At 68.4% G+C, this 56225-nt stretch carries 54 protein-coding genes (1 of these 54 running past the window's edge); 27 read left to right on the forward strand and 27 right to left on the reverse strand.

Annotated elements, in window-relative coordinates; genetic code table 11:
• On the reverse strand, positions 1 to 682 hold a 682-nt coding region (locus BM013_RS31850; RefSeq protein ID WP_143098426.1), incomplete at its 3' end, for an SLC13 family permease.
• Between the two features lie 37 nt (positions 683 to 719).
• Positions 720 to 2252: a class I adenylate-forming enzyme family protein gene (locus BM013_RS31855; protein WP_093132870.1), complete on the reverse strand. Its 1533-nt coding sequence runs from the start codon at positions 2250 to 2252 to the stop codon at positions 720 to 722.
• A gap of 212 nt (positions 2253 to 2464) precedes the next feature.
• Between BM013_RS31855 and BM013_RS31860 the strand changes: the two genes are divergently transcribed.
• On the forward strand, positions 2465 to 2707 hold the full coding sequence (locus tag BM013_RS31860; protein ID WP_093132613.1) for a GlsB/YeaQ/YmgE family stress response membrane protein: 243 nt from the start codon (positions 2465 to 2467) through the stop codon (positions 2705 to 2707).
• Between the two features lie 45 nt (positions 2708 to 2752).
• On the forward strand, positions 2753 to 3244 hold the full coding sequence (locus BM013_RS31865; RefSeq protein WP_093132615.1) for a hypothetical protein: 492 nt from the start codon (positions 2753 to 2755) through the stop codon (positions 3242 to 3244).
• A 10-nt stretch (positions 3245 to 3254) separates the two neighbouring features.
• On the opposite strand, the gene BM013_RS31870 is transcribed toward BM013_RS31865, so the two are convergent.
• Genes BM013_RS31870 through BM013_RS31880 form a run of 3 tightly spaced genes read right to left on the reverse strand, consistent with a single transcriptional unit; the run spans position 3255 to position 9056 of the window.
• Complete coding sequence (locus tag BM013_RS31870) at positions 3255 to 4718, reverse strand: efflux transporter outer membrane subunit (RefSeq protein WP_093132617.1); 1464 nt, start codon at positions 4716 to 4718, stop codon at positions 3255 to 3257.
• On the reverse strand, positions 4715 to 7867 hold the full coding sequence (locus BM013_RS31875; RefSeq protein WP_093132619.1) for an efflux RND transporter permease subunit: 3153 nt from the start codon (positions 7865 to 7867) through the stop codon (positions 4715 to 4717). The genes BM013_RS31870 and BM013_RS31875 overlap by 4 nt, the downstream gene beginning before the upstream one ends.
• Positions 7868 to 7877: 10 nt before the next feature.
• Positions 7878 to 9056 carry an efflux RND transporter periplasmic adaptor subunit gene (locus BM013_RS31880; protein WP_093132872.1) on the reverse strand — a complete coding sequence of 393 codons (1179 nt, stop codon included), beginning with the start codon at positions 9054 to 9056 and terminating at the stop codon, positions 7878 to 7880.
• Positions 9057 to 9190: 134 nt separating this feature from the next.
• Here BM013_RS31880 and baeS point away from each other — a divergent pair, with 134 nt between their 5' ends.
• Both baeS and BM013_RS31890 read left to right on the forward strand, forming a co-directional pair.
• Positions 9191 to 10579 (forward strand): sensor histidine kinase efflux regulator BaeS, encoded by a 1389-nt coding sequence (baeS, locus tag BM013_RS31885; RefSeq protein WP_093132874.1) that lies wholly within the window; start codon positions 9191 to 9193, stop codon positions 10577 to 10579.
• A gap of 19 nt (positions 10580 to 10598) precedes the next feature.
• Positions 10599 to 11306 (forward strand): response regulator, encoded by a 708-nt coding sequence (locus BM013_RS31890; RefSeq protein ID WP_256221801.1) that lies wholly within the window; start codon positions 10599 to 10601, stop codon positions 11304 to 11306.
• A 32-nt stretch (positions 11307 to 11338) separates the two neighbouring features.
• On the opposite strand, the gene BM013_RS31895 is transcribed toward BM013_RS31890, so the two are convergent.
• The 10 genes from BM013_RS31895 to BM013_RS31940 form a co-directional block, all read right to left on the reverse strand.
• Positions 11339 to 12760 carry a glycosyltransferase family protein gene (locus BM013_RS31895; RefSeq protein WP_093132621.1) on the reverse strand — a complete coding sequence of 474 codons (1422 nt, stop codon included), beginning with the start codon at positions 12758 to 12760 and terminating at the stop codon, positions 11339 to 11341.
• A gap of 72 nt (positions 12761 to 12832) precedes the next feature.
• Positions 12833 to 13960: a DegT/DnrJ/EryC1/StrS family aminotransferase gene (locus BM013_RS31900; protein ID WP_093132623.1), complete on the reverse strand. Its 1128-nt coding sequence runs from the start codon at positions 13958 to 13960 to the stop codon at positions 12833 to 12835.
• A complete protein-coding gene (locus BM013_RS31905; protein WP_093132624.1) occupies positions 13957 to 14910 on the reverse strand; it encodes a Gfo/Idh/MocA family protein in 954 nt (317 codons plus the stop codon). The genes BM013_RS31900 and BM013_RS31905 overlap by 4 nt, the downstream gene beginning before the upstream one ends.
• Before the next feature lie 15 nt (positions 14911 to 14925).
• Positions 14926 to 15702: a hypothetical protein gene (locus BM013_RS31910; protein ID WP_093132626.1), complete on the reverse strand. Its 777-nt coding sequence runs from the start codon at positions 15700 to 15702 to the stop codon at positions 14926 to 14928.
• Positions 15699 to 16973: a glycosyltransferase family 4 protein gene (locus BM013_RS31915; protein WP_256221802.1), complete on the reverse strand. Its 1275-nt coding sequence runs from the start codon at positions 16971 to 16973 to the stop codon at positions 15699 to 15701. Before BM013_RS31915 ends, BM013_RS31910 begins: the two co-directional genes overlap by 4 nt.
• 101 nt (positions 16974 to 17074) lie before the next feature.
• Positions 17075 to 18076, reverse strand: coding sequence for a lipoyl synthase (lipA, locus tag BM013_RS31920; RefSeq protein WP_093132630.1), 1002 nt, complete (start codon positions 18074 to 18076; stop codon positions 17075 to 17077).
• Between the two features lie 7 nt (positions 18077 to 18083).
• Positions 18084 to 18782, reverse strand: a complete 699-nt coding sequence (gene lipB, locus BM013_RS31925) for a lipoyl(octanoyl) transferase LipB (RefSeq protein ID WP_093132632.1) — start codon at positions 18780 to 18782, stop codon at positions 18084 to 18086.
• Positions 18779 to 20005: an MBL fold metallo-hydrolase gene (locus BM013_RS31930; RefSeq protein WP_256221803.1), complete on the reverse strand. Its 1227-nt coding sequence runs from the start codon at positions 20003 to 20005 to the stop codon at positions 18779 to 18781. Before BM013_RS31930 ends, lipB begins: the two co-directional genes overlap by 4 nt.
• On the reverse strand, positions 20002 to 20364 hold the full coding sequence (locus BM013_RS31935) for a YbeD family protein (RefSeq protein ID WP_256221804.1): 363 nt from the start codon (positions 20362 to 20364) through the stop codon (positions 20002 to 20004). The genes BM013_RS31930 and BM013_RS31935 overlap by 4 nt, the downstream gene beginning before the upstream one ends.
• Entirely contained in the window at positions 20361 to 21254 is an 894-nt protein-coding gene (locus BM013_RS31940) for a D-amino acid aminotransferase (RefSeq protein WP_093132634.1), read from the reverse strand. The genes BM013_RS31935 and BM013_RS31940 overlap by 4 nt, the downstream gene beginning before the upstream one ends.
• 158 nt (positions 21255 to 21412) lie before the next feature.
• Between BM013_RS31940 and BM013_RS31945 the strand changes: the two genes are divergently transcribed.
• From BM013_RS31945 to BM013_RS32040, 20 genes are all read left to right on the forward strand, one after another.
• Positions 21413 to 21898, forward strand: coding sequence for an ATP synthase subunit I (locus tag BM013_RS31945; protein WP_093132636.1), 486 nt, complete (start codon positions 21413 to 21415; stop codon positions 21896 to 21898).
• A gap of 4 nt (positions 21899 to 21902) precedes the next feature.
• Positions 21903 to 22772 carry a F0F1 ATP synthase subunit A gene (gene atpB / locus BM013_RS31950; protein WP_093132638.1) on the forward strand — a complete coding sequence of 290 codons (870 nt, stop codon included), beginning with the start codon at positions 21903 to 21905 and terminating at the stop codon, positions 22770 to 22772.
• 60 nt (positions 22773 to 22832) lie between these two features.
• Entirely contained in the window at positions 22833 to 23096 is a 264-nt protein-coding gene (gene atpE / locus BM013_RS31955; RefSeq protein WP_007830191.1) for a F0F1 ATP synthase subunit C, read from the forward strand.
• A gap of 82 nt (positions 23097 to 23178) precedes the next feature.
• On the forward strand, positions 23179 to 23649 hold the full coding sequence (locus tag BM013_RS31960) for a F0F1 ATP synthase subunit B (RefSeq protein ID WP_093132640.1): 471 nt from the start codon (positions 23179 to 23181) through the stop codon (positions 23647 to 23649).
• 8 nt (positions 23650 to 23657) lie between these two features.
• Positions 23658 to 24188: a F0F1 ATP synthase subunit delta gene (locus BM013_RS31965; RefSeq protein WP_093132642.1), complete on the forward strand. Its 531-nt coding sequence runs from the start codon at positions 23658 to 23660 to the stop codon at positions 24186 to 24188.
• A gap of 38 nt (positions 24189 to 24226) precedes the next feature.
• Positions 24227 to 25840 (forward strand): F0F1 ATP synthase subunit alpha, encoded by a 1614-nt coding sequence (gene atpA / locus BM013_RS31970; RefSeq protein WP_093132644.1) that lies wholly within the window; start codon positions 24227 to 24229, stop codon positions 25838 to 25840.
• Between the two features lie 21 nt (positions 25841 to 25861).
• Entirely contained in the window at positions 25862 to 26737 is an 876-nt protein-coding gene (gene atpG, locus BM013_RS31975) for a F0F1 ATP synthase subunit gamma (protein ID WP_093132646.1), read from the forward strand.
• Positions 26738 to 26825: 88 nt separating this feature from the next.
• The gene (locus BM013_RS31980) at positions 26826 to 27218 is read left to right on the forward strand and encodes a hypothetical protein (RefSeq protein WP_093132648.1); all 393 of its coding nucleotides are present in this window, start codon (positions 26826 to 26828) and stop codon (positions 27216 to 27218) included.
• A gap of 122 nt (positions 27219 to 27340) precedes the next feature.
• Positions 27341 to 28741, forward strand: coding sequence for a F0F1 ATP synthase subunit beta (atpD, locus tag BM013_RS31985; protein WP_093132650.1), 1401 nt, complete (start codon positions 27341 to 27343; stop codon positions 28739 to 28741).
• 18 nt (positions 28742 to 28759) lie between these two features.
• On the forward strand, positions 28760 to 29179 hold the full coding sequence (locus tag BM013_RS31990) for a F0F1 ATP synthase subunit epsilon (protein ID WP_093057730.1): 420 nt from the start codon (positions 28760 to 28762) through the stop codon (positions 29177 to 29179).
• 225 nt (positions 29180 to 29404) lie between these two features.
• Positions 29405 to 30574 carry an ROK family protein gene (locus BM013_RS31995; protein ID WP_093132652.1) on the forward strand — a complete coding sequence of 390 codons (1170 nt, stop codon included), beginning with the start codon at positions 29405 to 29407 and terminating at the stop codon, positions 30572 to 30574.
• Positions 30571 to 32103: a sugar ABC transporter ATP-binding protein gene (locus BM013_RS32000; RefSeq protein WP_093132654.1), complete on the forward strand. Its 1533-nt coding sequence runs from the start codon at positions 30571 to 30573 to the stop codon at positions 32101 to 32103. The genes BM013_RS31995 and BM013_RS32000 overlap by 4 nt, the downstream gene beginning before the upstream one ends.
• A complete protein-coding gene (locus tag BM013_RS32005) occupies positions 32066 to 33097 on the forward strand; it encodes an ABC transporter permease (RefSeq protein ID WP_093132656.1) in 1032 nt (343 codons plus the stop codon). Before BM013_RS32000 ends, BM013_RS32005 begins: the two co-directional genes overlap by 38 nt.
• A gap of 47 nt (positions 33098 to 33144) precedes the next feature.
• Positions 33145 to 34107, forward strand: coding sequence for a substrate-binding domain-containing protein (locus BM013_RS32010; RefSeq protein ID WP_093132658.1), 963 nt, complete (start codon positions 33145 to 33147; stop codon positions 34105 to 34107).
• Positions 34108 to 34276: 169 nt separating this feature from the next.
• Positions 34277 to 35440 (forward strand): Gfo/Idh/MocA family protein, encoded by a 1164-nt coding sequence (locus BM013_RS32015; RefSeq protein ID WP_093132659.1) that lies wholly within the window; start codon positions 34277 to 34279, stop codon positions 35438 to 35440.
• Positions 35441 to 35465: 25 nt separating this feature from the next.
• Positions 35466 to 36218 (forward strand): phosphatase PAP2 family protein, encoded by a 753-nt coding sequence (locus BM013_RS32020; protein ID WP_093132661.1) that lies wholly within the window; start codon positions 35466 to 35468, stop codon positions 36216 to 36218.
• 76 nt (positions 36219 to 36294) lie between these two features.
• A complete protein-coding gene (locus tag BM013_RS32025; RefSeq protein ID WP_093132663.1) occupies positions 36295 to 36819 on the forward strand; it encodes a DUF3617 domain-containing protein in 525 nt (174 codons plus the stop codon).
• A 112-nt stretch (positions 36820 to 36931) separates the two neighbouring features.
• Positions 36932 to 38086 (forward strand): ligase-associated DNA damage response exonuclease, encoded by a 1155-nt coding sequence (locus tag BM013_RS32030; RefSeq protein ID WP_093132665.1) that lies wholly within the window; start codon positions 36932 to 36934, stop codon positions 38084 to 38086.
• A complete protein-coding gene (locus BM013_RS32035) occupies positions 38083 to 39738 on the forward strand; it encodes an ATP-dependent DNA ligase (RefSeq protein WP_093132667.1) in 1656 nt (551 codons plus the stop codon). The genes BM013_RS32030 and BM013_RS32035 overlap by 4 nt, the downstream gene beginning before the upstream one ends.
• An 868-nt stretch (positions 39739 to 40606) precedes the next feature.
• Entirely contained in the window at positions 40607 to 43285 is a 2679-nt protein-coding gene (locus BM013_RS32040) for a ligase-associated DNA damage response DEXH box helicase (RefSeq protein ID WP_371281374.1), read from the forward strand.
• Positions 43286 to 43293: 8 nt separating this feature from the next.
• On the opposite strand, the gene trxC is transcribed toward BM013_RS32040, so the two are convergent.
• A complete protein-coding gene (gene trxC / locus BM013_RS32045) occupies positions 43294 to 43743 on the reverse strand; it encodes a thioredoxin TrxC (RefSeq protein ID WP_093132671.1) in 450 nt (149 codons plus the stop codon).
• 77 nt (positions 43744 to 43820) lie between these two features.
• Between trxC and pdeM the strand changes: the two genes are divergently transcribed.
• On the forward strand, positions 43821 to 44498 hold the full coding sequence (gene pdeM, locus BM013_RS32050) for a ligase-associated DNA damage response endonuclease PdeM (protein WP_093132882.1): 678 nt from the start codon (positions 43821 to 43823) through the stop codon (positions 44496 to 44498).
• Positions 44499 to 44759: 261 nt separating this feature from the next.
• On the opposite strand, the gene BM013_RS32055 is transcribed toward pdeM, so the two are convergent.
• From BM013_RS32055 to BM013_RS32065, 3 genes are read right to left on the reverse strand one after another with little or no spacing between them, the layout of a single operon-like run.
• Positions 44760 to 45287, reverse strand: coding sequence for a TPM domain-containing protein (locus BM013_RS32055; RefSeq protein ID WP_093132884.1), 528 nt, complete (start codon positions 45285 to 45287; stop codon positions 44760 to 44762).
• A 5-nt stretch (positions 45288 to 45292) separates the two neighbouring features.
• On the reverse strand, positions 45293 to 46225 hold the full coding sequence (locus BM013_RS32060) for a TPM domain-containing protein (protein ID WP_093132673.1): 933 nt from the start codon (positions 46223 to 46225) through the stop codon (positions 45293 to 45295).
• Positions 46226 to 46237: 12 nt separating this feature from the next.
• The gene (locus tag BM013_RS32065) at positions 46238 to 46837 is read right to left on the reverse strand and encodes a LemA family protein (protein WP_177225631.1); all 600 of its coding nucleotides are present in this window, start codon (positions 46835 to 46837) and stop codon (positions 46238 to 46240) included.
• 45 nt (positions 46838 to 46882) lie between these two features.
• On the opposite strand from BM013_RS32065, the gene BM013_RS32070 reads away from it, so the two are divergent.
• A complete protein-coding gene (locus tag BM013_RS32070; protein WP_093132675.1) occupies positions 46883 to 47641 on the forward strand; it encodes a hypothetical protein in 759 nt (252 codons plus the stop codon).
• A 4-nt stretch (positions 47642 to 47645) separates the two neighbouring features.
• On the opposite strand, the gene BM013_RS32075 is transcribed toward BM013_RS32070, so the two are convergent.
• The 7 genes from BM013_RS32075 to BM013_RS32105 all read right to left on the reverse strand — a co-directional run bounded on the left by BM013_RS32075 (position 47646) and on the right by BM013_RS32105 (position 54577).
• Positions 47646 to 48320 (reverse strand): cysteine hydrolase family protein, encoded by a 675-nt coding sequence (locus BM013_RS32075; RefSeq protein WP_093132677.1) that lies wholly within the window; start codon positions 48318 to 48320, stop codon positions 47646 to 47648.
• Positions 48317 to 49249, reverse strand: coding sequence for an ABC transporter permease (locus tag BM013_RS32080; protein ID WP_093132679.1), 933 nt, complete (start codon positions 49247 to 49249; stop codon positions 48317 to 48319). The genes BM013_RS32075 and BM013_RS32080 overlap by 4 nt, the downstream gene beginning before the upstream one ends.
• Positions 49246 to 50412, reverse strand: a complete 1167-nt coding sequence (locus BM013_RS32085) for an ABC transporter permease (RefSeq protein WP_218153707.1) — start codon at positions 50410 to 50412, stop codon at positions 49246 to 49248. The genes BM013_RS32080 and BM013_RS32085 overlap by 4 nt, the downstream gene beginning before the upstream one ends.
• On the reverse strand, positions 50405 to 51931 hold the full coding sequence (locus tag BM013_RS32090; RefSeq protein ID WP_093132681.1) for an ABC transporter ATP-binding protein: 1527 nt from the start codon (positions 51929 to 51931) through the stop codon (positions 50405 to 50407). Before BM013_RS32090 ends, BM013_RS32085 begins: the two co-directional genes overlap by 8 nt.
• Before the next feature lie 51 nt (positions 51932 to 51982).
• Complete coding sequence (locus BM013_RS32095) at positions 51983 to 53089, reverse strand: BMP family ABC transporter substrate-binding protein (protein ID WP_093132683.1); 1107 nt, start codon at positions 53087 to 53089, stop codon at positions 51983 to 51985.
• 71 nt (positions 53090 to 53160) lie between these two features.
• Positions 53161 to 53547, reverse strand: a complete 387-nt coding sequence (locus tag BM013_RS32100; RefSeq protein WP_093132685.1) for a VOC family protein — start codon at positions 53545 to 53547, stop codon at positions 53161 to 53163.
• A 28-nt stretch (positions 53548 to 53575) separates the two neighbouring features.
• Positions 53576 to 54577, reverse strand: coding sequence for an isopenicillin N synthase family dioxygenase (locus tag BM013_RS32105; protein ID WP_093132687.1), 1002 nt, complete (start codon positions 54575 to 54577; stop codon positions 53576 to 53578).
• A gap of 207 nt (positions 54578 to 54784) precedes the next feature.
• Here BM013_RS32105 and rutR point away from each other — a divergent pair, with 207 nt between their 5' ends.
• Entirely contained in the window at positions 54785 to 55489 is a 705-nt protein-coding gene (gene rutR, locus BM013_RS32110) for an HTH-type transcriptional regulator RutR (protein ID WP_093132689.1), read from the forward strand.
• 251 nt (positions 55490 to 55740) lie between these two features.
• On the opposite strand, the gene rutF is transcribed toward rutR, so the two are convergent.
• Positions 55741 to 56225, reverse strand: partial view of an NADH-dependent FMN reductase RutF gene (gene rutF / locus BM013_RS32115; RefSeq protein ID WP_093132691.1) — the 3' portion only. Its footprint extends 73 nt past the window's final position; only the last 485 of its 558 coding nucleotides appear in the window; its start codon lies off the right edge, out of view; the stop codon is at positions 55741 to 55743.

Here is a 56225-nt window from a genome sequence, read left to right on the forward strand (position 1 = left end):
CCACCACGAAGCCCACGAACAGCACGCCCGACAGCGCCAGCAGCCGCGGCTGCACCGGCGCGGCCTCGGCCGCCGGCTTGAGCGCGACGGCCGTGCGCGGCACCAGCAGCCACACGGCCACGAAGAGCCAGAACAGCATCACCAGCACGGTGGGCGCCATCATCAGCATGAAGCCGCCGAAGCTCTCGCCGGTGCGGTGCCACAGGTACAGGTTCTGCGGGTTGCCGATGGGCGTGAGGGCAGAGCCCGCGTTCACCGCCAGCGCTTCCAGCACCACCAGCCGCGCCAACGGCAGGTGCGCCTGCGTGGCCAGCACGCGCGTGAGCGGCACCAGCAGGAACAGGCTCACGTCGTTGGTGACCAGCGCCGACAGCACCGCCGCCGTGGCCACCAGCAGCAGCGCGAGCTGGCGCAGGTCGGTGGTGCGCGCCAGCAGGCGCTGGGCGGCCGACTGCAGCATGCCGCTCTTCTCCACGCCCTGCGTGATGGCCAGCAGCCCCGCCAGCGCGCCCACGGTCTGCCAGTCGACCAGGCCGAGCCAGTCCATCGGCGCGCGCGGGCGCAGGAAGGCGAACAGCACGGCCACGGCCACCAGCACCCAGAGAAGGCCGTTGCCGCCGCCCTCGTGGGCAGAGGGCGCGCTGTCTGCAGGGGGGGCGGGCAGGGTCGTGTCTTTGGTCATGGGCCGCGATCCTGCCTTGTCCGCGGGTTGCACCGCGTCAGCCGGGGGCGCGTTCGCGCAGTTCCCGCTTGAGCACCTTGCCGATGGCGCTGCGCGGCAGTTCGTCGATGAAGCTCAGCCGCGCCAGGCGTTGCGTCTTGCCGAGCTGGTCGTTGGTCCACTGCAGCAGCGCGGCTTCGGTGGTGGCGTCGCCCTCGCGGCGCACCACGAAGGCAACCGGCGTCTCGCCCCATTGCTCCGACGGCACGCCGACCACCGCCGCGTCGGCCACCGCCGCATGGCCGCGCAGCACGCCCTCGAGGTCGCTCGGGTAGATGTTGAAGCCGCCGCTGATGATCATGTCCTTCTTGCGGTCGAACAGCGTGAGGAAGCCCTCGGCGTCGAAGCGGCCCACGTCGCCGGTGCGGATGAAGCGCTTGCCGGTGGTGTCGAACCACTCGGCCTCGCGCGTCTTCTCGGGCTGGCGGTGGTAGCCGGTCATCATGCCGGCCGAGTGGCCCACCACCTCGCCGGCGGCATCGAGTTGGTCGCGCGGCAGCTCGAGGCCGTTCTCGTCGATCAGGCGGATGTCGCTGCCCGGCGCGGCCTGGCCCACGGTGTGCAGCTTGGTGGGGTTCAGGTGCGCCTCCAGGATGCAGGTGCCGCCGCCCTCGGTCATGCCGTAGAACTCGATCAGCCCGCCGGGCCAGCGCTTGAGCACGTCGGCCTTCAGCGCGGCGTTGAACGGCGCGCTGGTGCTGAACTTGAACCGGTAGGACGACAGGTCGTGCGCGTCGAAGCGCGGGTGCGCCATGAGCCGCTGGTACTGCACCGGCACGAGCATGGTGTGCGTCACCCGGTGCTTCACGGCCAGCTGCAGGTAGACCAGCGCGTCGAACTTGGGCATCAGCACCACGCAGCCGCCGAAGGCGATGGTGGGGAAGAACACCACCAGCGTGGTGTTGGAGTACAGCGGGGTTGACAGCAGGGTGACGGTGTCGGTGTCGTACTCGTACTTGGCGCCGCGCTGCACGTGGGCCCAGCGCATGCCGTGGCCCTGCACGATGCCCTTGGGCTCGCCCGTGGTGCCCGACGAATAGATGATGTTGAAGGGCCACGAAGGCTCGGCTTGAACGGTCTTCGGCTTCGCGCCCACCGGGGCCAGCCAGGCGTCGAACGCGCCGCCGACCTGCGAGCCGTCCAGCGCGATGCGGGGAATGCCGCCCGGCGCGGCGGGGCCGATGACGTCGGCGGCCGATGCGTCGCTGAACAGGATGCGCGCGTCGGCGTCGGAAATCATCCGCGCCAGGCTCGCGGGCGTGGAGCCGGGCGCCAGCGGGGCCACGGCCACGCCCGCGCGCAGCGCGCCCAGGAACACCGCCGCGTAGTTGACCGACGAGGCGGCGCACACGGCAATGGCGTCGCCGGGCTGGAGGCCGTCGCGCTGCAGACTGGCCGCGATGCGGTCCATCAGCGCGTCGAGCGCGCCGTAGCTCAGCGTGTGCTGCGCGTCGGCCAGCGCGGCGTGGCCGGGGGTGTGTTGCGCGTGGAGTCGAACCAGGTCGGCGATGGCGCCGAAGCTGTGTTCCATCGCGGCTTGAACAGCGGGGTGCATGGGAGAGTCGGTCCTTCAATCTTGGCCAGCCGGCAGGATAGCGGAGCCACCGTTTCTGACCAGCGCCTTGGCGACGGCGGCCGGCGCGAGCAAACCCCCGTCAGTTGCCGCTCAGGATGGGGGCGCCACGATCCCTGCGCGCCCCCGCCGACAACGCGGACGCCTTTTGCAACAACAGGGAGTTTTCCGTGCACATCCTCTGGACGATCGTGATCGGCTTCATTGCCGGGCTGCTGGCCCGCGCCGTGTTGCCTGGCAACAATTCGATGGGCTTCATCCTCACCGTGGTGCTCGGCATTGCCGGCTCGCTGGTGGCCACCTATGCGGGGCAGGCGCTGGGGCTCTACGCCGCGGGCGCGGCCGCCGGCTTCGTGGCCTCGGTGATCGGCGCCGCCGTGCTGCTGCTGGCGTGGCACCTCGTCAGCCGCTGACCCTTTCACAACAGTTCCACAACCGTTTCACGCAAGGAGTTCCCCATGGGTCTACTCGACATCCTCCAACAGGCCATCGGCCCCCACAACGCCGAAGCCCGCATCGACCAGGTCACGCAGAACGCCTCCCCCGGCGAGCTTGGCGCGGGGCTCGCCGCGGCCATGCGCTCCGACCAGACGCCGCCCTTCGGCGACATGGTCGGCAAGATGTTCGGCCAGTCCTCGCCCACGCAGCAGGCCGGCGTGCTCAACCAGATCCTGGCCACGCTCGGCCCCGCGGCCGCCTCGGCGCTGGCCGGCGGCGTGCTGGGCCGCATGCTGCAACCGGGCCAGACGCAGGTCACGCCCGACCAGGCCTCGCAGCTGTCGCCCGCGCAGGTCACCGAGATCGCCGCGCATGCCGAGCAGCAGCATGCGGGCGTGGTCGACGAGGTGAGCCAGTTCTATGCGCAGCACTCGGGGCTCATCAAGACGCTGGGCGGCGCGGCCATCGCCATTGCGCTGGCGAAGATGAAAGAGAACGCCACGCGCGGCTGAGGCCGTTCGTTCAGCGCGACGACACGGTGGCGGCCTGGGTCTCCCCCGGGGCCGTGTCGCCCCCGCCCATCACCTTGTAGAGCATGATGCGGTTGCTCTGCTCCGACAGGCGCAGGCCGATCAGCGTCTGCTGCGCGGTGTACAGCGAGCGTTGCGCGTCCAGCACTTCCAGGTAGCTGTAGCTGCCGTTGCGGTACAGCGCGTTCGACAGCGTGTAGCTCTTCTGCGTGGCGTCCACCAGCGACTGCTGCGCCGCCAGCTGCTCGCCCAGCGAGCCGCGCACGGCCAGCGCGTCGGCCACTTCCTTGAACGCGGTCTGCACCGTCTTCTCGTAGGTGGCGAGGTCGATCTCGCGCTGCGCCCTGGCGGCGTCGAGGCTCGCACGGTTGCTGCCGGCGTTGAAGATCGGCAGGCTCACCGACGGCGCAAAGCTCCACGCCCCGTTGCCGCCCTTGAACAGGCCCGACAGTGCGGTGCTCGTCGAGCCCGTGCTCGCGGTCAGCGAGATGGTCGGGAAGAACGCCGCACGCGCCGCGCCGATGTCGGCGTTGGAGCCCTGCAGCGTGTGCTCCGCGGCCAGCACGTCGGGCCGCTGCTGCAGCAAGGCCGAAGGCAGCCCGGCGGGCACATCGACCAGCGCGCTGGCCGGCGCCATGCCGGCCGCGGGCAGCAGGTCGTCGGGCACGCCGGCGCCGGCCAGCAGGTCGAGCGCGTTGCGGTCCTGCGCCACCTGCGCGGTGTAGCTGGCCACGTCCACGCGCGCCGAGTCCACCGTGGTCTGCGCCTGGGCCAGCACCAGCGCCGAGCTGGCGCCCAGCGCGTGCATGCGGCCGGTCAGCGCGTAGGAGCGCTGCCGGCTGGCCAGCGTGTCCTGCGCGAGCTGCAGCCGCGCGTTGTCGGCGGCCAGCGTGAGCCAGGCCGAGGCGACTTCCGCCACCAGGCTGATCTGCGTGCCGCGCCGCGTGGCCTCGGTCGACAGGTAGCTTTGCAGCGCCGCCTCGTTGAGGTTGCGCACGCGGCCGAACAGGTCGAGCTCGTAGCTGCTGAAGCCCAGCGCGGCGGTGTACTGCGTGCCGATGGACGATTCGCCGCTGCTGCTCGCCGACGCCGAGGTGCGCTGGCGCGTGCCGCCGGCCGTGGCGGCGACGCTGGGGAACAGCTCGGCGCGCTGCACGCCGTACTGCGCGCGCGCCTTCTCGATGTTCTGCACCGCCACGCGCAGGTCGCGGTTGTTGGCCAGCGCCAGCGTGACGGTGCGGCGCAGCCGGTCGTCGGTGATGAAGCTTTCCCAGCCGGTGGCGGCTGCGGCAGTGGCTGCAGTCGCGGTGTCTTTCGCAGCCTTGGCACCGGTCGAGGCCGGCCACGCCGAGGCCACGGGCGCGTCGGGCCGCGAATACACGGGCGCGAGGTTCACGCAGCCCGCCAGCAGCGCGGCCGCCACCAGCGCGCAGAGTCTGAAAGCGTGTGCGGTCATGGGGTTCCTTCCGTTGCAAGCAGGGGCAGCGTGGGCGCGGCCTCGGGTTTTGTCTTCGGCGCGAAGAAGCGCCGGATCACGACGAAGAACAGCGGCACGAAGAAGATGCCCAGCGCCGTGGCGGTTGCCACGCCGCCGAGCACGCCCACGCCGATGGCGCGGCGGCTGCCCGAGCCCGCGCCGGTGCTCAGCGCCAGCGGCAGCACGCCGAACATGAAGGCCAGCGAGGTCATGAGGATGGGCCGCAGCCGCAGGCGCACCGCCTGCAGCGTGGCATCGACCAGCGCCATGCCCTCGTCCTGCAGCTGCTTGGCGAACTCCACGATCAGGATCGCGTTCTTCGCCGACAGGCCCACGGTGGCCAGCAACCCGACCTGGAAGTACACGTCGTTCGACAGCCCCGCCAGCTTGGTGGCCAGCACCGCGCCCAGCACGCCCAGCGGTACCACCAGGATCACCGAGAACGGCACCGACCAGCTCTCGTACAGCGCGGCCAGGCACAGGAACACGAACAGGATCGACACCGCGTACAGCAGCGGCGCCTGCGAACCCGACAGCCGCTCCTGGTAGGAGCTGCCCGCCCATTCGTAGCCGATGCCCTGCGGCAGCTGCTTCATGATGCGTTCCACCGCCGCCATGGCCGCGCCCGAGCTCACGCCCGCGGCCGGGTCGCCGATGAGCTCGAAAGACGACATGCCGTTGTAGCGCGACAGCTGCGGCGAGCCATAGGTCCAGCGGCTGCTGGCGAAGGCCGAGAACGGCACCATCTCGCTGTTGCCGTTGCGCACGTACCAGCTGTCGACGCTGTTCGGCTGCATGCGAAAGGGCGCGTCAGCCTGCACATAGACCTTCTTCACACGGGCGTTGTTGACGAAGTCGTTCACGTAGCTGCCGCCCATCGCGCTGGACAGCGTGTCGTTGATGTCCGAAGTCGACAGGCTCAGTGCCGCGGCCTTGCGGTCGTCGATGTCGATCGCGAACTGCGGCGTGTCGTCCAGGGTGTTGCTGCGCACCTGGCTCAGTGCCGGTTCCTTGCGCGCCAGCGCCAGGAACTGTTCGCGCGCCTTCACCAGTGCGTCGTGGCCGATGCCGCCCAGGTCCTGCAGCTGCACGTCGAAGCCCGCGTTGGAGCCCAGGCCGCGCACGGCCGGCGGCAGCATCACGAACACGCTGGCGTTGTTCGCGCGCGCCGCGAGGTCCTGCGTGAAGCGGCGCGCCAGCGAGGCGGCGTCCTGCGCCTTGCCGCCGCGCTCGCTCCAGTCCTTCAGCGTGATGAAGGCGTTGCCGGTGGCCTGGTCGCCGCTCAGGCCGGTCAGCATGATGAAGTGGCCGACCTCCTGCTGCGAGACGAGGTACTGCTCGAAGCTCTTCATCGTCTGCTGCAGCTGCTCGTCGGTGGCGCTGGCGGGCAGCTTCACCTGCGCCATCAGCGTGCCCTGGTCTTCGTCGGGCAGGAACGAGGTGGGCAGGCGCATGAAGGTCACGGCCAGCACGCCCACCAGCAGCGCGTACACCAGCAGGCTGCGCTTGCCGCGCCGCAGCAGGCCGCCCACCCCCGAGCGGTAGCGGTCGGCGTTGCGCTCGAAGCCGCGGTTGAACCAGCCGAAGAAGCCGCGCCTGGCCTGGCTCTTTTCGTGGTGGCCGGCCTGCACCGGCTTGAGCAGCGTGGCGCACAGCGCCGGCGACAGCGTGAGCGCCACCAGCACCGACAGCAGCATGGCCGCCACGATGGTCACCGAGAACTGCCGGTAGATCACGCCCGTGGAGCCGCCGAAGAAGGCCATGGGAATGAACACCGCCGACAGCACCAGCGCAATGCCCACCAGCGCGCCGGTGATCTCGCGCATCGACTTGCGCGTGGCCTCCTTGGGCGAGAGCCCCTCTTCGCTCATGAGCCGCTCGACGTTCTCCACCACCACGATGGCGTCGTCCACCAGCAGGCCGATGGCCAGCACCATGCCGAACATGGTGAGCGTGTTGATCGAGTAGCCCAGCGCCGCCAGCACGCCGAAGGTGCCCAGCAGCACCACCGGCACCGCAATGGCGGGCACCAGCGTGGCGCGCAGGTTCTGCAGGAAGAGATACATGATCAGCACGACCAGCACCATCGCCTCGGCCAGCGTCTTGGCCACTTCCTCGATGGAGATGCGCACGAAGGGCGTGGTGTCGTAGCCGACCACGGCCTTCATCTGGTTCGGAAAGAAGGGCTCCAGCTCGGCGAGCTTGGCCTTCATCGCGTTCGACACCGTGAGCGCGTTGGCGCCCGTGGCCAGCTTCACGCCCATGGCGGCCGAGGGCTTGCCGTCGAAGCGCGTGTTGATGGTGTAGCTCTCGCTGCCGAGCTCGATGCGCGCCACGTCGGCCAGGCGCACCACGGAGCCGGCGCTGTCGGACTTGACGATCACCTCGCGGAACTGATCGGCGGTGCGCAGCTTGCTGCGCGCGGTGATGGTGGCCGTGAGCCGCTGGCCGCCGGTGGCGGGCAGGGCGCCCAGTTGCCCGGCCGAGACCTCGGTGTTCTGGCTGGTGAGCGCGCTGGTCACGTCCGAGGGCATGAGCGAATACTTCTGCAGCTTCGCCGGATCGAGCCAGATGCGCATGGCATAGCCCGAGCCCAGCGCCTGCACGTCGCCCACGCCGTCGATGCGGCTGACCACGTCGAGCAGGCTGCTGGAGATGTAGTCGCCGATGTCGGTGGCCGAGGCGCTGCCGTCCTGCGAGGTGAGCGAGACGATCATCAGGAAGTCGGTGCCCGACTTGGTGACCGTCACGCCCTGGCTCTGCACCGACTGCGGCAGCTGCGACATGGCCTGCTGCAGCTTGTTCTGCACCTGCATCTGGGCCACGTCGGCGTTGGTGCCGGCCTCGAAGGTGAGCTCGATGCGCGCGGTGCCCGACGACGTGCTGCTCGACGACATCGAGACCAGCCGGTCGAGCCCCTTCATCTTCTGCTCGATGACCTGCGTGACCGAGTCCTCGATGGTCTTGGCGGAGGCGCCGGGGTAGGTCGCGTTGACCGAGACCTTGGTGGGTGCGATGTCGGGGTACTGCTCCAGCGGCAGCGTGCCGATGGACAGCGCCCCGGCCAGCATGATGACGATGGCGATGACCCACGCGAAGATGGGCCGGTCGATGAAGAAACGTGCCATGTGCGGTGCCTCAGCGGGTGGCCACGTTGGTGGTGTCGCCCGCGGCCACCGGCTTCACCGTGTCGCCTGCCTTCACCTTGAGCGAGCCTTCGACGATCACGCGCTCGCCGGCCTTCAGGCCCTCGGTGACCTGCCAGCGGCTGCCGATGGCGCGCGACACCTTCAGCGCGCGCTTCTCGACCTTGTTGCCGGCCGTGACCACCAGCGCCGACGCGTCGCCGCTCGCGGTGCGCGTCACGCCCTGCTGCGGCACCAGCAATGCCTGCTCGGCCACGCCCTCTTCGAGCACGGCGCGCACGTACATGCCGGGCAGCAGCGTGCGCTCGGGGTTCGGCACCAGCACGCGCAGCGTGACCGCGCCGGTGCCTTCGTTCACGGTGACGCTCGCGAACTGCAGGCGACCCGCGTGTGCGTAGGCCGTGCCGTCCTCCAGCATCAGCCGGACCGAGGCCTCGGCCTTGTCGGCGCTGCTCTTGAGCGCGCCGCTGGCCAGCTCGCGCTGCAGCTGCAGCAGGTCGGTGGTCGACTGCGTCACGTCGATGTAGATCGGGTCGAGCTGCTGCACGGTGGTGAGCGCCGTGGTCTGGCTGGCCGTGACCAGCGCGCCCGGCGTGACGGTGGAAGCCTCGATGCGCCCCGCGATCGGTGCGGTGATGCGCGTGAAGCCGAGGTTGATGCGCGCCGTGTCGAGCGCGGCGCGCGCCACGCCGAGGTCGGCCTCGGCCTGCTGCAGCGTGGCCTGGCTGTCGTCGTCGGTCTGCTGGCTCACCGCGTCGATCTTGGCGAGCTCGGCGTTGCGGCGCGCCGCGGTCTTCGCGGCGTTCACGGTGGCCTCGGCCTTGGCGACGCTGGCCTGCGCGCTGGCGTGGGCCGCCTTGTAGCTCGCGGGGTCGAGCTGGTAGAGCACCTGCCCGGCCTTGACCAGCGCGCCTTCCTCGAACAGGCGTTGCTGCACGATGCCGCCGACCTGCGGCCGGATCTCGGCGCTCAGGCGCGAGCGGGTGCGGCCCGACAGCTCGGTGGTGATGGGCTGGTTCTCGGGCTGCAGGGTGACCACGCCCACTTGCACTGCGGGCGGCGCTGCAAGGGACTGGGGCGATGCGGAAGAACCGGAGCACCCCGCGATCGCGCCCAGCAGGCCGAGGGCCAGGGCGCACGCGAGGCCGGTGCGGGTGAAGCGGGAAGACATGTTCAGGATTCCAATCAGGTTGGAATCCATGGTCTCCAGTGAATGTGGAGTCAATGTGAAGGTCCCCCGCACCGCGCGGCCTTGGCTGCGCAACGTACCGCGCGGGCCGCATCTGGCTTATCTTGTGGCCCTTCATGAAGATCAGCATCACCACCAAGCTCTTTCTCGCCGTGCTGGCCACCGCCGTGCTGGCCGTGGTTGCCATGGGCGCCGCCTCGCGATGGAATTTCGAGCGCGGCTTCGTCGGCTACCTCAACGAGCAGGGCGTGGAGCGGCTCGACGCGGTGCTGCCCAACGCCGTGGCCGCGTACCGCCAGCACGGCAGCTGGGAGTTCCTGCGCGAAGGGCCCGGACCGTGGTTCGAGATCATGCGGCCCGCGCCTTCAGCGAGCGGCGAGCGTTTCGAGCCGGGGCGCACGCCGCCGCCCGTGTCCGACCTCACCGGCGCCATGCTGCGCATCGCATTGCTCGACATCAACCGCCAGGTGATCGCCGGCTTCCGCGAGGTGCGCCGGGGCGCCACCGAGCGCGCCGTGTCGGTCGACGGCAAGACCGTGGGCTGGGTCGTCATGAACCCGTTCCAGAGCGTGAGCGAAGCGGGCGACCAGCGCTTCCAGCAGAACCAGGCGCGCGCGAGCTGGGTCATCGGCAGCCTCTGCGTGCTGCTGGCCGCGGGCATCGCGTGGTGGATCGCGCGCGTGCTGCTGGCGCCCGTGAAGCGCGTGGCCGGCGCCACGCACCGGCTGGCCGCGGGCGACTACGAAAGCCGCGTGGCCGTGTCGTCGAACGACGAAGTGGGGCAACTGGCGCGCGACTTCAATTCGCTGGCCCACACGCTGCAGCGCAACGAGCAGATGCGGCGCGAGTTCATGGCCGACGTGTCGCACGAGCTGCGCACGCCGCTGGGCGTGCTGCACGGCGAACTGGAGGCGATGGAAGACGGCGTGCGCCGTCTCGACGCGCAGGCCGTACGCTCGCTGCAGCACGAGGTCGGCATGCTCAACAAGCTGGTGACCGACCTGTACGACCTGTCGCTGGCCGACGTGGGCGCGCTGGCCTACCGCAAGGCCGACGTGGACCTGCGCGAGCTGATCGAGGCGAGCGTCGATGCCTTTCGCGAGCGGCTGGCGTCGGCCGGCCTGCGGCTCGAACTCGACCTGCCGGCGCAGCCGCTGGTGGCGTTCGCCGACGAGCGGCGCATGCAGCAGCTCTTCAGCAACCTGGTGCTCAACACCTGCCGCTACACCGATGCGGGCGGCGTGCTGCGCATCGCGGCGCGCGAGCAGGGCGAGGGCATCGCGATCGACCTGATGGACTCGGCGCCCGGCGTCGAGGCGGCCCAGCTGCCGCGCCTGTTCGAGCGCTTCTTCCGCGGCGAGGGTTCGCGCAACCGCGCCAGCGGCGGCGCGGGGCTCGGGCTGTCGATCTGCCGCAGCATCGTGGAGGCGCATGGCGGCACCATCGAGGCCAAGGCCTCGCCGTTGGGCGGGGTGTGGGTCGCCGTGCGGTTGCCGCGAGCCTGATGCACGAAGAGAAGCAACGATGAGCGACGCACCCGTGACCCCGATGACTCCTGTGACTTCTGCCCACATCCTGATCGTCGAGGACGAGCCGCGCATGGCTGCGCTGCTCGCCGACTACCTGAAGGCCTCGGGCTACACCTCGGCGTGGCTCGCCAACGGGCTGGAGGTGGTGCCGTGCGTGAAGGCCCGCCGGCCCGACCTGGTGCTGCTCGACGTCATGCTGCCCGGCCAGGACGGCATGAGCGTGTGCCGCGAGCTGCGGCTGTTCAGCGACGTGCCCGTGATCATGCTCACCGCGCGCGTCGAGGAGGCCGACCGGCTGATGGGCCTGGAGATCGGCGCCGACGACTACATCTGCAAGACGCCCTTCAGCCCGCGCGAGGTGGTGGCGCGCGTGAAGGCGCTGCTGCGCCGCAGCGGCCATTCGGCGCGAGAGGCGTCGCCGCTGGTGCTCGACGCGCAGGGCTACAAGGCCGCGTGGCAGGGCGCGCCGCTGGACCTCACGCCCATCGAGTTCCGCCTGCTGAAGGCGCTGGCCGATGCGCACGGGCGCGTGCTGTCGCGCGACAAGCTGCTCGACCACGTGCATGCCGACCAGCGCGCGGTGACCGACCGCGCGGTCGACAGCCATGTGAAGAACCTGCGCCGCAAGCTCGACGCGGCCACCGGCGGGCAGGAGCTGATCCGCTCGATCTACGGGGTGGGCTACCGGCTCGACCTGCCTTAGCTGCTGCCTTAGCTGCTGCCTTAAATGCTGCCTTAGCTGCTGCCTTGGCTGCTGCCCTGGTTGCCGTCCTGGCGGCTGCGCTCGTGCGCGTCGCGCGCCAGGCTGCGCAGGTTCCACGCATGCATCGACGCCGCGCGCTGCGGCGTGTGCTGCGTGGGGAAGTGAACGAAGTGGCTGTCGGGGGTCGCGTAGATCGCGGGCGCGTCGAGCGAGAGCGTGTCCACCACCTGCGCCTCGGTGATGAGGCCGCGGGCCGTGAACACGTTCGCGAAACAGGTCTGGTCGCCGCCGTTGGCATGCACCGACGAGCGGTCGGGCGCGGCCTCGATCTGCCGGCACACCTCGTCCACCAGGGCATGCATGTCGGGCGTGTTGCGCACGCCGACCACGCTGGAGTTCATGTTCCACGCCGTGTGGTCGTTGCCCACCAGCGCCTGCCGGCCGGCCACCAGCGGCTCCATGCGCAGCGACTGGTTCATGGCGAGGATGTCGGCGTCGACCCACAGCAGGAAGTCGTGCGCCGCGAGATGGCGGCGCATGACATGCGGCTTGGCCCATGACCCCGTGAGCCCGTTCGCGAAGTCGGGCACGCGGCGGTAGAGGTGGTAGCCGTAGCCGTGGCGCAGGCAGTAGCGCGCGAAGCTTTCCTCGTGCAGGCGCCCGTAGCTGGCGATGTGGTGCGTGTAGATGCTGACGAACGCGATGGGCGCGCCGGGGTTCAGGTGCAGCTCGTCGCCGGGCGGCGGCGCGGCTTGCGCCAGCACGACGAAGGGCGGGAGCTCTCCGGCCGCCAGTGCCGCGGCTTCGTCGACGAGGTTCTGCACCCCGCGGAAGTCGTAGTCGAGCGAGGGCGTCCAGTGGCCGTCGGCGTGCTGCCAGCAGGGCGCGTCGTTGGCCACGAACGGGCGTACCGTGTGCAGCGACTCGTAGTAGCTGCCGGCCCGCCAGTTGGCCTGCACGTTCGCATGGAGGCCGTTGGGCAGCGCGGCGCTGCAGGGGCGCGGCGTGAAGACGTGGCCGACCAGCGCGTTCTCGGGCTGCTCGTTGTCCTCGAGGATGCGCACCGCCCAGTGCGAGACGTGATCGACCAGCCGGCGCACCTGCTCGCGCACGGCGGCGGTGTTGCGCAACAGCAGCATGCTGGTGTTGCACAGCGTGTCGTCGCCGGCCTGCGCGCAGACCAGCGAATCGATGCCCTCGAAGTTCGGTTCCAGCGGATGCGGCCAGTAGACGACCGCGAACTGGTCGAGCACCAGCAGCAGGCTGCCCTCGCCGGCCTGCGCCAGGTGCTGGTAGATCGCGTGAAAGCGGTGGAACACCGGCTGGCGCGGGCCCCACACATGGGTGCTGTCGGCCACGTGGTGCGCATAGCCATGGCGGCGCGCATAGGCCGCGTGGTTCTCGACCAGGCCCGGGACGGGCCGGGTGGCCAGCGTGGTGAGGATGGTGGCCATTTTCTATTTCGCTGGGATGTGGTCCATCGGCGTATCGAGGGTGTCCCGGCCGATGGCTGCTGCCGACGGTTGTCAGGCGGCGGCTTGCCGCACGACGCCGATGATGTACTCGATTTCCTCGTCGCCGAGCATCGGATAGAGCGGCAAGGCGAGCGAGCAGCCGGCCAGTTGCTCGCTGTGAGGCAGGGCGCGGGCGCCGTGCCAGGGCCGCAATGCCTCGTGCCGGTGCAGCGGGTGCTCATAGTAGACCCGGGTTGCGATCCCGCGGGCTGCCAGCCGGGCCGCGAAGCTCGCACGCAGGTGCGGGCCGGGCAGCTGGATGACGAAATAGTTCCACGCGTGGCCCGCCGAAGCCCTCGGCAAACGGATCGGCAAGTCGGCCCAGGCCGCCAGATAGCGTGCGGCGATGGCGCGGCGTCGCGCGATGCTGTCCGGGAAGTCGTCCAGGGCAGCCTGCAGCAGGCAGGCCTGCAGTTCGTCCATGCGGCTGTTGTGGCCGAGGCAGCGGTGCTGGCCGTCGTCGTAGCCGTGGTTGCGCAGCAGCCGGGCCTTGTCGGCGTGGTCCGGGTTCCTGAAGGCCAGCGCACCGGCGTCGCCTGCGGCGCCGAGGGTCTTGGTCGGGTAGAAGCTCATCGCCGCGGCGTCGCCCCAGCTGCCGGCGTTGCCGGTACCTGTCTTGCCATCGGCTTGCGCGCCGAGGCACTGCGCCACGTCCTCGATCAGCCACAGCTCTTCGTCGCGGCAGTAGGCCGCCAGCTCGGGCAGGCCGCTCGGGTCGCCGAAAAGGCCGACCGCAAGGATCGCGCGGGTCCGGGGCGTGCGGGCGTCGCGAAAATGCGCGAGCGTCGGCAGGAAGTCTTCCGGCGCACTGTCGACGAAGACCGGCCGCGCGCCGGCGGCCAGCACCGCTTCCGCGCACGCGACGAAGGTGTAGGTCGGCAGCAGGACTTCGTCCAGTGCACTCCCTCCGCCCGAGCTTCCGACGCCCAGGCTCTTGAAGGCCAGCAGCAGTGCTTCGGATCCCGACCCTACGGCCACGGTCTCGCGGCCATGCAGCAGGTCCGACAGCCGCGCCTCGAAAGCTCTGACCTGCGGGCCCAGGATGTACACGCCGCTGCGCAGCACCGCAGCGAGGGAATGAGCCAGCTGCGCTGCCATCGGCTCGGCGGAAGCGGCCGACCGGAACAGCGGGATCTTCATGCGCGCAGTATCTGGCAAGCGCGGGTCACGGCGGCCAGGCCGTCGGCGCCCGACGCAACGTGGCTGGGCTGGCCCAGGATGGCACGCCTGAAGCCCTGATACTGCCGCGCCAGGGCATCGTCGGTGCCGGCCGTCGTCGCACGCGCATTGCAGCGCAAGTTCAGTACCTGCGCGTGGCGGCCGTCGCCTACCTGCAGCTGGGCGCTTGCTGGCAGGCTGTCGTAGCCGCTCTCGAAGTCCGCGACCAGCGTACCCAGCCGCACACGCGCGTGAGCGCGCTGTTCGCCGATGTGCCGATCGAGCACTTCCAGCGGTGCTTCCGCGGGCATCGCGCACAGCCAGGCGAACAGGTCGAGGTCGTGCACCATCAGGTCGAGCACGCTGTCCCTGGCCGTGGCGACGCGGGCCGAATAACGGCGAAATCGCATGAACGGCCGATGGCTCTCGCGATGGTGTACGGCCGCATTTCGCAGCCGGGCGACGGTGGCTGCATCGAACACGGGGTTGAAGCGCTCGATGTGGCCGGTGCTCAGCGTGACGCCACATTGCCGTGCCGTGCGGATCATCAGGGCGCCGTCGTTGCGGTCGGTGCAGAGCGGCTTCTCGACCAGCACGTGACAGCCGCGCCGCATCAATGCCAGCGCGATCGGCGCATGCGCGTCGTCGCTGGTGGCGATGGTGGCCGACTGGATGCCCGGCGGCAGGTCGTCCAGGCTGGACACCAGCGGCAGAGCGGCGAGTTCGTCGATGGCGCGCGCCGACGACGCGCAGTCCACCAGGGCACGCAGCTCGAAGCCACCGAGGGCGAGGAGTTTTCGTGCATGGACGCAGCCGAAACGTCCCACACCCACGACCGCGTGGACGAGTGCGGCGTCGACCGCGCGTGGGGCTGCCGGATCGGCGGCGATGGCTGTCGTGCGGTCGTCGCTGGCAAGCATCGTGAAGGTCATCGAGGCGTCGATGGGTCAGCGCGCGGCGCCGCGCAGCCGGTCGGCCACGGTCTGAAGATGGGCGCCTCGGATGACATGTTTGTAGATGCCGGCGGCAACGCGTTCTTCGCCGACGATTTCGAACAGGGGCTTGGTCGCGGGCGCCTGTGCTTGCTCATAGTGCGTGGGCTGCGCGGCGAAGAGGCATTCGCGGCCATAAGCCTGGGCGCCGAACTTGGCGATGAAGCCCGCCAGCTCTCGTTCCAGTTGACCGCCGAAGCTGCGTGCGTAACCGTGCATGTCGTCGAGCTTGGCTTGCAGCTCCCTGTCGTCGAGCTCGACCACGACGTGGTGCTCGGACGACAGCCGCGCTTCAGGACTGGGATGTCCCACGGTCGGGTAGCCGAGCGAGACGACCGGGCGGCCACGCGCCGCGGCGTGCGCGGCGACTTGGTTGGCCAGCAGGCGGCACAGGTCGTGCGATGGGTTGTAGTCCTCTGCTTCGTCGGCGACGATGCAGTCGATGCCTTGCGCGAGGACATGCGCTGTCAGCGCATGGACCCATTGCAGGAAGAGGTGCGTGTCGCCTTCCAGCAGCGCCTGGTAGATGTCGGCATCGGCGACCGGTTGCACCACCTCCGGAATCCAGTTGGCACCCGCCCGCGCGAGGTTGTCGACCGTCGGTTCGAGCCGCGGCACGCCGGTCGATCCGGCGCCGTTGGTCAACACCACGAAGTCCGGTCGCTCGTTGCGCAGCCACTTCCAGAGCAGCAGCTCGTGGCCCGAATGAGCGGCGATCACCAGCGGCTTCATGCGCTGGGGCCGCCCGATTGGACGCGGGTTGAAATTCGGCGCAGCAGTCCGGTCACGCGCCATGATCGGCTGGCGTAGACCTCATGCAGCTGCGCCTGGAGCACGGCGAGTTCGGCGCGCGCTTGCCGGGCCTGCTGCTCGGCTTCGACCAGCCGTGCCGCACAGTCGGCGGATGCTTGGTCCGCCTGTTGTTGCGCCTCCGTCTGCAGGGCACCAATCTGAGCCTGGTGCATGCGTTGATGGTCGTTGACGGTTTGCTGGAGCCACGCAACGTTCTGCTGCAAGGAAGCAATGCCCATGTGCGCGGCCGAAGGGTTGCCGCGCCGAATCCAGTCTTCCATGTAGCGGGACACTTCCGCCGCCCGCTGGCTTGCAGGCACGTCGATCGCGGGGTAGCGCGACGCCATGCGTTGCGCACAACTCTCGAGCGCTGCGAGCGCTGTGTCGAGGTCGCCATGCGCGCGCATCCACTCGCTGGCCTTGCCCGCGTCTGCGGCATCGTAGCGGTCGAGTTCGGCACCTACGCTCTCTCGTGTGATCGGTCGGACCAGCAGGGCGCGGCCGAAATTCCAGCGGCGGGCGTGCGCGACAGCCGCCGCCGTCATCATCTCGCTCATGCCCCAGGTCGGGTCGAGCACCACCACCGCGTTTCCGGTGCACAGTGCCTCGGTGGCGCAGCGCCCCTTGCCGAAGACGATGTCGTAACGGCCGAGCGCCTCGGCCGGATTGGGCAGGTGGTTGCCGGTGCCGCTGCCGATCACATCCAGCGTGAGTCCGCGTTGCACGCAGGCAGCGCGGATTTCCTCGAGCGGTGCGCCATGCGAGGCGTAGTTGCTGAACACCAAAGCCGTTTTGGGACGGGCCGGCAGATCGCTGCGTGGTGGAAAACGTGAAAGGTCGACTCCGTTCTGGATCAACTCGATCTGTTCGCGTGCGATGCCGAACTCGTGCACCAGGCGCTCCGCGCAGTTCTCGTCGACGGCCACATGGCAGACGACCTGCGCGAACTGGGCCGGGCGCCCATGCTCGGCGCTGCGGTCGTGGCATACCGTGACGACCGGCACGTCGTGGAAGTGCAGAAGCGCGCGAACCGTCTCGTAGTGGGTGTTCCCGATGATCACGTCCGGCCGCGCTGCCATGTCGGTCAGGTCGGTGACGCAGGCAATGGAGGCAAAGCGCAACTCGTCGGCCATGTCGCCGAAGGCCGTTGCGAAGACGGTGACGGAGTGCCCGCGACGGCGCAGCCACATCGCCAGGTCGCGGGTGAACATTTCGGCACCCGTCCGGTGCATGAGATAGCACATCGCCAGCAGGATGTGCAGGGACCTGCCGGACTGTGACGCGTCCAGCACGGGAGCGGTCGCCGTGGCGTTCAATCGAGCGCTGGCGCGCCGGCCAGAACGTGTCCTGCCTGCTGGTCCGCGTGGTAGCTCGAGCGCACCATCGCACCCACGGCCGCATGGCTGAAGCCCATCTTGTAGGCCTCTTCCTCGAACATCTTGAAGGTGTCGGGGTGCACGTAGCGGCGCACCGGCAGGTGCGAGCCCGACGGCGACAGGTACTGGCCGATGGTCAGCATGTCGATGTCGTGGGCGCGCATGTCGCGCATGACCTGCAGGATCTCTTCGTCGGTCTCGCCCAGGCCGACCATGATGCCGCTCTTGGTCGGCACGTTCGGGTGCAGCGCCTTGAACTTCTTCAGCAGGTTCAGGCTGAACTGGTAGTCGCTGCCGGGGCGCGCTTCCTTGTACAGGCGCGGCGCGGTTTCCAGGTTGTGGTTCATCACGTCCGGCGGCGCGGCCTTCAGGATTTCCAGCGCGCGGTCGTCGCGGCCGCGGAAGTCGGGCACCAGGATCTCGATCTGCGTCATCGGCGAGAGCTCGCGGATGTTGGTGATGCAGTCCACGAAGTGCTGGCTGCCGCCGTCGCGCAGGTCGTCGCGGTCGACGCTGGTGATCACCACGTACTTCAGGCGCAGCTTGGCGATGGTCTTGGCCAGGTTGAGCGGCTCGTCCTTGTCCAGCGGGTCGGGGCGGCCGTGGCCCACGTCGCAGAACGGGCAGCGGCGCGTGCACTTGTCGCCCATGATCATGAAGGTGGCGGTGCCGTTGCCGAAGCACTCGCCGATGTTCGGGCACGAGGCTTCTTCGCAGACGGTGTGCAGGTTGCTTTCGCGCAGGATCTGCTTGATCTCGTAGAAGCGCGTGGTCGGGCTGCCGGCCTTGACGCGGATCCACTCAGGCTTCTTGAGCACTTCGCCGGTCTGCACCACCTTGACGGGGATGCGCGAGAGCTTGGCCGCCGCTTTCTGCTTGGCCAGGGGGTTGTAGTTTTCGGCGCTTTGCGCGTCGCGGACGACTTCAGTGGTGCTCATTGGCAGTTCAAGGCGCCAGGAAGGTGGTGAGCTTCTGGCTCAGCACCGTGGCGGCTTCTTCCCATGTGGTTTGGATGCCGATTGTAGAAAGATCGACCGTTTGCAGCCCCGCATAGCCGCAAGGGTTGATGCGCGAGAAGGGTTCGAGGTCCATCGCGACGTTCAGCGCCACGCCGTGGTAGGTGGCATGGCGGCTCACCTTGATGCCCAGCGCGGCGATCTTGCCGAGGCCGCGGAAGGGGTCGCCGGCGGGCTGCGGGCCGGTCAGGGCCGCGTGCGAAAACGGGTCGTCCAGGCGCACGTAGATGCCCGGCGCGCCGGGCACGCGGTGGCCGGTCACGCCGAAATGGGCAAGGGTGCGCAGCACCGATTCCTCGATGCGGTAGACGTATTCCTTGACGAAATAGCCCGCGCGGCGCAGGTCGATCAGCGGGTAGGCCACCACCTGGCCGGGGCCATGGAAGGTGACCTGGCCGCCGCGGTCGGTCTGCACGACGGGGATGTCGCCGGGGTTCAGGATGTGGTCCTGCTGGCCCGCGATGCCCTGGGTGAAGACCGGCGCATGCTCGCAAATCCATAGCGCGTCGGGCGTGTCGGGCGTGCGTTCCAGGGTGAATTTCTTCATGGCCGCGAAGGTGGCGGCGTAGTCGACGCGGCCCAGCGGGTGCAGTTCGATGGCGGGAGCGGCGGTGGTGGTGTCGGTCATGGCGTGGCCTGCCGCGCGGGCAGCTTGCGGGTCTCGCCGATGGCGAGCGTGAAGAAGGCGTCGTCGGCCACGCCCTGGGCCTTGCGGGCCGTGGCCAGGTCCTTGGGCGGCTGGTCGAGCGCCTCGTCGGTGAGCGAGAAGGTGGCCCAGTGCACGCCCAGGCTGCGCTTGGCGTGCAGTTCGCGGTGGATGCGCACGCTTTCGTCGGGGTTGACGTGCTGGTCGGTCATGAACCAGCGCGGCTCGTAGGCGCCCACGGGCAGCAGGGCGAGGTCGAAGCCGCCGCCCTGGGTGCTGCCCTGGCGCGGCGCGAGGCGGGCCTGGATGTCGGCGAAGTCCTTCGAATAGCCGGTGTCGCCGGAATAGAAGAGGTGCATCTTCGGCGAGAGCAGCGCGAAGCCGCCCCACAGCGTCTGCATCTTGTCGCCGAGGCCGCGTGCGCTCCAGTGCTGGGCGGGCACGAGGAACACCTGTACCGCGTCGGGCGTACCAGGCGTGCCGGGTGTGTCGGTGGCAATGCCCGCGCCGTCGCGCTGGATGCGGGCCTGCTTCGCCTGCAGCGAGCCCTCGGCGGCCGGCAGCGTGATGCTGTCCCACCAGTCGAGCTCGACCGCGTTGGCGATGCCGCGCTCCGCCAGCCACGGCGCGATGCCCAGCGGCACCACGAAGAGCGGCGGCCCGCCGGCCTGCGCGTTCAGCGCCTTCACGCTGCCTTCGTCGAGGTGGTCGTAGTGGTTGTGGCTGATCAGCACCAGGTCGATGTGCGGCAGGTCTTTCAGCGCGACACCCGGCGGCTGGAAACGCTTCGGGCCGGCGAACGAGAACGGGGAGGCGCGATCGCCGAACACCGGGTCGGTCAGCACGTTGAGGCCGCCGCCGGCGGTGGGCACCTGCACGAGCACGGTGGCGTGGCCGATGAAGGTGGCGGCGGGCTGCGTGGCTGCGCCTGTGTTGGCCTGCAGGAATGCGAGATCGGGCGAGACCACCGGCGGCGCCGCCTCGGGCGCGGGCGGCAGGCCCTTGAACCACGAGGGCAACTGCCAGCCCAGCAGGACATCGGTGAAGAAATTCTTCGGCTTGAACGCGATGTAGTTGTCCTGGAAGCCGTCGGGCCGGTGGTGCTTGCGGCTGGCGTCGTAGTACGGGTTGGGCGCCGTGGTGCAGGCGGCCACGAGGCCGCTTGCACACAGTGCCGCCGCCACGAAGCGCCAGCGCAGGGTCAAAGCACGACCTTGACCATCGGGTGCGCGGACAGCGCGCGGTACAGGTCGTCGAGCTGCTCGCGGCTGGTGGCCGTCACGGTGATGGTCACGCCGAGGTAGTTGCCGGCCTTGCTTTCGCGCAGCTCGACGGTGGTGGCGTCGAAGGCCGGGTCGAACTGCTCGGCGATCTGCGTGATCGCGTGCACGATGCCGTCGACCTTCGCGCCCATCACCTTGATGGGGAACTGCGAGGGGTACTCGATCAGCGATTCCTTGCGGGGATCGGGGACCGGCGTGGTCTCGGTTGCCGCCGGTGCTGCAGTCGCTGCAGTTGCCGCGGTGGTCGCGGTGTTCTCGATGGGGGTCGTGTTGTCGGTCATGCCGGGGCTCCGTGCTTCTGTGCGTTGCGTACCTTGGCCTGTTGGTAGGCCTTGTACAAGCTGTCGTAGATGGGGCCGGGACGGCCATTGCCAATAGCCTGGCCGTCGAGGGTGACGACGGGCAGCAGCTCCTTGCTGGCCGAGGAGATCAGCAGCTCGTCGGCGGCGAACACTTCGTCGCGCGTGATGCGGCGCAGCTCGTACGCAATGCCCTGTTCCTCGCACAGGCGCTCGAAGAGGCCGTAGCGGATGCCGGTGAGCACGAGGTTGTCCTTGGGCGGGCCCATCAGCTTGCCGTTCTTCACGACCCACACGTTGCTCGACGAGGCCTCGCTGAGCCATTCGCCGCGGAACATGATGGTCTCGGTGGCGCCGGCCTCCACGCTGATCTGCCGCGCAAGCACCGCGCCCAGCAGGCTGGTGCTCTTGATGTGCGCCTTCTGCCAGCGGAAGTCGTCCGCGGTGACGCAGGCCACGCCCTTGGCGCGAACGGCGTCGGAGATCGGGGGCAGCGGGTTCACCATGACGAACACCGTCGGCACCAGGCCGCGCACCATCGCGTGGTCGCGCGGGGCCACGCCGCGTGTGACCTGAAAGTACACGGATTGCGGGGCTTCGCCGCCGGGTGCGACGAGGTGCATGACAATATCGCGCCACTGCGCGAGCGTGTGCGGGTTGTCGATCTGCAGCTCGGCGAGCGAGCGGTCGAGGCGGGCCATGTGCTCCTCGAAGCAGAAGGGCTGGCCGAAGTAGACGGGGACGTATTCGTAGATGCCGTCGCCGAAGATGAAGCCACGGTCGAGCACGCTGATCTTGGCGTCGCGCAGGGCGGTGAATTCGCCGTTGAGGTAACAAAGCGTGGCAGGCAGGGCGTCGGTGATAGGGTGCATGCCGAGAATTATGGTTGTGCAGGCATCGTCGGGCTCGCGTCAGGGAATGCGGTGCCGATTTGCATGCGGGACACTCAGGGTGGCCGGATGGGTTGGGTTTTTACTTATAATCAATGGCTTTGTAGAAATTCTGGGTCGTCATCCGGGCTTCATTCGAAATGAAAACAATCGCCCGTCAAGACTCGGAGGTCGCTGAAGACCTCGATGCAGAATTCAAGCCGTTGACCGCCGAACAGGCGCGTGAACTGCGAGCAAAGAACCCTTCGGTCTCCCCATGGCGGGTGGTCGCGGGTCAGTTGGTTGTCGGTCTGGTGGTGGCTTTGGCCGCCTGGGGACTGACGGGGAGGCAAAATCTGGGTTGGTCCGCCGCTTACGGTGCGATCGCGGTGGTTGTTCCATCGGCGGTCTTCGCACGTGGGCTGACCGGTCGATTTTCTTCCTTGAATCCTGGCACTGCGGTGTTCGGATTCTTCCTGTGGGAAATGGTCAAGATGGCCTTGTCGGTGGCGATGCTGATCGCTGCGCCAAGGCTCGTAACGGCGCTGAGCTGGCCAGCAATGCTGGTCGGCCTGGTGGTGACAATGAAGGCGGCCTGGTTGGCGGTGATGTTCTCGCCCCGGCGCCGGAAACAGAGAGACGAGTAACGGAATGGCTGCTGAAAACGCTGCGGAACATGGTCAGACCGCGGGTGAATACATCGTTCACCACTTGACGCACCTGCAAAGCTCCAAGCCTGGGGGCGTTGCGGACCTGACTGTTTTCAATTTCGACTCGCTGTTCTTTTCGATCTTGCTCGGTGTCATCGGCTGCTGGCTGCTGTGGCTTGCTGCTCGCAAAGCTACTTCGGGCGTTCCCGGCCGTTTTCAAGCGGCTGTCGAACTGCTCGTCGAAATGGTCGACCAGCAGGCCAAGGGCATTGTCCACAACGCCACGAGCCGCAAGTTCGTTGCTCCGCTGGCGCTCACGATCTTCGTGTGGATCTTCCTGCTCAATGCAATGGACTTGTTCCCCGTCGATTTGTTCCCGGCCATCTGGGCGAAGATCTTCGGCATTGCCGGTGAAGACCCGCACCATGCCTACCTGCGTGTCGTGCCCACCGCCGACCTCTCGGTGACCATGGGCATGTCGGTGGCGGTGCTGCTGATCTGCATCTACTACAACATCAAGATCAAGGGCGCTGGCGGCTGGATCCACGAGCTGTTCACCGCACCCTTCGGCAACCATTGGGCGCTGTACCCCTTCAACTTCGCCATGCAGATGATCGAGTTCGTCGCCAAGACGGTCTCGCACGGCATGCGGTTGTTCGGCAACATGTACGCCGGCGAACTGATCTTCCTGCTGATCGCCTTGATGGGCGGTGCCTGGTCCATGTCGGCCACCGGCATCAGCCTGGCCATCGGCCACATCATCGCGGGCACGGCCTGGGCCATCTTCCACATCCTGATCATCACGTTGCAAGCCTTCGTGTTCATGATGCTGACGCTGGTCTACATCGGCCAGGCCCACGATCACCACTGATCATCGGTTTTCGTTTCTGTTTTTTGTTTTCTCTTCAACCAAAGTCCTCTAGGAGTCATCATGGAAGTTATTAGCTTTGTTGCACTGGCCGCCGGCCTGATCATCGGTCTGGGCGCTGTTGGCGCATGTATCGGCATCGGCATCATGGGCAGCAAGTACCTCGAGTCGGCCGCACGTCAGCCTGAGCTCATGGGTGAACTTCAAACCAAGATGTTCCTGCTGGCCGGTCTGATCGACGCTGCTTTCATTATCGGCACCGGTATCGCTCTGTGGTTCGCAACGGCCAACCCGTTCCTGGCTCAGATCGCCAACCTGCCGAAGTAAGTCTTTCTCGTCGGACCTGCGTCGTCGTTCTCTAGGACATCTAGCGAATGGCTTCGATTCAATCCCATAGAGAGGGTGAAAAGTGAGCATTACCGGTACCCTGATCGTTCAGATGATCGTGTTCCTGATCCTGGTCGGGTTCACGATGAAGTACGTGTGGCCGCCGATCGCGAAAGCGCTGGACGACCGCGCTGCGAAGATCGCCGAAGGCCTCGCTGCCGCCGACAAGGCAAAGTCCGAGCTGAGCGCCGCCAACAAGCGCGTGGAAGCCGAACTGGGCCAGGCACGCAACGAGTCCGCACAACGTCTTGCTGACGCCGAACGTCGCGCCCAGGCCATCGTTGAAGAGGCCAAGGCCCGCGCGACCGAGGAAGGCAACAAGATCGTTGCAGCCGCCCGCGTCGAAGCCGACCAGCAGGCCGTGAAGGCCCGCGAAGCCCTGCGTGAGCAGGTCGCCGCGCTGGCCGTCAAGGGCGCAGAGCAGATTCTGCGCAAGGAAGTGAATGCGGGCGTTCACGCCGATTTGCTCGCCCGTCTGCAGACCGAACTCTGATAGAAGCCATGGCAGAACTCGCCACCATTGCACGCCCCTACGCCGAGGCGCTCTTCAAGGCGTCGTCGTCCGACGTCGCCGGCACCAGCGCATGGCTCGAAAAGATGGCCGTCATCGCGGCCAATCCCGAGCTCCAGCAGTTCGCCGACAACCCGAAGGCCACGGCCGAACAGGTGGTTGGCGTGGTTGCCGGTGCATTCGGCGCGCCGCTGACCGCTGCTGCCCAGAACTTCCTGGCCGCGCTCCTCGAGAACGGGCGTTTTTCGGTGCTGCCGGAAATTGCGAAGCAGTTCCGGACACTGGCCAACGCGAAGAGCGGCTCGTCCGACGCCGTTGTCTACAGCGCCTTCCCGATCGACGCCGCGGCCCTGGCCGGTGTGTCGGCCGCGCTCGAAAAGCGCTTCGGTCGCAAGCTCCAGGTCACGGTTCAGCAAGAGCCGGAACTGATCGGCGGCATTCGTGTGGTGGTCGGCGACGAGGTGCTCGACACCTCCGTCAAAGCGCGCCTTGAACAAATGAAAGTTGCGCTGGCGGCCTGACGGTCTCCATCGCCTTACAAAGAAAGAAGGAAAGAGTCATGCAACTCAATCCCGCAGAAATTTCCGAACTGATCAAGAGCCGCATCGAGGGCCTCGGGGTCAGCGCCAACATCCGCAACGAAGGCACCGTGGTGTCGGTGACCGACGGCATCGTGCGCGTGCACGGCCTGTCGGACGCGATGCAAGGCGAAATGCTTGAATTCCCGCCGAGCGCGGACGGCACGCCGTCCTTCGGCCTCGCACTGAACCTCGAGCGCGACTCTGTCGGCGCCGTGATTCTGGGCGAATACGAACACATCTCCGAAGGCGACACCGTGAAGTGCACGGGCCGCATCCTGGAAGTGCCGGTGGGCCCCGAGCTCATCGGCCGCGTGGTGAACGCACTGGGCCAGCCGATCGACGGCAAGGGTCCCATCAACGCCAAGATGACCGACGTGATCGAAAAGGTCGCACCGGGCGTGATCGCCCGCAAGTCCGTCGACCAGCCGATGCAAACGGGCCTGAAGTCCGTCGACTCGATGGTGCCGATCGGCCGCGGCCAGCGCGAGCTGATCATCGGTGACCGCCAGACCGGCAAGACCGCCGTGGCCATCGACGCGATCATCAACCAGAAGGGTCAGAACATGACCTGCGTCTACGTTGCGATCGGCCAGAAGGCTTCGTCGATCAAGAACGTGGTGCGCGCACTCGAACAAGCCGGCGCGATGGACTACACCATCGTGGTGGCGGCATCGGCCTCCGAATCGGCGGCCATGCAATACGTGTCGGCCTATTCGGGCTGCACGATGGGCGAATACTTCCGCGACCGCGGCCAGGACGCCCTGATCGTCTATGACGACCTGTCCAAGCAAGCCGTGGCCTACCGCCAGGTCTCGCTGCTGCTGCGCCGCCCGCCAGGCCGCGAAGCCTACCCCGGCGACGTGTTCTATCTCCACAGCCGCCTGCTCGAGCGCGCAGCCCGCGTGAATGCCGACTACGTCGAAGCCTTCACCAAGGGTGAAGTCAAGGGCAAGACCGGTTCGCTGACCGCACTGCCGATCATCGAAACGCAAGCCGGCGACGTTTCCGCGTTCGTTCCGACCAACGTGATCTCGATCACCGACGGCCAGATCTTCCTGGAAACCAATCTGTTCAACGCCGGCATCCGTCCCGCCATCAACGCCGGTATCTCGGTGTCGCGCGTGGGCTCGTCGGCTCAGACCAACCTGGTGAAGAACCAGTCCGGCGGTATCCGTACCGACCTGGCGCAGTACCGCGAACTCGCGGCCTTTGCCCAGTTCGCTTCCGACCTCGACGAAAGCACCCGCAAGCAGCTCGACCGCGGTGCCCGTGTGACCGAATTGCTCAAGCAGAACCAGTACAGCCCGCTGCCCATCTCGTTGATGAGCGCCACGCTGTTCGCGGTGAACAAGGGCTTCATGGACGACATCGACGTCAAGAAGGTGCTTTCGTTCGAACACGGCTTCCATCAGTTCCTCAAGTCGAGCCACGCACCGCTGCTGGCCACGATGGAAAAGAACGGTGCCAAGTGGGATCCCAAGCCCGCCAAGGCCGATGACAGCGAAGAGAAGAAGGCCTTCAAGAAGGTCTGCCAGGACGCCGAAGCCGAGCTGATGGCGGCCGCCACTTCGTTCAAGAAGTCGTTCGCCTGATCGACGCAAGAAGGAACTCTCATGGCAGCTGGTAAGGAAATCCGCGGCAAGATCAAATCGGTGGAGAACACCAAGAAGATCACCAAGGCCATGGAAATGGTCTCGGTTTCCAAGATGCGCAAGGCGCAGGAACGCATGCGCGCCGCGCGCCCCTACAGCGAAAAGATCCGCAACATCGCGGCCAACCTTGGCAAGGCGAACCCGGAGTACACCCACGCGTTCATGAAGACAACCGAGGCCAAGGGCGTCGGTTTCATCATCGTGACCAGCGACAAGGGCCTGTGCGGCGGCTTGAACACCAACCTGCTGCGTGCCGTCACCGGCAAGCTGCGCGAAGCGCAGGCGGCGGGCAACGTGGTCGAGTCGGTGGCCATCGGCAGCAAGGGCCTGGGCTTCCTGAATCGCATTGGCGCCCGCGTGGTGGCCCATGTGACGCAGCTGGGCGACACGCCGCATCTCGACAAGCTCATCGGGCCCGTCAAGACGCTGCTGGACGCCTATGCCGAAGGCAAGCTGTCGGCGGTGTACCTGTGCTACACGAAGTTCATCAACACCATCAAGCAAGAGCCGATGGTGGAGCAGTTGCTGCCGCTGAAGGCCGAAACGCTGCAGGCCGATCCGGGACATCATTCGTGGGACTACATCTACGAACCCGATGCCCAGAGCGTGATCGACGAACTGCTGGTGCGCTACGTGGAATCGCTGGTGTACCAGGCCGTGGCCGAGAACATGGCGTCCGAGCATTCGGCGCGCATGGTGGCCATGAAGGCGGCGACCGACAACGCGGGCAATGTGATCAGCGAACTGAAGCTGGTCTACAACAAGACCCGTCAGGCTGGCATCACGAAGGAACTGTCCGAAATCGTGTCCGGCGCGGCCGCTGCTGCAGGCGTGTGATCAAGGCAGTGCAACGGGCCGCATTGCTGACCGGGCGCGCTCTGCGCGCCTGGTAATACAAGGCCTATTTTTAGGGGACTCGCAAAAAATGAAGAAGATTCTTGCTCTGGTGGCCATCGCTGCCGCGCTGACCGCCTGCTCGAAGAAGGAAGATGCTCCCGCGCCCGCACCGGCTCCCGCCGCTGCACCCGCGCCGGCGCCTGCTCCCGCAGCACCGGAACCCGCAGCAGCACCGGCGGCACCTGCCGCAGCCCCGACGGCCTCCGCCGCCGACCTGCCGCAAGAGTGCAACGACTACCTGGCCAAGGTGCAGGCATGCGTTTCTGCGCAAAGCGGTGCTGCCGCCGATGCAATGAAGTCGAGTCTCGATCAGACGAAGGCCACCTGGGCTTCGATGGGTGCCGACAAGGCTGCGCTGGGTCAAGCCTGCAAGGCTGCCTCGGATGCCTTCGCCGCGCAAGCCACGGCCATGAAGTGCTGATCTGAACCATTCAAGGGTGCCGGCCTGTCCGGCATTCTTGCAAAAGCGGCCCGTACTGGCACCAGGACGCTTCTGCAAGAACCTGTCGCAATTATTTAGAGATCCATCCAGAAGGAAACGTCATGGCTGAAGGAAAAATTGTCCAATGTATCGGCGCCGTGGTCGACGTGGAGTTCCCGCGTGACCAGATGCCGAAGATTTACGACGCACTGAAGTTCGAAGGCAGCGCGCTGACCCTCGAAGTCCAGCAGCAGCTCGGCGACGGCGTGGTGCGCACGATTGCACTCGGCTCGTCCGACGGCCTGCGCCGCGGCATCATCGTCACCAACACCGGTGCATCCATCACCGTGCCAGTCGGCAAGGCCACCCTCGGCCGCATCATGGACGTGCTCGGCTCGCCCATCGACGAACGCGGTCCGGTCAGCCAGGAGCTCACGGCTTCGATCCACCGCAAGGCCCCAGCGTACGACGAACTGTCGCCTTCGCAAGACCTGCTGGAAACCGGCATCAAGGTGATCGACCTGGTGTGCCCGTTCGCCAAGGGCGGCAAGGTGGGCCTGTTCGGCGGCGCCGGCGTGGGCAAGACCGTGAACATGATGGAACTCATCAACAACATCGCCAAGGCTCACTCGGGTCTGTCGGTGTTCGCCGGTGTGGGTGAACGTACCCGCGAGGGCAACGACTTCTATCACGAGATGGCCGACTCCGGCGTCGTGAACCTCGAGAAGCTCGAAGACTCGAAGGTGGCCATGGTCTACGGCCAGATGAACGAACCCCCGGGCAACCGTCTGCGCGTGGCGCTGACCGGCCTGACCATCGCCGAGTCGTTCCGCGACGAAGGCCGTGACGTTCTGTTCTTCGTGGACAACATCTACCGCTACACGCTGGCCGGTACCGAAGTGTCGGCACTGCTGGGCCGCATGCCTTCCGCCGTGGGCTACCAGCCGACGCTGGCCGAGGAAATGGGCCGTCTGCAAGAGCGCATCACGTCGACCAAGGTCGGCTCGATCACCTCGATCCAGGCCGTGTACGTCCCTGCGGATGACTTGACCGACCCGTCGCCCGCCACCACCTTCGCCCACTTGGACTCGACCGTGGTGCTGTCGCGTGACATCGCCTCGCTGGGCATCTACCCCGCCGTGGACCCGCTGGACTCGACCTCGCGCCAGCTCGACCCGAACGTGGTCGGCGAAGAGCACTACAACGTGGCCCGCGCCGTGCAAGGCACGCTGCAGCGCTACAAGGAACTGCGCGACATCATCGCCATTCTGGGCATGGACGAACTGGCTCCCGACGACAAGCTCGCCGTGGCCCGCGCCCGCAAGATCCAGCGCTTCCTGTCGCAGCCGTTCCACGTGGCCGAAGTGTTCACCGGCGCGCCTGGCAAGTACGTGCCGCTGGCCGAAACCATCCGTGGTTTCAAGATGATCGTGAACGGCGAAGCCGACCACCTGCCGGAACAAGCGTTCTACATGGTGGGCGGCATCGACGAAGCGTTCGAAAAAGCCAAGAAAATCGCCTAAGGCGACAGAGGAACTCAGATGGCAAACACCATTCACGTCGACGTGGTCAGCGCGGAAGAGTCGATCTTCTCGGGCGAAGCCAGGTTCGTCGCGCTGCCCGGTGAAGCCGGTGAGCTCGGCATCTATCCGCGCCACACGCCGCTGATCACGCGCATCCGCCCCGGCGCGGTGCGCATCGAAACGGCCGACGGCAAGGAAGAATTCGTCTTCGTGGCAGGCGGCATTCTCGAAGTGCAGCCCAACGCCGTCACCGTGCTGTCCGACACCGCGATCCGCGGCAAGGACCTCGACGACGAGAAGGCCAACCAGGCCAAGGCCGCCGCGGAAGAAGCGCTGAAGAACGCGAAGAGCGACATCGACATCGCGATGGCGCAATCGGAGCTGGCCGTGATGGCCGCCCAGATCGCGGCGCTGCGCAAGTACCGCCAGAAGAAGTAATCGGTCTTCCGATTGCGCTGACAAGAAGCCGCCCTCGGGCGGCTTTTTTGCGTCTGGAACGCATGAGTTTTCGTTCGACTTCGATCTGAATTTGGTCGAAGTTCAGCCTTGTCTGGCTGAAGACCTCCGCCTAGTATTCGCCTTCGCCCGGACCCAAGGGCGGCGAAGACAAGAACACCGGAGACAAGACGCGTGGCACGCTGGAGTGGCATCACCGCCGATGAAATGCGGCTGCTGGAAACGACCTTCTGGTCGGCCGGCGGCTCACGCCACGCCATGGCCGAGCAGCTCGGCTTCTCCAAGAGCAAGGCCAACGGCCTGATCGCGGGCCTGGTCGAGCAGGGCCTGCTGTCCGAAGCCGGCCTGCAGCGCTCCTCCGGCGGGCGCCGCGCCGAGAACCTGCAGCTCCACGCCGGCCTCGGCGTGCTGGTGGGCATCGACATCGGCGCCACCAGCCTCGACGTGGCCGTGCTGCGCCCCGACCTCACCGTGCTCGCCCAGCATGACGAACCCGCCGACGTGCGCCAAGGCCCGGCCGTGGTGCTGGCGCGCGTGCGCACCCTCATGCGCGAGCTGCTGGCCCGTTGCGGTGCCGTCGCCAAGGACGTGCTCGGCATCGGCATCGGCGTGCCCGGCCCGGTGAACTTCGAGATCGGCCAGCTCGTGAACCCGCCGCTCATGCCGGCCTGGGACAGCTTCTCGATCCGCGACTACCTGCGCGAGGACTACAGCGCGCCGGTGTTCGTCGACAACGACGTGAACCTCATGGCGCTCGGCGAGCTCTGGCGCCTCAAGCGCTCGCTGACCAACTTCCTCGTCATCAAGATCGGCACCGGCATCGGCTGCGGCATCGTCTGCCACGGCGAGGTGTACCGCGGCGCGGCCGGCTCGGCCGGCGACGTGGGCCACATCTGCGTCGACCAGGAAGGCCCGCGCTGCCATTGCGGCAACCTCGGCTGCGTCGAGGCCATGGCCGCCGGCCCCGCCATCACGCGCATGGCCATCCAGGCCGCCGAGGCCGGCGAAAGCGCGGCGCTGGCCGAGTGCCTGCGCGTGCACGGCCGCATCGACGCCATCGACGTGGGCCAGGCCAGCCGCGGCGGCGACACCGCGGCCAACGACATCATCCAGCGCGCGGGCAGCCTGATCGGGCAGATGCTCGCGTCGGTGGTCAATTTCTTCAATCCGTCGCACGTGTTCATCGGCGGCGGCATCACGCGCATCGGCCCGCTGTTTCTCGCCGCCGTGCGCCAGAGCGTGTACCAGCGCTCGCTGGCGCTGTCCACGCGGCACCTGGAGATCCAGTACACGCCGCTGGGCATGCAGGGCGGCCTGGTCGGCGCCGGCGTGCTCGCGATGCACGAGACCCTGAAGGTCCGCGGAGTGGCGCCATGAACGCAGAAACAAAGGGCAGCGTGGCCGTCGAGTTCGACGGCGTGGTGAAGGCCTTCGGCCCCGTGCAGGTGCTGCACGGCGTGAGCTTCGCGCTCGCGCCCGGCCGCGTGTACGGCCTGCTCGGCGAGAACGGCGCGGGCAAGTCCACGCTGATGAAGATCCTCGCGGGCTACGAGTCGCTCACCGGCGGCACGCTGCGCATCAACGGCCAGCCGCCGCAGTTCGCGAGCTCGCGCGACGCCGAGGCATTGGGCATCGTGCTGATCCACCAGGAGTTCAACCTCGCCGAAGACCTGAGCGTGGCGCAGAACATCTTCCTGGGCCATGAAAAGAAGAAGGGCTGGCTGCTCGACGACGCCTCGATGGCGCATTCCGCGGCCGATGCGCTCGCCGCCGTCGGCCTGCACATCGACCCGCGCACCAAGGTGCGCCGCCTCATCGTCGCGGAGAAGCAGCTCGTCGAAATCGCCAAGGCCATCGCCCGCCGCGCGCGCCTGCTCATCATGGACGAGCCCACCGCCACGCTCACGCCCGGCGAGACCGCGCGCCTGTTCAAGCTGATCGCACAGCTGCGCGCCGACGGCGTGACCATCGTCTACATCTCGCACAAGCTCGACGAGGTGGAGCAGGTGACCGACGAGGTCATCGTCATGCGCGACGGCCGCTTCGTGGCGCGTTCGCTCACGGCCGACGTCACGCGCCAGCAGATGGCCAACCTCATGGTGGGCCGCGAGCTGGCCGACCTGTACCCGCCGCGCGACGCCGTGGTGGCGGCCGACGCGCCCGCGATGCGCGTGCGCAATTTCACCGTGCCCGGCTGGGCGCAGGACGCGGGCTTCGAGGTGCGCCCCGGCGAGATCCTCGGCTTCGCGGGCCTGGTCGGCGCGGGCCGCACCGAACTCTTCGAAGGCCTGCTCGGCCTGCGCCCGGCCAGCGGCAGCGTCGAGATGCTCGGCAAGCCCGTGCCCGGCAACAGGGGCTGGCGCAACCCGCGCGATGCCGCCAAGCACGGCCTCACCTACCTCAGCGAAGACCGCAAGGGCAAGGGCCTGCACGTGAGCTTCGGCCTGCGCCAGAACCTCACGCTGATGGCGCTGGAGCGCTATGCGCAGCCCTGGCTCAAGCCCGAGGCCGAACGCGGCGCGCTGGCCGAGGCGGTGAAGGACTACGGCATTCGCACCGGCTCGCTCGACGTCAAGGCGTCTTCGCTGTCGGGCGGCAACCAGCAGAAGCTCGCGCTCGCCAAGGTGCTGCAGCCGCGGCCCAAGGTGGTGGTGCTCGACGAGCCCACGCGCGGTGTCGACGTGGGCGCCAAGCGCGACATCTATTTCCTGATCCAGCGACTCGCCCGCGAAGGGCTCGCGGTGATCGTCGTCTCGTCGGAGCTGATGGAACTGATCGGCCTGTGCCACCGCGTCGCGGTGATGCGCGCGGGCCGGCTCGTTGCCACGCTCGACGCGGACCATCTGACAGAAGAGGAGCTCATCGCTCATGCCACCGGAACCGCAAACTCCCCCGCCATCGCTTGAGGCCGCGCAGCAGCAGCACCGCAGCGAGTCCAGGCCGCGCTGGACGGAGCGCCTGCACGGGCTCGGCCCGGTCATCGGCCTCGTGCTGCTGTGCATTGCCGGCACGCTGCTGAACAGCGACTTCGCCACGCTGGACAACGCCATGAACGTGCTCACGCGCACGGCCTTCATCGGCATCATCGCGGTGGGCATGTGCTTCGTGATCATCTCGGGCGGCATCGACCTGTCGGTGGGCTCCATGGCCGCGCTCATCGCGGGCAGCGTGATCATGTTCATCAACTGGGCCGGGCCCGCCTCGGGCTCGCCGATGCTGGCGGTGGTGATGGGCGCGGTGCTCGCGGTGGTGCTCGGCGCGGTGTTCGGGCTGGCGCACGGCCTGCTCATCACCAAGGGCCGCATCGAGCCCTTCATCGTGACGCTGGGCACGCTGGGCATCTTCCGCGCCTACCTCACCTACTTCGCCGACGGCGGCGCGCTCACGCTCGACAACGAGCTGTCGGACCTCTACGCGCCCGTGTACTACGCGAGCCTGGCGGGCATTCCGGTGCCGGTGTGGGTGTTCGTGATCGTCGCGGTCATCGGCGGCGTCATCCTGAACCGCACGGCGTACGGGCGCTACGTGCAGGCCATCGGTTCCAACGAGCAGGTGGCGCGCTACGCGGCGGTGGACGTCGACCGCGTGAAGATCATGACCTACGTGCTGCTGGGCGTGTGCGTGGGCATTGCCACGCTGCTGTACGTGCCGCGCCTGGGCTCGGCCTCGCCGACCACCGGCCTGCTGTGGGAGCTGGAAGCCATTGCGGCGGTGATCGTCGGCGGCACCGCGCTCAAGGGCGGCGCGGGCAGCATCACGGGCACCGTGGTGGGCGCGATCCTGCTCTCGGTCATCAGCAACATCCTGAACCTCACCAGCATCATCAGCGTGTACCTCAACGCCGCGGTGCAGGGCTTCGTGATCATCATCGTGGCGTTCCTGCAGCGAGGGCGCCGCTAGGTCTTTTCGTTCGTTCCCGTTCCATCAACCACAAGGAGACACCCAGCATGACGACTTTCACCAGACGCCTCGCACTCACGGCCGTGGCCGCCGCAGCGTTCGCCAGCCTGCCCGCGCTTGCCGCAGAAAAGGTCAACCTCGGCGTTTCGATTCCCGCGGCCACGCACAGCTTCATGGGCGGCATCAACTACTGGGCCAACCAGGCGAAGAAGGACCTCGAGAAGGAACACAAGGACCTGAAGATCACGATCAAGACCGCGGCCAACGCGCCCGAGCAGGCCAACCAGCTGCAGGACCTGTCAACGGTCACCAAGATCAACGCGCTGGTCGTGTTCCCGTTCGAGTCGGCCGCGCTGACCAAGCCCGTGGCACAGGTCAAGGCCAAGGGCGCCTACGTGACCGTGGTCGACCGCGGCCTGACCGACACCAGCGCGCAGGACGCGTACGTGGCCGGCGACAACACCGCCTTCGGCAAGATCCCGGCCGAGTACATCGTGAAGCAGCTCGGCGGCAAGGGCAACGTGGTGGCGCTGCGCGGCATTGCGACCACGCTCGACAACGAACGCATGGACGCCTTCAATGCCGTTCTCAAGGGCAGCCCCGACATCAAGCTGCTGGACGCCAAGTACGCCAACTGGAACCGCGACGACGCCTTCAAGGTCACGCAGGACTACCTCACGCGCTTCAAGAGCATCGACGCCATCTGGGCCGCCGACGACGACATGGCCGTGGGCGTGCTCAAGGCCATCTCGCAGGCCAAGCGCGACGACATCAAGATCGTGTTCGGCGGCGCGGGTGCCAAGGACATGGTCAAGACCATCATGGACGGCAAGGACAAGCGTATCGGCGCCGACGTGAGCTACTCGCCCAAGTTCATCTACGACGCGATCAAGCTCACGGCCGAAGCGCGCCTGAAGGGCGAGAAGCTGCCGGCGACGACGATCATTCCTTCGGTGCTCATCACCAAGGACAACGCCAAGGACTTCTACCACCCGAACTCGCCGTTCTGAATGCCATCGGCCCAGTGGCCGATCGCTTCACACCCTCTCCCCTTGGGGAGAGGGGCGGGGTGAGGGCCTGCGGCGATGGCAAAGGCTGTGCGTGTGCGACGGCCGCTGCCCTCACCCTGGCCCTCTCCCAGAGGGAGAGGGAACAGTTTCAGGAACACCGAGGAGATCGATGACCGATTCACCGCTTCGCAAGCTGCGCTACGCCATGGTCGGCGGCGGCCGCGACGCCTTCATCGGCGCCGTGCACCGCAAGGCCATGGCGCTCGACGGCCAGATCGCGCTCGCTGCCGGCGCGCTGTCGTCCAGCCCTGACAAGGCGCGCGCCTCGGGCCGTGACCTCGGCCTGGCCGACGACCGCAACCATGGCGACTGGCAGGCGCTGCTGGCCGACGAGCTGAAGCGGCCGGTGGACGAGCGCATCGACTTCGTGTCGATCGTCACCCCCAACCACGTGCACTTTCCGGTGGCGCAGGCCTTTGCCGAGGCGGGCTTCCACGTGGTGTGCGACAAGCCGCTGGTGCACACGCGCGAGCAGGCCGATGCGCTGGTCGCCACCGTGGCCAGGCGCGGCACCGTGTTCGGCGTCACCTACAACTACACCGGCTACCCGATGGTGCGGCAGGCGCGCGAAATGGTGCGCTCGGGCCAGATCGGCGAGGTCCGCAAGGTCGTCGTCGAATACAACCAGGGCTGGCTCGCGAGCCATGTCGAAGGCGGCACCAACAAGCAGGCCGACTGGCGCACCGACCCCGCGCGCAGCGGCGCCGCCGGCGCCATCGGCGACATCGGCTCGCATGCCGAGAATCTCGTGGCCACCGTCACCGGCCTGGACATCGAGAGCCTGTGCGCCGACCTGGGCGCGCTGGTGCCGGGCCGCACGCTCGACGACGATGGCAGCCTGCTGCTGCGCTTCCAGGGCGGCGCGCGCGGCGTGCTCATCGCCTCGCAGATCAACACGGGCCTGGAGAACGACCTGCGCCTGCGCGTGTCGGGCACGCTGGGCACGCTCGAATGGCACCAGGAGCAGCCGAGCCAGCTGCTGCACCTGCCGCACGACGGCCCCAAGCGCGTGCTGACGCGCGGTGCGCCCTGGCTGTGCGAATCCGCGCAACGCGCGAGCCGGCTGCCGGCAGGGCACCCGGAAGGTTTCATCGAGGCCTTCGCGAACGTGTACGCGGGCGTGGCGGCGGACATCCGCGCGCGGCTCGCGGGCCAGGCGGCCGATCCGCTGTCCGCCGACTACCCGCGCGTGGAAGATGGCGCGCGCGGCGTGCGCTTCATCGAGCGCACGGTGGCCTCGGCGAAAAGCGAATTAAAGTGGACGCCCTGGTAGCGCACGGCGCGCTGCGCGGGCCTCCATGACGCCTTCCACCTCCAAAGCTCCCGACGCTTCCGACGCTTGCTCCTCGACGGCGCAGCCCTGGCTGAGCGCCCTGTGGCGGCGCTGCGTCACGCTGTTCCCGCTGAAGCTGGTCGGCAACATGGCCGCCACCGTCGGTTTCTTTCCGCTCTACTTCTGGATCATGAAGAACGCGGGCCAGGCCCGGGTGCTGCCGCTCACGGCCGTCGACCACCTCATCGCCTTCTGGCCCGCGCTGCTGCCGGTGTACCTCTCGCTGTGGGGCTACATCGCGCTGCCGGTGCTGCTGGCCAAGGACAAGCGCGAGCTGTGGCGCTTCTCCTTCGGCTGCGCGGCCATGACGGCGCTGGCGCTGCTGGTGTTCTGGTTCATGCCCACGGCCATTCCCAACTTCACGGTCGACGCCGCGCCCGGAACGTCGCTGCAGTTCCTCAAGATGGTCGACTCGGCCGGCAATGCCTTCCCTTCGCTGCACGTGTCGTTCTCGGTGTTCGCCTGCGTGGTGCTGGCGCGCCAGCTGCGCGAGGTGGGCGCGCCCGCGTGGCTGCGCATCGTCAACGTGGCGTGGGCCGCGGGCATCGTCTATTCGACGATGGCGGTGCGCCAGCACGTGCTGATCGACGTGATGGGCGGCTTCGCGCTGGGCGTGGCGCTCGGCGTGGCCACGCGGCAGCGCACGCCGGCTTCGGTGGCCGCGCAGGACACGCAGGACGCGCAGGACGCGCAGGTCACGAAGACCCGTCCGGCGTAGGCCGATTGCGGTATTCCGCCGCCGCGGTGCGCGCGGTACAACCCGGGCATCACCGTTCACCGATGCGGAGCCCGCAATGAAGATCCGTCTGTCCGCCTGCCTGCTCTGTCTGCTGGCCGGCGCCGTCGCCGGCCCCGCCTTCGCGCTCGACTTCCCGGCGCGCAAGCCCGGCCTCTGGGAAATCCAGACCGGCGACGGCACCGGCAAGGGCCCCGCCGGCGCGCACACCATGCAGCAGTGCATCGACGCGGCCAGCGACAAGGCGATGCGCGACATGGGCCAGGGCATGGGCAAGGACATGTGTTCGAAGCAGGAGTTGCGCGCCGACGGCGGCAAGCTCGTGATGGACTCGGTCTGCAAGATCGGCAACACCACCGCCACCTCGCACGCCGTGCTCAGCGGCGACTTCAACACGGCCTACCGCATGGAGAGCAAGTCGAGCTACAACCCGCCGCTCATGGGCCGTGCCGAGGGCGCCAGCGTCATGGAGGCGAAGTGGGTCGGCCCCTGCAAGGCCGACCAGAAGCCCGGCGACATGGTCATGTCCAACGGCATGAAGATGAACGTGCTGGACATGATGAACACCCGCCCGAAAAAATAACGGGCCGGCGCAGAGCGAGTGCAGGGGAGCGCCCAAGTAGGCGCCGGCCCACAGCGCCTCGCGGCCGAGGCTCGGCGCCACGGCAGCCGGGCTGCGCCTACGATGGCGTGCCATGCCCCTCTCACAAGATGCGCAAAGTGCGCAAGAAGTGCAGGAAGATCTCGTCGTCGCCCGGCCCGAGGGCCTGTACTGCCCGCCCGGCAATTTCTACATCGACCCGTGGCGGCCGGTGGGGCGCGCGATCATCACACACGCCCATTCGGACCACGCCCGCATCGGGCACGCGCACTACCTCGCCCACACCGACAGCGAAGGCACCCTGCGCACGCGGCTCGGGCAGGACATCAACCTGCAGACGCTGCCCTACGGCGAGGCCATCGAACACCACGGCGTGCGCGTTTCTCTGCACCCGGCCGGCCATGTGCTGGGCTCGGCGCAGGTGCGGCTCGAACACGGCGGGCGCGTGTGGGTGGCCTCGGGCGACTACAAGACCGAGCCCGACGGCACCTGCGCGCCCTTCGAGCCGGTGCCCTGCGACACCTTCATCACCGAGTCGACCTTCGGCCTGCCGATCTACCGCTGGCCCACGCAGGCCGTGCTGTTCGCGGAGATCGACGCGTGGTGGCGCGCCAATGCCGAAGCGGGGCGCGCGTCGGTGCTGTTCTGCTATGCCTTCGGCAAGGCGCAGCGCATCCTGCATGGCGTGGACGCGAGCATCGGGCCGATCGTGGTGCATGGCGCGGTGGAGCCGCTCAACGCGGTGTACCGCGCGGCGGGCGTGGCCCTGCCGCCCACTCTTCGCGTGAGCGACGAGGGGGTGGATGCGGCGATGCTGAAGCGCGCATTGGTGCTCGCGCCGCCTTCGGCGCAGGGCACGCCGTGGATGAAGCGCTTCGGAAACTACGCCGATGCGTTCGCCAGCGGGTGGATGCAGCTGCGCGGCACGCGCCGCCGCAGGGGTGTGGACCGCGGCTTCGTCATGTCCGACCACGCCGACTGGCCCGGCCTGCAGCAGGCCATTGCGGGCACGGGCGCCGAGCGCGTGTTCGTCACGCACGGCAGCGTGCAGGTGATGGTGCGGTGGCTGACCGAGAACGGGCTGGATGCGCAGGGCTTCAAGACCGAGTACGGCGATGAAGACGACCAGGAGGCTCCGTCGCTTGTAGGCGGCGCGCAGGGGCAAGTGCCGGTGCCGGTGACGCGCGACGCAGATGCCGTCAGCCCCCATCCCGGCCTTCCCCTGGCAGGGGAAGGAGCCGGTACATGAAGGCCTTTGCCGCGCTGTACCGCGAGCTCGACGCGAGCACATCGAACCTCGCCAAGCAGGCCGCGCTGCAGCGCTACCTGCGCGAGGCCGACGCGGGCGATGCCGCATGGGCCGTGTACTTCCTGGCGGGAGGCAAGCCACGCCAGCTCGTGCCCACCAAGCTGTTGCGCCTGCTCGCGCAGGAGTCGGCGGGGCTGCCCGAGTGGCTGTTCGACGAGAGCTACGACGCCGTGGGCGACCTGGCCGAAACCATCGCGCTGCTCTTGCCGCCGCCCAGCGAGGCGCACGACCTCGGCCTCGCAGGCTGGGTCGAGCAGCACCTGCTGCCGCTGCGCGAGGCCGCGAAGACGGCGCCCGAGCAACTCGCCGACCGCCTGCGCGCGCAGTGGCGCCAGCTCGCGGCCGAAGAGCGGCTGGTGTACTTCAAGCTCATCACCGGCGCGTTTCGCGTGGGCGTGTCGAAGCTGCAGGTCACGCAGGCGCTCGCGGCGGTCGGCGGCATCGACGCCAAGCGCGTGGCGCAACGGCTCATGGGCTACACGCACATCGGCGCGCGGCCGCAGCAGTGCGACTACCTCGCGCTGATCGCGCCCGAGTCGAGCTCCGAGCAGGTGCAGAAGACCAGCGGGCAGCCGTACCCGTTCTTTCTCGCGCATCCGTTCAACATTCCGCTCGAGCAGTTCGACGCGGTGCTCGGGCCGCCGGCCGACTGGGTCGTCGAATGGAAGTGGGACGGCATCCGCGCGCAGTTGGTGAAGCGCGCCGGCGCGGTCTGGGTGTGGTCGCGCGGCGAGGAGCTGGTGACGGAACGCTTCCCCGAGCTGGCGATGCTGGGCGAGGCCTTGCCCGATGGCACGGTGATCGACGGCGAAATCGCCGTGTGGCGCGAGGACAAGGTCCAGCCCTTCGCCGAGCTGCAAAGGCGCATCGGCCGCAAGACGCTGGGCCCCAAGCTGCTGCGCGAGATTCCCGTGGTGCTGCTGGCCTACGACCTGCTCGAATGGGAAGGCCGCGACCTGCGCGCGCTGCCGCAGTCGCAGCGGCGCGTGCTGCTCGACGACCTCGTCACACGCGTGCAGCACCCTTCGCTGCTGCCGAGCCCGATGCTCACGGGGGCCGACTGGACCGATCTCGCCAGGCAACGTGAAGCCGCGCGCAGCATGGGCGTCGAAGGCATGATGCTCAAGCGCCGCGACGCGCAGTACGGCGTGGGCCGCACCAAGGACGTCGGCGTGTGGTGGAAGTGGAAGATCGAGCCGCTCAGCATCGATGCGGTGCTGATCTATGCGCAGCGCGGCCATGGCCGGCGCGCCAGCCTCTACAGCGACTACACCTTCGCCGTGTGGGACGGCCCGCCCGGCCAGGAAGACCGCAAGCTGGTGCCCTTCGCCAAGGCCTACTCGGGGCTTACCGATGCGGAGATGGGGCGCGTGGACGCAGTCATCCGCAAGACCACCGTCGAGAGCTTCGGGCCGGTGAAGAGCGTGAAGCCGACGCTGGTGTTCGAGCTGGGCTTCGAAGGCATTGCGCGCAGCACGCGGCACAAGAGCGGCATCGCGGTGCGCTTTCCGCGCATGCTGCGGTGGCGTGAAGACAAGCCGGTGGCGGAGGCGGACACCTTGCAGACGCTGGCTGCGTTGCTGCCGTCATGACCGAGCCGGCGGACCCCGTATTTCTCCCCCCCTCCCGGGGGAGGGCCGGGGTGGGGGCAAGCGGCCTCGAAGCCCGCGCGGCGTTGAAGGCCGCGAGCCCCCATCCCAGCCTTCCCCCGGAAGGGGAAGGAGCAAGACAGTCGAAGCCGCTCAAGTGACAGAGCCGGCGGACCCCGCATTGCTCCCTCCCCTCCCGGGGGAGGGCCGGGGTGGGGGCAAGCGGCCTCGGAGTCCGCGCGGCGTTGAAGGCCGCGTGCCCCCATCCCAGCCTTCCCCCGGAAGGGGAAGGAGCAAGACAGTCGAGGGCGCTCAAGCGACAGAGCCGGTGGACCCTGCATTGCTCCCTCCCCTCCCGGGGGAGGGTCGGGGTGGGGGCAAGCGGCCTCGGAGTCAGCGCGGCGTTGAAGGCCGCGTGCCCCCATCCCAGCCTTCCCCCGGAAGGGGAAGGAGCAAGACAGTCGAAGCCGCTCAAGCGACAGAGCCGGCGGACCCCGCATTGCTCCCTCCCCTCCCGGGGGAGGGCGGGGGTGGGGGCAAGCGGCCTCGGAATCCGCGCGGCGTTGAAGGCCGCGAGCCCCCATCCCAACCTTCCCCCGGAAAGGGAAGGAGCAAGACAGTCGAAGCCGCTCAAGCGACAGAGCCGGCGGACCCCGCATTGCTCCCTCCTTTCCCGGGGGAGGGCCGGGGTGGGGGCAAGCGGCCTCGGAGTCCGCGCGGCGTTGAAGGCCGCGAGCCCCCATCCCAACCTTCCCCCGGAAGGGGAAGGAGCAAGACAGTAGCGGCTGCTCAAGCGACAGAGCCGGTGGACCCCGCATTGCTCCATCCCCTCCCGGGGGAGGGCCGGGGTGGGGGCAAGCGGCCTCGGAGTCTGCGCGGCGTCGAAGGCCGCGAGCCCCCATCCCAACCTTCCCCCACAGGGGGAAGGCGCAATTCAAAGTCCGTCAAGGCAGCGCTCGACGCATGGTTCGCCGCGCGCGGGTGGAAGCCGTTCAAGTTCCAGCGCGAGGTGTGGAAGGCCGTGGCCGAAGGCAGGTCCGGAATGCTTCATGCGACCACCGGCGCAGGCAAGACCTACGCCGTGTGGCTCGCTGCGCTGCTGGCCTTCTCGCAGGCCCGCAAGGAAACGGCGCGCCCCGCCGCCCCGCCGCTCACGGTACTGTGGATCACGCCCATGCGCGCGCTCGCGGCCGACACGCTGCGCGCGCTGCTGCAGCCGCTGGAAGCCCTTGGCGCCGAGGTGCATCCCTGGAGCGCGGGTGCGCGCAGCGGCGACACCTCGTCCGCCGAGCGCAGCGCGCAGAACCAGCGCCTGCCCACGGTGCTCGTCACCACGCCCGAGAGCCTCTCGCTGCTGCTCGCGCGCGCCGACGCGCGCGAGGTGCTCGGCCATGTGCGCATGACCGTGGTCGACGAATGGCACGAGCTGCTGGGCAACAAGCGCGGCGTGCAGGTGCAGCTCGTGCTGGCGCGGCTGAAGCGCTGGAACGCGGGCCTTGCGATCTGGGGCATGTCGGCCACCCTGGGCAATCTGCAGGAGGCCATGCATGCGCTGCTGGGCTATGAAGACGGCGTGCTCGTGCAGGGCCAGGTGCCCAAGAAACTGGTCATCGATTCGCTGTTGCCGGGCCGCGCCGAACGCTTCCCGTGGGGCGGCCACCTCGGACTCACGATGCTGCCGCAGGTGATCGAGGAAATCGCCGGCAGCAAGACCACGCTGGTGTTCACCAACACGCGCTCGCAGTCGGAGATCTGGTACCAGGCCCTGCTCGAAGCCAGGCCGGAGTGGGCCGGCGCCATCGCGCTGCACCACGGCTCGCTCGACCGCGCGGTGCGCGAATGGGTCGAGCTGGGCCTGAAGAGCGGCGAGCTCAAGGCCGTGGTCTGCACCTCGAGCCTCGACCTGGGCGTGGACTTCCTGCCGGTGGAGCGCGTGCTGCAGATCGGCTCGCCCAAGGGCGTGGCGCGGCTGCTGCAGCGCGCCGGCCGCTCGGGCCATGCGCCGGGTCGGCCGTCGCGCATCACGCTCGTGCCCACGCACAGCATCGAGATGGTCGAGGGCGCGGCCGCGCGCACCGCGATTGCGCAAGGGCACATCGAGGCGCGCCACTCGCCCGACCAGCCGCTCGACGTGCTGGTGCAGCACCTGGTGACGGTGGCGCTCGGCGGCGGCTTCGTGCCCGACGACCTGTACGGCGAAGTGCGCGGCACCGCGGCCTACGAGCACCTGTCGCGCGAGAGCTGGCAGTGGTGCCTCGACTTCGTGGCGCAAGGCGGCGCCTCGCTCGCGGCCTATCCGGACTACCGGCGCGCCGTGCCCGACGCCGAGGGCGTGTGGCGCGTGCCCGATGCGCGGCTCGCGCGGCGCCATCGCATGAACATCGGCACCATCGTCAGCGACGCGAGCATGTCGGTGCAGTACCTGGCCGGCGCGAAGATCGGCAGCGTGGAAGAGGGCTTCGTCGCGCGCATGAAGCCCGGCGACTGCTTCCTGTTCGGCGGCCGCCTGCTGGAGCTGGTGCGCATCCACGACATGACCGCGTGGGTGCGGCGCGCCAGCGGCAAGCGTCCCGCGGTGCCGCGCTGGAACGGCGGGCGCATGCCGCTGTCGAACACGCTGGCCGACGCGGTGGTGCAGCAGCTGGCGCTGGCGGATGAAGGCCGGTACGACTCGCCCGAGCTGCAATGCGTGCGGCCGCTGCTCGAGATCCAGCAGCAGTGGTCGGCTTTGCCGACGCCGCAGACGCTGCTGGCCGAGACGCTGACGACGCGCGAAGGCTCGCACCTGTTCCTCTATCCGTTCGCGGGCCGGCATGTGCACCTCGGGCTCGCGAGCCTGCTGGCGTGGCGCGTGGCGCAGCACGAGGCGCGCACCTTCTCCATCGCGGTGAACGACTATGGCTTCGAGCTGCTGAGCGCGACCGGGGTCGACTGGTCCACGTTGCTGCCGCAGGTGCTGCGGCTGCCGCAGGGGGAGGGCGATGAAGCGCAGGCCGTGTTGCTGCACGAGGTGCTGGCCTCGCTCAACGCGGGCGAACTCGCGCAGCGGCGTTTCCGCGAGATCGCGCGCGTGTCGGGGCTGATCTTCCAGGGCTACCCGGGCGAGAAGCGCAGCAGCAAGCAGCTGCAGGCCTCGTCGTCGCTGTTCTGGGAGGTGTTCCGCAAGTACGACCCCGCCAACAAGCTGCTGCAGCAGGCCGAGCAGGAACTGCTCGCGCAGGAGCTCGAGATCGGCCGGCTGCGCGCCAGCCTCGTGCGCATGGCCACGCAGCAGCTGGTGCTGAAGCCGCTCGCACGGCCGACGCCGTTCTCGTTCCCGCTGATGGTCGAGTTGTTCCGCGAGAAGCTGTCGAACGAGAACGTGGCCGACCGCATCGCGCGCATGGTCGAGCAGCTGGAGAAGGCCGCGGGCGGCGTGGTCACGGCCGGCGGCGTGGAGCGCGTGAAGAGCACGCTGGCCTTCGGGCAGGAGGGGGCCGGCAAGCCGCCGGCGCCGCGGCGGGAGCGCAGGCGGCCATCACGGCCATCGCGTCCGCTACCGCCGCTGTGAAAGCCTGCTCAGCCCCCGCCGTGCGACTTCACCCACCGCACGATGTCCGCCGCGCCCATCGCGCCGGCCTGCCGTGCCACCTCGCGCCCGCCGCGGAACAGCGCCAGCGTCGGGATGCTGCGGATGTTGAAGCGCGCGCCCAGGGCCGGCACCGCCTCGGTGTCGACCTTGGCCAGCCGCACGTGCGGTTCGAGCTGCGCGGCGGCCTGCTCGTAGCCCGGCGCCATCTGGCGGCACGGGCCGCACCATGGCGCCCAGAAGTCGACCAGCACCGGGATCTCGTTGCGCGCGATGTGGCGGTCGAAGGTGGCCTCGTCGGGCAGCGCGGTGGAATGGCCGGCGAACAGGGGGCGGTGGCAGCTGCCGCAGTCGGGCGCGCTGCCGAGTTGCGCCGCGCGCACGCGGTTGGTGGTGTGGCAATGCGGGCAGACGATGTGCAGCGGGGGCGATTCGGTCATCAGCAAAAAATAAGGGCTGCGGGGGCCAATTGCAAGCCGGACGCGGCCAGGGGCGTCTTTTGCGACACTTCCAGCCCGTGACGCATCCAGACACTCCCGCTTCGTCGTTGCCGGTCCATTGGGCAGGCGAGCTGCTGCAGCTGCTGCCCGAAAGGGCGCTCTGGTGGCCCGCCGGGCACGTGCTGTTCGTGGCCGACCTGCACCTGGGAAAGGCCGCCACCTACCGCGCGCTTGGCCAGCCGGTGCCGGGCGGCACCACGCAGGAGAACCTGGCGCGGCTCGATGCGTTGATCGCACGGCTGGCGCCGCAGCGCCTCGTGTTCCTCGGCGACTTCCTGCATGCCGCGCAGGCCCGCACCGTGCTCGCCACCGTGGCGGACTGGCGGGCGCGCCATGCGGGCATCGCGATGACGCTGGTGCGCGGCAACCACGACAGCCGCGCGGGCGACCCGCCGGCGTCGCTGGGCATCGAGGTGGTCGACGAGCCGCACCTGCTCGGGCCCTTTGCCTGCTGCCATCACCCACAGCCGCATGCCACGCATTTCGTGCTCGCGGGGCATCTGCACCCCGCTTGCATGCTCTACGGTCCGGGGCGCGACAGGGTGCGGCTGCCTTGCTTCGTGAGCGAGGCGGGGCAAGCGGTGTTGCCGGCCTTCGGTGAGTTCACGGGCGGGTGGTTGATGCAGGCAGCGCCGGGGCGGCGTTTCCATGCAGTGGGCGGTGCGGCCGTGTGGGCACTGCCTGCGTCGGACTGATGCATTTGCACCTTTCCCCTCTGGGGGAAGGTGGGGATGGGGGCAGGCCTTCGATCAGGCGCCGCGTATTTTCGGAGGCCGTCGTGCCCCCACCCCGGCCCTCCCCCGGGAGGGGAGGGAGAAAGTCAGAACACCAAGCCGCGCAGGTCCGGTATGGCTCCTTCCCCCTCCGGGGGAAGGCTGGGATGGGGGGCAGGCAGGGCGCCCATCGGATGCGCCACTTGCCCCCACCCCGTCCTCCCCGTGCGGGGAGGCAGAAAGTCAGAGCACCACAGGCTCGTCAGGCAACTCGTTCACGTCGACGTCACCTTCGCCCAGCGGAAAGTGTTCCACCAGCAGCGCCGAGATTTCTTCCAGCGCCTGCGTCAGCCCGTCCTCGAAGCGCCCTTCGCGAAACGCCGCGCTCATGCGCTGCGCCATCGCCGCCCATTCGGCATCGTCGACCTGCGAATGGATGCCCCGGTCGGCCACGATCTCGATCGCGTGCTCGGCCAGCAGCAGGTAGATGAGCACGCCGTTGTTGTGTGCCGTGTCCCACACGCGCAGCTTGCCGAACAGCATCACGGCGCGTTCGCGGGCCGGGGCATGGCGCCACAGGTAGGACATCGGCAGGCCGGCCTCGACGCAGATGCGGATCTCGCCGCTGTGGCGCCGCTCGCTCGCGGCCACGCGGCCCGTGAGCCGCTGCATCACGGCTTCGGGCAGCGCGCGGCGAACTTCGGTTTCATCGATCCAGCGATGGCGCCAGATGCGGCCCAGCCTGGCGAACAGGGTTGCGTCGGTCGTCATCGTGTTCACCAGTTTCCCGAGGCGCCGCCGCCGCCAAAGTTGCCACCGCCACCAGAGCTGAAGCCACCGCCACCACCACTGCTGCCGCCGCTGCTCCAGCCACCACCGCCGCCCGAACTGAATCCGCCCCCGCCGCCACCCCCCGACCGGCCGGCGGCTTCGAAAAGCGTGACGACGAGCGCGACAACCCCGGCGATCACCGCGATGGCGATGCTGGCCGTGATGACGAACACGAGCAGCCCCACGCCGGCGCCGACCACCACGGTGCCCAGCTTCTTGCCCAGGATGGCGCGCACGATCGGCGCGCCCATGAAGACGCCCACGAACAGGAAAACGCCGAAGTGCTTCAGGAAATCGAAGGCGCTCTCGCCATCGTCGTTGTTCTGGCTACCAGCGTTACCGCCGCCGCTGCGCGAAGGCGCGGGCAGCGGCTCGCCGTCGACCAGCCCGATGAGCCGGTCCAGCGCCGCGTTCAACCCGCCCGCGAAGTCGTTGTTGCGAAAGCGCGGCTTCATCTCCTCGTCGATGATGCGGCTGGCCGCCAGGTCGGGCACCGCGCCTTCGAGCGCCTTGGCCGTGGCGATGCGCATCGCGCGGTCGTTCTTGGCCACCACCACCAGCAGGCCGTCGCCCACGCCCTTGCGGCCGATCTTCCAGGCGTCGCCCACGCGCTGCGTGTAGCTCGCGATGTCCTCGGGCGCCGTGGTCGGCACCATCAGCACCACGATCTGCGAACCCTTGCGCTGCTCGAAGGTGGCGAGCTTGTTTTCCAGGCCGCTGCGCTGCGCGCCGTCCAGCGTCTGGGTCTGGTCGATCACGCGCGCGGTGAGCGCGGGCACCGGCAGCAGGCCTTGCGCCAGCGCCGGCAGCGCGGCCCAGGCCAGGCCCGTGACGACGAGCGCGGCCAGCGCGCGGCGAAGCAATGCGGCAACGGCCATCGGCTGCGGCCCTTACTTCTTGGGTGCGCTGAAATCGACCGTGGGCGGCGTGGAGATCTGCGCCTCGTTCTGCACCGAGAAGTTCGGCTTGGGCGCGTAGCCGAAGACCTTGGCCGTGAGGTTGCTCGGGAAGCTGCGCGCGAGCACGTTGTACTCCTGCACGCTCTCGATGTAGCGGTTGCGCGCCACGGTGATGCGGTTCTCGGTGCCTTCGAGCGTCACGCGCAGGTCGCGGAACGCCTGGTTGGCCTTCAGGTCGGGGTAGCGCTCCGACACCGCCATCAGCCGCGAGAGCGCCGAAGACAGCTCCCCCTGCGCCTGCTGGAACTTCTGGAAGGCCTCGGGGTTGTTCAGCGTCTCGGGCGTCACCGTGATGGAGGTGGCCTTGGCGCGCGCTTCGATCACCTTGGTGAGCGTGTCCTGCTCGAAGCTGGCCTCGCCCTTCACGGTGGCGACGATGTTGGGCACGAGGTCGGCGCGCCGCTGGTACTGGTTGAGCACCTCGCTCCAGGCCGACTTGCTGGCCTCGTCGAGGGACTGGAACTGGTTGTAGCCGCAGCCGCTCAGGGACACGACCGCCGCAAGGATCAGGAACCAGCGCTTCATCATCATTTGCATTACCTCCGCAGAAGACGCGGAAGTTAGCATAGATACCCCATGGCCCTCGACCCGCTCCAAGCCCTGCAAGCCGCCAACCGCGCGGTGCTGCCCGTCGCCTCCGATGCCTTCGGCACCCTGCTGATCGCCGGCGCGACCGGCGCATTGGGCGCGGAACTGCTGCGGCGGCTGTCGGGCAGCCACCGCCATGCCCACACCCGCGTGCTGGCGCGCGAGCCCATTCGCGATGGCCTGCGCGGCGTGGAGACCTACCTGAGCCCGACGCAGCCGATCGCGCAGTGGCCCGTCACCTCGGCCCACACCGCCATCGTGGCCTTCGACCCGCCGCGCCTGTACCACGACCGCGAGCGCGCGCTGTGGGTGCCCGAGCCCGCCCAGCTGCCCGCGCTCGCGCGCTGGCTTCGCACCTGCGGCGTGCAGACGCTGGCCATCGTGCAGCCGCACGACCAGGGCCGCCTGCCCGAGGCGCTGAAGCACGGCCTCGCGAGCCTCGACGAGCAGGCGGTGGTGGCCTGCGGCTTCGAGCGCGTGATCCTCGTGCGCTCGGCACGCAAGCCCGTGAACGCGAAGTTCGCCAACCCGCTGGAGCGGCTGGCCGCATGGATGCTGTCGGTCGTGCGCTTCATGGTGCCCAGCAGCGAGCAGCCGGTGCGCGCATCGAAGGTGGCCGAGCTGGTCGACCTTGCACTGCGCATCGCGCCGCCGGGCGTGCACGTGGCCGCGCCCGAGCTGGTGTGGCAGGCCGCGCAGGGCGACATGCAGGGCGTGGCCGCGCGCTGGCTCGGCCTGCCGGGCTAGAACCCTAGCTGCGCCACTGGCGCAGCAACTCCGCCGAATCGACCACCAGCCCCAGGTGCAGCGACACCATCGCGAGCGCCGCGCCTTCCAGGTGCGGGTCGGTGCCGCGCACCAGGTCGCGCAGCACGATCACGCGGTAGTTGTGGTTGTTGGCGTCGAAGGCGGTGTTGAGCACGCAGCAGTCGGTGAAGCCGCCGTTGAGCACCACGGTCTCGATGCGCTGGTTGCGCAGCAGAAAGTCGAGGTCGGTCGGGTAGAAGGCAGAGAGGCGGCGCTTGCTGTCCACGCGCATGTCGCCGGGCTCCACCCGCGTGACCCATTCGGTCCACCTGGAGCCTTCGATGGCGTGCGCGTCGGCATTCGGAATCTCGCCCACGTGCAGCGCAAAGGTGCGCCGCCATGCCGCCGGAATGCCGCGGATGTCGTCCTCGCCGCCGGGCCGCAGCACCGACTTGATGTGCACGATGCGCACGCCCAGCGCGCGCACCTCGTCATGGAAGCTGTCGATGGGCGCCACCACGTCGCGCGCACGCGGCGCGGGGCAGGGGCAGTCGGGGCTGTCGTCGAGGTGGCCCCGGTGCATGTCGATGGACACCACCGCCGTGGCCGCGGGGTTCAGGTAGTCGGCGAACTGCGCCGCGTCGAGCGTGCGCTCCTCGTTGTAGACCCAGGCCTTCATCGGCGTTCTTCTCTCACATAGGGTTGGCCCAGCGCACCGGGCTCTTCGTCGGCGCCGCGCCGCGACAGCGCGACCCACACCATCACGCCCAGCGTCACCGCGTAGGGCGTCATCATCACGAAGTACTGCGGCAGCTGCACGCCGGCGGCGGCCAGCTGGGGAATGAGCGCTTCGATGCAGCCGAACAGCACCGCGCCCACCAATGCCTTCCACGGCGACCAGCGCGCGAAGATCACCAGGCCCACCGCGATCCAGCCGCGCCCGCCGGTCATGCCCGCGATCCACAGCTTGGTGCTGACCACCGAGATGTAGGCGCCCGCCAGCCCCACCAGCGCGGAGCCCGCGAGCACGGCCGCAAAGCGCCACGCCGTCACGTCAATGCCCGCGGCGTCGGCCGCCTGCGGGTTCTCGCCCACGGCGCGCAGCCGCAGGCCGGTCGAGGTGCGCGCGAAGAACCACGCCACCGCCCCGAAGATCGGCAGCGTGAGCCACACCATCGCGTTCTGCTCGAAGAGCTTGCCCGCACCCGGCAGCATCGACAGCGGCCACAGCGCCATGCCGCCGATGCCTTCGGTGGCGTGGTTGGTCCACTCGGCCATGGAGCCGACCAGCGCGGTGAGCCCCTGGCAGAAGAACACCAGCGCGAGCCCGGCAATCACCTGGTTCACGCGCAGCCAGATCACCATCACCGCGAACAGCATCGACACCACGCTGGCCGCCAGCATCGCGAGCACCAGCGACACGGCCGGTTGCCCGATGGCGATCTGCGCGCCGATGCCCGCCAGCGCGCCGACCAGCATCAGCCCTTCGGCGCCGAGCGAGAGCACGCCCGCGCGCTCGCTGATGATCAGGCCGAGCGCCGCGAGCGCATAAGGCACCGCGAAGTCCGGCGTGCTCGCGAGCCAGTTGAGGATGACGCCGCCGTTCATTGGAGAGACTCCCCGCCCACGCGGCGCAGCCGGTGGCGAATGAAGAAGTCGCTCGACGCGACGCACACCACGATGATGGCCTGGATCAGCTGCACCATCGAGAACGGCACCTGGTAGAACACCTGCAGGCTGCGCCCGGTGACGAACAGCGCCGCCACCAGCAGCGCCACCACCGTGGCCGCCAGCGGGTTGTTGCGCGCGAGGAACGCAATGAGGATGCCCGAGAAACCGTAGCCCTGGTAGAAGGCCTGCGTGAGCCGGCCTTCCTGCCCGGCCGCGACCGCGAAGCCCGCGAGCCCGGCCATTGCACCCGACAGCAGCACGGCGCCGTAGATGGTGCGCCGCACCGGCACGCCGTTGGCGTGCGCCACGCGCGGGTTGGCATCGACGAAGCGCAGGTACAGCCCCGCGCGACTCACGCTCACCAGCCACCACGCCAGCAGCGCGACCACGCCCGCCAGCAGGATCGAGCTGCCCACGCCCGAGCCCAGCTCGGGCAGGCGTTCGAACGCGCGGAACTGCGGCGAATACGGAAAGTTGTCCTTCGGGTCCTTCCAGCTGCCGTACACCAGGTGCAGCAGGAAGTTGGCCGCCATGTAGTTGAGCATCAGCGTGGAGATGATCTCGTTCACGCCGAGCTTCAGCTTGAGCCATGCCGGCCCCAGCACCCACAGCAGGCCGCAGAAGACGGCCGCCACGAACATCAGCGGCAGGCGCAGGTTCTCGGGGCCGACCTGCCACATCGAGATGGCCGTCGCGCCGATGGCGCCCCAGACCATCTGGCCTTCGAGGCCCAGGTTCCAGAAGCGCGCGCGAAACGCGATGGCGCCCGCAAGGCCGACCAGGATCATCGGCGCGGCCTGGAACAGCACGGCGCGAAAGTTCTGCCCGTCGAAGAAGGTCTGCGTGACGAACTCGTTGGCCAGTTCGTCGGCCGGCACGCCCGCGGCCACCAAAATCGCGGCGGAGATGGCCAGCCCGACGAGCAGCGCCACCGCGAGGATCAGCGCCTGCCAGCGCCACGCCATGTGCTGGCGGATCTCCAGCGCGTAGCGGCGGCGCGCCAGCGGCTGCACCGCGCGCGGTGCTTCCTGAACGGGGTGGGCGGAAGAGGGGGGCTTGTGCGCTTGTGCCATGTCGGCCGTGAGGGTTGCTTCAGCCATGGTCGACCATCGCCTGTCCAATGGCCTGCCGGTCGGCGGGCTGCGTGAATTCGCCGGCAATGCGCCCGCGCGTCATCACGCCCACGCGGTCGGCCAGCTGCAGCACTTCGTCGAGGTCTTCGCTGATCAGCAGCACGGCGGCGCCGGCGTCGCGCGCGGCGCGCAGCCGTGCATGCACCTCGGCGCTGGCACGCACGTCGAGCCCGCGACTCGGGCTGTGCGCAAGCACCAGCGTGGGCGACTTGCCGAACTCGCGCGCCAGCACCAGCTTCTGCGCATTGCCGCCCGACAGCAGCGCCGCCTTCTGCGCGACCGAGCGCACGCCCTGCACGTCGAAGGCGCGCACGGCGTCCTGCGTGTCGCTCTGGATGCGGCCCCGGCGCAGGCGCCACACCGGGCCGTAGCGTCCGGTGTGCACGCGGCCGATGGCGTAGTTCTCCGCCACCGACAGCCCGCCCGCGAGCGCGAGCCCGTAGCGGTCGGCCGGAATGGCGGCAATGCCGATGCCGCGGCGTGCCGATGCGGCCAGGGTCTTGAGGTCGCCGTGGCCCTCGAGCCGGATCTCGCCGTCGGTGGCTTCGCCCGGCAGGCCCATGATGGCGCCTGCGAGTTCGCCCTGTCCGTTGCCGCCGACACCGGCCAGGCCGTAGATTTCTCCGGCGTGCAATTCGAGGTCGACACCGTCGAGCACGCGCCGGCCTTCGGGCGAGGCCGGCGTGCGCAGCCCGCGCACCGACAGGCGCACCGCACCGCGCGGCGCGGCCGACGGCCTGAAGTTCTCGTTGGCAATCGATTCGCCCACGGTGAGCTTCACCAGCTCGGCCACCGACGCCTGCGCGGGTTGCAGCGTGGCCACCGTGCGGCCGCCGCGCATCACCGTCACGCGGTCGGCATAGCTCTTCACGTCGGCCATCTTGTGCGTGACCAGCACCACGGCGGCGCCGGCGCGCGCCAGCCCCTGCACGGTCTGCAGCAGCCGCGCGGCCTCCTGGTCGGTCAGCACGGCCGTGGGTTCGTCCAGGATCAGGATGCGCGCGCCCGCAAGCAGCACCTTGAGGATCTCCACGCGTTGCTGCTCGGCGATCGACAGTGCGTCGACCCGCTTCGACGGGTCGATGTCGAAGCCCAGCTCCGAGGCCTTGTTGCGGATGTCGCGCGCCATCTCGCGCAGCCGCTCGCCATGGCTCTGGAACTCGGCCGGCGGCGGCGCGGTGAGCAGGATGTTCTGCGCCACCGTGAACGGCCGCACCAGCTTGAAGTGCTGGTGGACCATGCCGATGCGGTGCTTCGCCGCATCGCGCGGGCCGCTGAAGCGCACCGCGTTGTCGTCCACCAGCAGCTGTCCGGCCTCGGGCGCATAGAGCCCGGCCGCGATGTTCATCAACGACGACTTGCCCGCGCCGTTCTCGCCCAGCAGCGCATGCACCTCGCCCCAGCGCGCGGCGAAGTGGGCGTCGGTCAGCGCCGCAAAGCCGTCGAAGGACTTGCGGATGCCGGTGAGTTCGAGCGCGTTGGGCATGGCGTCGTTCGGTCCTTGCTTGCTTGCTGGCCGCCTGGTTGGGCGGTTGGCCTACTTCTGCGTGACCACGCCCTTGACGAACCAGTCCATCTTCCACAGGTCCGCATCTGAGAGCACCGCGCCCTTGGCCACGCGCTCCTTGCCGTCGCGGTCCGCGAGCGGGCCGGCGTAGACCTGCTTGCCCTTCATGATCGCGTCGCGCTCGGCGGTGATGGCCGCGGCCTTGTCCTTGGGCACGGCGGGGCCGAAGCCCGCGATGTCGGTGCCGCCGTCCTTCATCTCGATGAAGGCGCCGTATTGCGCGGGCTTCCATCCGCCGGCCATCACCTTCTTCAGCTCCGGCGCGAGGAACCTGTCCCACACCCACACGGAAGAGCACAGCGTGGCCTTGGGTGCGAACTGGCGCAGGTCGCGGTGGTGGCCGGTGCCGTACACGCCGCGCTCCTGCGCGACGATCTGCGGCGTGGGGCTGTCCACGTGCTGGCCGATCACGTCGGCGCCCTGGTCGATGAGTGCGGCGGCGGCCGCGCGTTCCTTCACCGGGTCGTTCCACGCGCCGGTGTAGATCACGTTGACCGTGGCGTTCGGGTTCATCTTCTGCGCGCCGAGCGCGAAGGCGTTGATGGTCCAGTTCACCACGCCGAAGGGGTTGGCCGCGACGAAGCCGAGCTTGCCGGTCTTCGATGCCGCGCCGGCGGCCATGCCGCAGAGGTACTGGCTCTCGTAGGTGCGACCGTAGAACGACTCGAGGTTGCTGCCGTTGGTGGTGCCCGAGCCGTTCAGGAAGGCCACGTCGGGGTACTTGGCGGCCAGGTCCTTGAAGCTGTCGGAATAGCCGAAGGCCGTGCCGATCACGATGTTGGCGCCGCGCTGGATGAACTTCTCGGCCGCGGGCTTGATGGCCGAGGCGTCTTCGGGCACGTTCTCCACGAACTGGATCTTCTGGCCGATCTCCTTCTCGATCTTCACGCGGGCCTCGTCGAAGGCCTGCGTCCAGCCGCCGTCGTTCTTCGGGCCGAAGTAGAGCATCGCGATCTTCGGCTTGTCCTTCAGCGTGAAGCCGTCGGCGGCCGCGGCGGGCAGCGTGGTGAAGAACGCGCCGCCGGCCGCGACGGTCATCGCGAGGCCCAGGCCGGGAGTGAGGGTGCGCAACTGCATGGAACTACCTTTGGTGGAGAGGCTTGGAGGAATGGAAGGGGCGAAGAACAAAGCAGCGAAGGCAGCGCGCGTCACATCATGAAGTTGATGCGGAACACGTTGCCCTCGGGGTCGAGCAGCACCGACTGGTACCAGTTGTAGTAAGTGACGTACGGCGCCTTGACGAGCGTGGCGCCGGCCTCGAGCGCGACGGGCACCATGCGCTCGACGTCGGCCTGGCTGTCGACGTCGATGTTCAGCAGGAACTTCACGCCGCGCGTGTCCGAGAACTCCGCCAGGTGCAGCAGCTCGTAGGCGTCGAGCGCGTTGAAGCCCAGGCTCGACCTGCCGGTGTCCAGCCCGCGGAAGATGGGCGAGCGGATCGCCTCGATCTCGGGGAAGCCGAACACGCGCTGGTAGAAGCCGCTGAGGGCGACCACGTCCTTTGCGAAGACGTTGACGTAGGAGAGATGGGCCATGCGTGGTTCAGGTGCTCAGGTGTCCAGTTCAGGCCGTGGCCTTGGTGCCGCCGAAGGTCGTCTGCTTGACGAACTTCGAGGTCAGGTGGTCGCCCGAGGAAATGGGCGCGTACTTGGCCTGCTCGCCCGGCGCGAGGCAGCTCGGCAGGCACTCGACCATCGCGTCGTAGTTGGGCTGGTGGAAGAACACCAGCGACTGGCGCCGGTTGGTGCTCGCCACCTCGAACGGCGGGTTGGTCACGCGGTGCAGCGTGGACACCCACTGGTCGTTGGTCCACTGCATCATGAGGTCGGCGATGTTGACCACCAGCCCGCCTTCGACCTGCGGCACGTCGACCCACTGGCCGGCCTTGTTGAACACCTGCAGGCCCTTGTCGTCGGGCAGCACGATGGTCAGGCTGCCGTAGTCGCTGTGCGCGCCCGCGCGCAACTGGCCGGGCAGCGGCTGCTCGCGCTGCGGCGGGTAGCTCAGCACGCGGAACATGCTGATGTGCTCGTCGATCTTGTCGTCGAAGAAAGTCTCCGGCAGCGAGAGCCCGAGCGCGAAGATGCGCATGAGCGAGCGCGAGAGATCGCTCATGGCCCCGAAGTAGCCTTCGCAGGCTTCGCGGAAACCGTCGATGGGCGGCCAGCTGTTGGGCTCGAAGTGCGGGCCGGCTGCGGGGCCGCGGTGGTAGTCGTCGTTGGGCACGTTCGACGGGCCGATGGAGAACGACTCCTTCAGGTCGCCGGGCGCGGCTTCTTCGAGGCTGTACGAGAGGCCTTCTTCGCCCACCGCGCTGTAGCCACGCACCGCGTCCTCGCGCGGCCGGTCGACCTTGCGCTTCTCGCCCAGCGGCATGTCGAAGAAGCTGCGCGAGAGCGACGACACGCGCGAGATGAGCGAAGGCGCAATGCCGTGGTGGGTGATGACGAGGAAGCCGATGCTGCGGCAGGCTTCATCGACTTTCCTTGCAACCTCGGCCTTGCCTTCGGCCGTGCCGGCGAAGTAGGGCGCGAGATCGATGATCGGGACGGACAGCAGGGTCATGGCGAGTTCCTCATGCTTGGCATGCCTTTCTCCATGCAACGTCTGTGCCAGTTGGACCAAATGGACAAATCGCAATTGCCGCGTCAGCATGGTGCGCGGCGAGCTTCTTGCGGAGGTTCGCGAAGGCCGTTGTGGCGCAAGGCGATGCACCCTGGCCTTACAGTGGTGCGCAGTACGAAAACCGAGATCGACAGAGAGCGAGGGAAGATGCCGAAGACCAAGGCGCTGGCCGCAGCAGCCAGCACGCAGAGCCCGGCGCGCAAGCGTGCGAAACCCGCGGTGCGCAGCGCGTCCGCGGTGAACCGCCGGTTGCGCCAGATCGAGGACAAGCGCAGCGCCATCCTTGGCGCGGCATTGGGCCTGTTCTCGCGCTTCGGCCTGCACGGCACGTCGATCGACCAGGTGGCCGCGCGTGCCGACGTGTCGAAGAGCAACCTGCTCTATTACTTCGCGAACAAGGAAGAGCTCTACGTCAACGTGCTGCGCGACCTGCTCGCGCTGTGGCTCGAACCGCTGCGCGGCTTCAGCGCCGAGCAGGACCCGAGCACGGCCATTGGCGACTACATCCGCCGCAAGCTCGTGATCTCGCGCGACCGGCCCGATGCGTCGCGGTTGTTCTGTCTTGAAATGATCCAGGGTGCGCCGCTGTTGCGCGACGAACTCGACCGCGAGTTGCGCACGCTGGTGGAGCGCAAGTCGGAAGTGATCGCTGCGTGGGTGGAAGCGGGCAAGCTGGCGCCCGTCGACCCGCAGCACCTGATCTACGCGCTGTGGGCAATCACGCAGCACTACGCGGATTTCGGCGTGCAGGTGCAGGCGCTGTCGGGGCACACGCTCGATGACGAGGCGTTCTTCGAGCGGACCGTGGAGAACGTGCAGCGCATCGTGCTGCAGGGGATTACGCCGCGCTGAGGCTTGCATCTTCTTGTGGGTGCGACGCAGAACCGCATCACGCAAGTCGCCGGGTCTTGCTCCCTCTCCCCTTGGGGAGAGGGCTGGGGTGAGGGCCGCGGCGTTGAATTCGCAGCTGCTTCTTGCAAGTGCCGCTGTCCCCTCACCCTGACCCTCTCCCCGAGGGGAGAGGGGACAAGAAAGGGAGCGGGGGAGAGAGGGGAAGAGGAGAAGAGGAGAAGAGGAGAAGAGGGAAAAGAAGAGGCTGCCAGTCAGTGCTGCGGCGGCACCGCGATCTCGTGGTACCGGCGATCGAAGTAGATCAACCCTTGCGCCGCCCCGCCGATCGCGATCGACACCGCTTCGCAGAACAGCACGTCGTGCGTGCCCGCGCTCGTCGCGTGCATCACGCGGCAGTCGAAGGACACGGCCGCGTCGTCGAGCATCGGCGAGCCGGTCGTCTTGCGGCTCCATCGGCCGGCCGCGAAGCGTTCGTCCATCGGCGTCTTGCCGCCGAACAATGCCGACAGCGACTGGTGCCCCGCGGCCAGCACGTTCACGCACAGCACGCCGTTCGCCTTGAATGCCGGATACACCGAGGCCGAACGGTTCAGGCACACGAGCAAGGTGGGCGGTTCGTCGGTCACGCTGCACACGGCCGAGGCCGTGAAGCCCGCGCGGCCGGCGGGGCCGTCGGTGGTGATGATGTTCACCGCCGCGCCCAGGCGCGCCATCGCATTGCGGTAGTCGGCTTTCG

It is taken from the genome of Variovorax sp. OK605 (assembly GCF_900115445.1).
Classification (GTDB): domain Bacteria; phylum Pseudomonadota; class Gammaproteobacteria; order Burkholderiales; family Burkholderiaceae_C; genus Variovorax.

Bases quoted from the DNA above. Each gene is read 5' to 3' on its own strand.
- BM013_RS31870 (WP_093132617.1), bottom strand. From the start codon at position 4,718: ATGACCGCACACGCTTTCAGACTCTGCGCGCTGGTGGCGGCCGCGCTG.
- BM013_RS32065 (WP_177225631.1), bottom strand. From the start codon at position 46,837: ATGATGATGAAGCGCTGGTTCCTGATCCTTGCGGCGGTCGTGTCCCTG.
- BM013_RS31890 (WP_256221801.1), top strand. From the start codon at position 10,599: ATGAGCGACGCACCCGTGACCCCGATGACTCCTGTGACTTCTGCCCAC.
- lipB (WP_093132632.1), bottom strand. From the start codon at position 18,782: ATGACCGACACCACCACCGCCGCTCCCGCCATCGAACTGCACCCGCTG.
- BM013_RS32085 (WP_218153707.1), bottom strand. From the start codon at position 50,412: ATGGCTGAAGCAACCCTCACGGCCGACATGGCACAAGCGCACAAGCCC.
- atpB (WP_093132638.1), top strand. From the start codon at position 21,903: ATGGCTGCTGAAAACGCTGCGGAACATGGTCAGACCGCGGGTGAATAC.
- BM013_RS31945 (WP_093132636.1), top strand. From the start codon at position 21,413: ATGAAAACAATCGCCCGTCAAGACTCGGAGGTCGCTGAAGACCTCGAT.
- BM013_RS31995 (WP_093132652.1), top strand. From the start codon at position 29,405: ATGCGGCTGCTGGAAACGACCTTCTGGTCGGCCGGCGGCTCACGCCAC.
- BM013_RS31895 (WP_093132621.1), bottom strand. From the start codon at position 12,760: ATGGCCACCATCCTCACCACGCTGGCCACCCGGCCCGTCCCGGGCCTG.
- baeS (WP_093132874.1), top strand. From the start codon at position 9,191: ATGAAGATCAGCATCACCACCAAGCTCTTTCTCGCCGTGCTGGCCACC.
- BM013_RS32075 (WP_093132677.1), bottom strand. From the start codon at position 48,320: ATGAAGGCCTGGGTCTACAACGAGGAGCGCACGCTCGACGCGGCGCAG.
- atpA (WP_093132644.1), top strand. From the start codon at position 24,227: ATGCAACTCAATCCCGCAGAAATTTCCGAACTGATCAAGAGCCGCATC.
- BM013_RS32005 (WP_093132656.1), top strand. From the start codon at position 32,066: ATGCCACCGGAACCGCAAACTCCCCCGCCATCGCTTGAGGCCGCGCAG.
- BM013_RS31900 (WP_093132623.1), bottom strand. From the start codon at position 13,960: ATGAAGATCCCGCTGTTCCGGTCGGCCGCTTCCGCCGAGCCGATGGCA.
- BM013_RS31910 (WP_093132626.1), bottom strand. From the start codon at position 15,702: ATGAAGCCGCTGGTGATCGCCGCTCATTCGGGCCACGAGCTGCTGCTC.
- BM013_RS32060 (WP_093132673.1), bottom strand. From the start codon at position 46,225: ATGGCCGTTGCCGCATTGCTTCGCCGCGCGCTGGCCGCGCTCGTCGTC.
- BM013_RS31905 (WP_093132624.1), bottom strand. From the start codon at position 14,910: ATGACCTTCACGATGCTTGCCAGCGACGACCGCACGACAGCCATCGCC.
- atpE (WP_007830191.1), top strand. From the start codon at position 22,833: ATGGAAGTTATTAGCTTTGTTGCACTGGCCGCCGGCCTGATCATCGGT.
- BM013_RS31940 (WP_093132634.1), bottom strand. From the start codon at position 21,254: ATGCACCCTATCACCGACGCCCTGCCTGCCACGCTTTGTTACCTCAAC.
- BM013_RS31875 (WP_093132619.1), bottom strand. From the start codon at position 7,867: ATGGCACGTTTCTTCATCGACCGGCCCATCTTCGCGTGGGTCATCGCC.
- BM013_RS31965 (WP_093132642.1), top strand. From the start codon at position 23,658: ATGGCAGAACTCGCCACCATTGCACGCCCCTACGCCGAGGCGCTCTTC.
- BM013_RS31880 (WP_093132872.1), bottom strand. From the start codon at position 9,056: ATGTCTTCCCGCTTCACCCGCACCGGCCTCGCGTGCGCCCTGGCCCTC.
- BM013_RS32035 (WP_093132667.1), top strand. From the start codon at position 38,083: ATGAAGGCCTTTGCCGCGCTGTACCGCGAGCTCGACGCGAGCACATCG.
- trxC (WP_093132671.1), bottom strand. From the start codon at position 43,743: ATGACCGAATCGCCCCCGCTGCACATCGTCTGCCCGCATTGCCACACC.
- BM013_RS32025 (WP_093132663.1), top strand. From the start codon at position 36,295: ATGAAGATCCGTCTGTCCGCCTGCCTGCTCTGTCTGCTGGCCGGCGCC.
- BM013_RS32070 (WP_093132675.1), top strand. From the start codon at position 46,883: ATGGCCCTCGACCCGCTCCAAGCCCTGCAAGCCGCCAACCGCGCGGTG.
- BM013_RS32000 (WP_093132654.1), top strand. From the start codon at position 30,571: ATGAACGCAGAAACAAAGGGCAGCGTGGCCGTCGAGTTCGACGGCGTG.
- BM013_RS32100 (WP_093132685.1), bottom strand. From the start codon at position 53,547: ATGGCCCATCTCTCCTACGTCAACGTCTTCGCAAAGGACGTGGTCGCC.
- rutR (WP_093132689.1), top strand. From the start codon at position 54,785: ATGCCGAAGACCAAGGCGCTGGCCGCAGCAGCCAGCACGCAGAGCCCG.
- BM013_RS32105 (WP_093132687.1), bottom strand. From the start codon at position 54,577: ATGACCCTGCTGTCCGTCCCGATCATCGATCTCGCGCCCTACTTCGCC.
- BM013_RS32015 (WP_093132659.1), top strand. From the start codon at position 34,277: ATGACCGATTCACCGCTTCGCAAGCTGCGCTACGCCATGGTCGGCGGC.
- BM013_RS31915 (WP_256221802.1), bottom strand. From the start codon at position 16,973: ATGTTCACCCGCGACCTGGCGATGTGGCTGCGCCGTCGCGGGCACTCC.
- BM013_RS31865 (WP_093132615.1), top strand. From the start codon at position 2,753: ATGGGTCTACTCGACATCCTCCAACAGGCCATCGGCCCCCACAACGCC.
- BM013_RS31980 (WP_093132648.1), top strand. From the start codon at position 26,826: ATGAAGAAGATTCTTGCTCTGGTGGCCATCGCTGCCGCGCTGACCGCC.
- BM013_RS32095 (WP_093132683.1), bottom strand. From the start codon at position 53,089: ATGCAGTTGCGCACCCTCACTCCCGGCCTGGGCCTCGCGATGACCGTC.
- BM013_RS31855 (WP_093132870.1), bottom strand. From the start codon at position 2,252: ATGGAACACAGCTTCGGCGCCATCGCCGACCTGGTTCGACTCCACGCG.
- atpD (WP_093132650.1), top strand. From the start codon at position 27,341: ATGGCTGAAGGAAAAATTGTCCAATGTATCGGCGCCGTGGTCGACGTG.
- BM013_RS32030 (WP_093132665.1), top strand. From the start codon at position 36,932: ATGCCCCTCTCACAAGATGCGCAAAGTGCGCAAGAAGTGCAGGAAGAT.
- lipA (WP_093132630.1), bottom strand. From the start codon at position 18,076: ATGAGCACCACTGAAGTCGTCCGCGACGCGCAAAGCGCCGAAAACTAC.
- BM013_RS31935 (WP_256221804.1), bottom strand. From the start codon at position 20,364: ATGACCGACAACACGACCCCCATCGAGAACACCGCGACCACCGCGGCA.
- atpG (WP_093132646.1), top strand. From the start codon at position 25,862: ATGGCAGCTGGTAAGGAAATCCGCGGCAAGATCAAATCGGTGGAGAAC.
- BM013_RS32055 (WP_093132884.1), bottom strand. From the start codon at position 45,287: ATGACGACCGACGCAACCCTGTTCGCCAGGCTGGGCCGCATCTGGCGC.
- BM013_RS32080 (WP_093132679.1), bottom strand. From the start codon at position 49,249: ATGAACGGCGGCGTCATCCTCAACTGGCTCGCGAGCACGCCGGACTTC.
- BM013_RS31990 (WP_093057730.1), top strand. From the start codon at position 28,760: ATGGCAAACACCATTCACGTCGACGTGGTCAGCGCGGAAGAGTCGATC.
- BM013_RS32090 (WP_093132681.1), bottom strand. From the start codon at position 51,931: ATGCCCAACGCGCTCGAACTCACCGGCATCCGCAAGTCCTTCGACGGC.
- BM013_RS32010 (WP_093132658.1), top strand. From the start codon at position 33,145: ATGACGACTTTCACCAGACGCCTCGCACTCACGGCCGTGGCCGCCGCA.
- BM013_RS32020 (WP_093132661.1), top strand. From the start codon at position 35,466: ATGACGCCTTCCACCTCCAAAGCTCCCGACGCTTCCGACGCTTGCTCC.